The sequence below is a fragment of the Legionella norrlandica genome (assembly GCF_000770585.1).
Taxonomy (GTDB): domain Bacteria; phylum Pseudomonadota; class Gammaproteobacteria; order Legionellales; family Legionellaceae; genus Legionella; species Legionella norrlandica.
Window position 1 is genome coordinate 1 of record NZ_JNCF01000013.1, and the last position, 57,671, is coordinate 57,671.

The window sequence follows — 57,671 nt, forward strand, 5'->3', positions numbered from 1 at the left end:
CCTGCACAACCGCCCAAATATTTTTTAAAACTGCTAGCATCCCTTAAATCAAAACCTACCTGTTCGGCATAAAGATCAACCGCTACGCGTCCCATGCAAATGACATCGATCAACCTATTTTGATCCAAACAAAGCCTCTGATATTTTTCCATAATTTCCTCAACTCAATACAACTGGCAAGTGTGTCTTCAACGATTGTTCCGCTGCTTTGGCAATGCGCAACGCTTGCAAGCCATCAAATCCCGACACAGGACTTGGTTGATCATTATTCCAAGCATTATAAAAAGCATTTAACTCCGCTAAATAGGCTTGATGATAACGTTCAAGGAAAAAATATTGAGGTTTTGCTCCTTCAGTTGTGTTCCTCGAGTATCGAGTAACAGTATGCTCTAACAGATTTTCTGCCAACAACATCCCTCCTGAACCAAATACTTCAACTCTTTGATCATAACCGTAGATTGCTTGACGACTATTATCAATAATACCAAATGCTCCATTTGCAAAACGAAGCTGAATAATGGCTGTATCCACATCATTAAACTGCTCGAAATCGGGATTGATCAAGACAGCTCCGGTGGCGTACACCTCGACAACCTCTGATTGCATTAGGAAACGAGCCATATCAAAATCGTGAATAGACATATCCATAAAAATTCCACCTGAGGTAGCACAATACTCTTTTGATGGGCATGCTGGATCGCGAGACGTGATGCGAAGGATATGTGGAATACCTATTTCGCCGATCTGAACCCTTTTCTGGATATTGGCAAAACTTGGATCAAACCGACGGTTAAATCCAAGTTGCAATAACGTATTATTGCTCGCTACAGTATTTAATGCTGATTCTATTTCCCCCTCATTCAAACCTATTGGCTTTTCACAAAATATTGCTTTGCCATTAGCACTTGCCATAGCAATTTGTTCAAGATGCAAATGAGAAGGAGAAGCTATCAAAACTGCATCTAATTCCGAATGACGAAGCACTTCTTCTATTTGGTTAGATATAAAAGATACACCTAATTTTTCTGCCCATTGCTTATCTAAATAAGGATCAGCTATAGCTCGTAATTCGAATTGTGGTAAATGAAACATAATATTTTCGGCATGCAGTTTACCAATCCTTCCCACGCCAACTATTCCTATTCGACATATATTTTTTTTCATAATTTAATCCATAATAATTTTAGTCTTGTAACTCAATGTTTTTATTAAATCCTTAGATACAGGTTGACCTATGTCTCTTATTTTTACTCCAGCATTTAAGTTTTCTTCTATTTTTTCCAAAGATACTGATGTAGTTTCCGGAATAAAATAATAGACAAACCAACATGCTAATAAGCAAAAGGAAGCAAATAAAGCAAAAGTAAATGCCTGACCCGTGGCTTGATACAGCGTAAGAAAGGAAAGGGAAACAACAAAATTCGCCCCCCACTGTGCTACCGTAGCAATACTCATTGCCAAACCACGAACAGTCAGAGGGTATATTTCAGATATTAAAACCCAGAATAAAGAACCTAGGCTGATACAATATCCCATCACATACAGGGATAATGATCCAAGCAGCCAGAGTTTATTAACCGCCAACGTACTATAAAATAATAGGCTCACAAAATACAAACTCAGAGCTGCTATTAGAGTACCGCTGATTAGTAGAAATCTTCGACCTAATTTATCAATATAAAAAATAGTAGCCACAGTAAACAAGAAATTAATCATACCCATACAAAAGGTAGCTAATATTGCATTCTTGACTGGGAAAAATCCTGCGGATTCAAAAATGACTGGCCCGTAGTACATTAAAGCATTAATTCCAGAAAATTGCTGAAAGACCCCTAAACCAATACCAACCAATAAAACAAAAACCACTGGTTTTTTAAATAGCAAACCATAATTGCTAGATGGTTTCGTCAAATTTTCCTGGATTTCGGTCAATTCTTGATGAATATCATAGTGCGAAGGTCTAATGCGTCTTAGGTTTTTTAAAGCAGCATCTGTCCCATATTTCATCATTAACCACCGGGGAGAATGGGGAACAAAAAACATCCCGCAAAACAAAACGAGGGCAGGCAAACTTCCAATTGCAAATAAATATCGCCAGCTCGTTAATGAGTAGTCGTGAAGTAGATAACCGATTAAATAAGCAACAGCTTGGCCAAAGGTAATGGTCAATCCATTTATCAATACCAAAGCTCCTCTTTGAGCCGGTGGTGCAATTTCAGCAATAAACAAAGGAGCAATATAAGATGCAATTCCTATGCAAACGCCTATAATAAATCGTCCTAATAATAAGGCAGTTAATCCATGAGTTAGCGCACACAGTGCTGTCCCGCTAATAAAACCCAAAGCGACTATTTTTAATAATGAGCGTCTGCTCACCTTATCTGCAATAAGACCACTAATAGGAATTCCCAACACGCATCCTAGCAAACTGCTGCTAACAACTTGTGCCCATTGCCAATCAGTCAGCTCTAACTGAGTAATCACCTGATCCTTGATATCAGCAATAACACTCGAATCAAACCCGAACAGAAATCCACCAAAACCAGCAATTACTGCAACCAGGAATACAAATGAATTCATTCCCTTGTTCATAACTATCCGTCCCTGCTTAAAATACAATCGCGATGATGTTATCACTGTCAGCAGAGAAGAAGAATATCCAACTGAAAATTATTATTTGCCCAAACTATGAATAGGGCAATTTACCCCAACTTCTGCAAAAGCACTAATGACATCTTGCTTATTGTATTGTCTATCAATTGCTGCCTGAATAACCCCGCAAGCAGCAGCATCAAAAGAAGTACCTGATGTCCAATACTTTATATTGGCGTCAATCATTACTTGAAATGCTTTTCTCACAGACCAATCGGGCTTATTGGCTAAAAGATAAAAAGCTTTATTAAAAATCCCACTTGATAGATGAACATCCAACTCTTCATAATAAGATTCGGCATGATCGATTGACCGGCCATCTTTGACTGGATCATCCATATAACGAATCGGTTCTCCACTGACGGTAATTTCACGACCTATCGACCAGTCCTTACCATCCAATACCATGGGAAATCTTTGCGTAAAAAATCCTGCATCGCTATGGATGCCATATCTGAAAAGGCTTCATTGATTCCTCCCGACTGTCCATTATAAATCAGGTTGGAGTGCAATCGGGTAAAATTATGTGACAGTTCATGAGACAACGTGCTTTGAGCAGGCGCAGTTAATCGAGTATCTCCATCCCCTATTACGATTTGTTGGTGCATTACGTACAATCCTTTAATTTTGATGGAGGGCACAGCAAACGCATTATCAAAACTCTTAATATGGGTATAAGCACGTAAGGGCAAGTCGTCACCTAAGGGTTTTTCTATCCCATAATATTCTTTATACATATCGAGTGTTACCTCAGCAAAATACATAGTGTCATTTACTGAAGAAAAACTATAGTTTGCAGGCGAGGTATCCCCATCGTTAATATTCACATACTGAGTATCTTTGCTGCAAGGATAGGAAAAAGTGGGTATCCTCTTAAAGATCTCTACCATGCTTAAGACAGGGAAAGACCGTTTGTCCAAATCAGTATAGGCAGCATTGATTACCCTCACCTCAGGGCTTTCTACAAAACACTGTCCCTTGTTGACCATTACATCAAACTTGCCAAGCGAAGGAACATCTTTTACTAGATCACCGTGTTGAAACAAGCCTGAGCGATAGGGAAGAATGAATACATTGCCACCTAAGCCTTGTCCAATTTTCTTGTGGGTTAAATCATCCCAACTTTTCAATGTCTGCCCAGAATTAGCATCGATAATATAATTGGGAGCGGATACAAAACGGACAGGATTATTAATATACATTGATACATGATAAGCAAGATGAGCTTTATTTTGTGGATCCAGATAAATGATTTTATCTATATTTTTATAAATAATTGGGTCTTTTATTTCGTTTAGGATCTTATTTTCAATATCATTGGCACTATATTTTCCATTGATCTGATGAACATCTTTTTCAATTTCAGAGACATCAACTCCAGTAAAAAAATTTTCTGATCTATTGCTCTTATGGAGAATCAACTCATGTCCCCATACAGGAATATCTTTATAATAAATTCGATAACGAACATCGTTAACATTAAGATTATTGCCCACATCAACAAGTTTTAATTGATAATCTAATTGCGCCATTTGACCGGAAGAAGACATTAATCCTTTTCTATTATTTACAATAGTGGAATAATATTTTGTTAAATTATCCTCTCTTGTCCCCCAAACCAGGCTTTCTGAAGCAGCTTGCAGGCCTAGACTTACCAGAGAAACAGCCAAAAATGAAACTATCCTTGCTTTCATATTGCTTTCCTGTTGTTCACAATCGTGAGTTTAAATTTACTATTATAAAAATTGGTTTATTTTTATTCTATGTTGAGATCTTCCTTATATATTCATACACTGCTTCAGCCATCGCATTGGCTGCATGAGAATTTTCCCTGAACCAAAGTTCGGGTTCTATCATTTCCAACTCCCCCAAACACAATTTATTATTGTTATCCTGCATAACATCAACACGTGCATAGACTGGCAACTCATTGCATTGAGTTATGACATTCTCAACAAATTCCCTTTCTTCCTGAGAGGCTTCATAAGGATGTACCGTCCCACCAAAATCATCTTGCACTCGGAAATCGCCTGGTTTTGCTTTTTTTAAGATAGAGTGACTGTATTTACCCCCAAACATCATAAAAGAGACTTCCCCTTTTACAATATTTTCTTGAAACTCCTGCAATAGCATTGATCCACTATTGATTAACTCTTGGAACACATCCTGATAATGATCAACTGAATTCTGATCAAATAAATAAGTATGACGAGCACCTCCAGCGATTGCCGGTTTAAGTATCGCTTTTTTCCATTTATTTTGCTCCATCACCTGCCTTAAACTTCTTAATTCTCCTTGGCTCAAAAATAAGGTAGGCGGAATATTAATTCCTTTTTGTTGTAAATCACTTAAATAATGTTTGTCAATATTCCACTGGATAACAGAAAGGGGATTGATAAAATTAATTATTTTTGAGCATCTTTTTAGCCATAAACAAAACTCATCGAATCTATGGAAATAATCCCAAGTAGCTCGAAATAATGCAAAGCGCGCCTCCGACCAATTATATTGCTGATTATCCCAATGGGTTCGAGTGATTTTAAGTCCTTTTTGCTCCAATGCCTTAATTAGCAATTGATCTTCAAGCAATACATTTTGAATATAGGGAGTAGTATCTTGAGGAGCAAAAAAGTCCCTTTGAGTAAGTAAAACAACATCATATTTGATTGCTGACATGATCAAAGTAATTTATCATAAAGTAATACCAGAATACTTATCTTCTTAGACTAAATCCATACCTTCCTGATAAATCAACCTGGTCATTCAATTAAATAAGCAATTATTGCATTTTGAAAACACTTTGTTTAACCTCTCTCATAAAACCAACATATGATATCAATGTGCCAATCCTAAAATTTTAATTAAGGACATAATGAATGCTTAAAAATGCTATTGTTAGATCACCTTCGGTCACAATGGTCAATGGCTTGACGACATCAGCTGACCCAAGAAAACCAAACCATGAATTGGCATTGGCCCAACATCAGGATTATATTAATGCTTTATCTCAATGCGGGCTGGAAGTCACTGTACTCCCACCTCTCGAACAATTCCCTGATTCCTGTTTTGTAGAGGATGTTTCCTTATTAACAGAAGAGTTTGCAGTATTAACACGACCAGGCGCTGAATCCAGATTAGGAGAAGTGGAAGAAATTGAACAAACCATTGAGCTTTTTTTTGATAAAAAAATTTTTAGAATAAAATCACCCGGTACCCTCGAAGCTGGAGATGTTCTTAGAGTAGATAATCATTTCTTTATTGGCCTCTCTGCAAGAACTAACAAAGAAGGAGCTGAACAACTAATTTTTTTTCTTAATCAATATGGTTATACTGCATCAGTCATTCAATTAAAGAAATTTCTTCACCTTAAGACAGGAGTAAGTTATCTCGACAATGACTATATTTTAGTTAGTGATGAATTAATTAATCATCATGCTTTCAGCCACATGAAACAGATCGTAGTAAGTCAGGAAGAATCTTATGCAGCTAATTGCATTATGGTCAATGGAACGGTTTTACTGGCCAAAGGCTATCCTAAAATTGCGTACGAATTGACACAATTAGGTTTTGCAGTCATTGAGTTGGATACTAGTGAATTTAAAAAGATAGACGGCGGTTTAAGCTGCATGTCTTTGAGATTTTAATGAAAAGACAATTATCTGTTTTTAGTCTTACCCTAATCACTGTTTGCTCGGTTGACAGCATCAGAAACCTGCCAGCAGCAGCATTGGCAGGCAGCCAATTGTACCATTACTTTGTTCTGGCTTTAGTCTTTTTTCTTCTTCCTTGCGCTATTGTATCGTCTTGGTTTTCTAATCAATCCGAACAAGGCGTTTACGGTTGGGTAAAAAAGGGATTAGGGAATCATTGGGCATTCATGGCTATTTGGTTTCAATGCATCCAGAACATTCTAATCTATCCTACTTTATTGAGTTTTATTGCAGGAACGCTGCTCTATAGTATTTCTCCAGATTTGGTGCAAAATAAAAGTTTGCTTTTCCTAATCATTATTGTATTGATTTGGAGTTTAACCTGGATCAATTTAAAGGGTGTCCAACTCTCAAGCCGCTTTAACTCCTATTGTTCTATCACCGGATTAATCATCCCCTTTATCATCATTCTGTGTATGGGGTTGTATTGGTGGCTTAGCCAGATAAAACCCAATATGACTATTCTCCCGCAAGCAGAATCCTATTCTTGGACTTCATTAACGGCAATAATTTTGTCATTCTGTGGTATTGAATTGGCTGCAGTGCATGCTCGAGACAGTAGGAAAGGAGCATTCCCTAAAGCAGTTGCTGTCTCTGTTGTTTTAATATTTTCGACCATGTTATTTGGCTCAATTATATTAGCCATGATTATTCCACCACAACAATTAAATTTTATCAGTAGCATTCCTCAGCTGATTCAGTTATTTTTCAATAAAATGAAATGCGGACATTTTGCATTTATCATCAATGGATTAATTGCGATAGGTTGTATTGGCGCAGCAAACAATTGGCTTATTGCCCCTATAAAAGGATTGGGGTTTGCAGCTGGGGAAGGTTTTTTAAGTAAGAATTTTAATCAGGTTAATGAAAATAATGTCCCATTTAAGCTATTGGTCGCGCAAGCAATATGCGTATCAATTATCAGTACATTATTTTTAATTGTTCCATCGATTAATGCCTCATACTGGATCATGCTCAATGCAGCCACTCAAATTAATTTGCTAATGTACCTCTTGCTTTTTATTAGCGCACTCAAAATAGTGACCTCAAAACCCATCATGGATAAGTTGGGTATCACTATTTCGTCCTCTTTCGGTCTGGTAGGCAGTAGTGTTACCCTCATTGTCAGTTTAACACCCCCTCCCTCACTTGTAATCGACTCTAAAGTAACTTATGCAATAGTTGGTGGATTGTTCTTAATAGTAATGGCTTTAATACCAATTTGGGCAAAGTCAAAGCTACTTGTCCAATAATAATCTATATTTCTCATGAAAGTATTTAATGTACCTAAGGGTTTACCCCAATTCCTGGTGTGCTCAGCTATAATCAAAATATCAACCCATTGCTGTCATTTTGCAGAGTTAACATGAAACAGGAATACTGTGCTCATCGGAGAAAATGATGAAATTGACACGGAATATGCTCACTAAAGCTGTCGAAGCCAAAATCATTACAGAAGAACAAGCCAACAATTTAATTGAATTTGTAAAAACACTACCTGAACAAGCTCCAGGATTTAACTTAACTAATGTTTTATATTACTTTGGCGGACTCATAGCGATTGGTGCAATGACTTTATTTATGAATCTCGGATGGGAACTATTTGGGGGATGGGGTATTTTCTATTTGTCAGTTTGTTATGCCATACTCGGACTTAGTCTTAGCAGTCAATTCAACAAAAAGGGATATGTTATCCCTGCCGGCATTTGCGCCACTTTTGTGATTTGTATTACTCCGCTGGCCATTTATGGCTTCCAAAAAGGAATAGGCTGGTGGCCTGACGACACGGTTTTTTATCATGATTACCATATTTATATTAAATGGCATTGGATTTTTATGGAACTCGGTACACTGATTGTAGGTGTAATCCTTGCCTGGCTATATCGCTACCCTTTTATGATTATGCCCATTGCAGTCACCCTGTGGTATATGTCTATGGATATAGCAGCCATGATTAGTGGTGGTGAATTTAATTTTGAACTTAGGGCTATGGTTTCTATGTATTTTGGTTTGCTGACTATACTCATTGCTTTCTGGGTAGATATTCGCTCAAACCCCTCCACCGACTATGCTTTCTGGCTATATATATTTGGTGTTTTGGCCTTCTGGTTTGGACTTAGTTGCCAATCTTCGGACAGTGAATTATCCAAATTTATTTATATGTGCATTAACTTGTTCATGATCCTGGTAGGAGTTATTTTAGGTAGAAAAGTGTTTGTAATCTTTGGTGCACTAGGATGCAGCTACTACCTAGGCTATTTGGCATTCCAGGTATTTAAATGGAGTTTGTTATTCCCCGTTGCTTTAACGGCTATAGGCTTTGGGATCATTTACTTAGGGATTATTTGGCAGAAAAATGAAGCTAGATTGACTAAAAAACTTCGCTCCCAACTCCCCAAACCGTTACAAGATCTACTAGAAAACAGAGATAGTTTGGATTGAAAAATAATTAATCGAAATATCAATAGCCCCTATTTACTTTTAGATACCTCGAGTAGAAGATAGACAAGTTAATTATTATTTTCTTTCAAAAGGACTTGGGGAGTAATTATGTTAACCTTATCACTCGCAAAATGCATCAATGCAACAAAAAATGGAAGCTTTTCCATCAAAGACCTAGGGTTATCCGATACCCTATCTTATGAGGATGTAGTTTTTTTAGCGGAATATTTAAAAGCTACTCCGCTGACCGATCTTGATTTGTCAATGACAATGACTGAGGAAAACTCAAAAGCCCTGTGGAATTTAAGTCAAGTCATTTCACAAAACTCTCAATTGGAAAAACTAACCTTTGAAATCACATTAGATTTTAATTTTTATTCTAAACATGTTCTATCAGTTGGTTTATTTGACTTTATAGATGAACGCCGATTAAAAAAAATAGCAGCGCGTGTTAATGAGGCATTACTTGATATATTAAATAACAAGCCTGCATTAAAAAAATTAACTGTAGACTTGCTTCCTCTTGATACCTCACTCACAAATAAACAAATTCGTAGATTAACTCAAGCGATTAATCAACCTCCTCTTACTTATTTAAATTTAGCTTTTTCAGTCGCCAAAAGTGCCCAAATACCTCTTTTTAATTCAAAGAAACCCATTACATCTCTTGAATTTCTAACACTTCGTGGTTTTGCTTCAGGAAGAAATGTATTGCAGTATTTGCCGAAAGCTTCCGCTTTAAAAACGTTAGCCATTCATGACATGCAATTCGATAAAACTGATTTTCTACTATTGGATAAGATTATAAAATCCAATCCCACACTGGATACCCTAATTATTAATAAAACTAACATTGGGCAGATTAATTCACCTCAAGTTCTCAGCTGGCTCAAGTCATGCTCCCATCTAAGCAATCTTAGTTTAGCTGAAAATAATTTGAGTCTACTGAATGTTGATTTTTTATGTGATTTTTTAGCCAGTAATCCTGAGAATCTAAAAGAGCTGAATCTCTCCAAAAATGCCTATATGGCAGCTGATGTCATAAAAATTGCTAAAGCGTTAACATCTAATACGCATATTGAAAAATTAGTGCTCGATGAGAATTATATTGAAAATGAAGGATTACAAGCTATTCTAAATCTAGTTAAAACCAATAAGAATATAAGGTCTATCTCAATTTCCAATACTTGTCGATACACACCCTCTAATGAAATAATTCAAACCCTATGTAATTTATTGATTGACCCAGAGTGTCAGCTACAAGAATTACAATTTAATCAGGATATAACCTTAGCCCAGTATATCATGTTGCAATATGTACTCAATTTCAATAAGAGTATAGAATCCATTGATCTAAGGTTTAGGTATCCCAATATTAGGCAAATGACTCTTAATGATTCAAATGATGCCAGTACTCAGGGATTATCTGACAATAATTCAGATTCTATGGTCAGGACAAATCCGAAGGAAAAAGGGGAAAAGCCTGGTACAATCAAAAATTCTCAATTGTTTTTTATCCCCCGAAGCAATCAATGCAAAGAAGATAAAGAGCAACTTGCTATATTCTCAAGTCCAGGTGTTGGCTACACTCAATGATATTTGAACATAAACAAAGCCCTAATCGCATAATATGAGAAAATTCCCATATTATGCTTAACTAACTACCCTATTTTGCTTCTTATATGTTCGGAGAAAAATTAATATCCTTAGATTCGTATAAAAATATTACGCTTATATAAAATTAAAACTACTAGAAAATTAAGAAAAAGAAAACAAATAGAATACAATAAGGCAGCGTTGTGATTACTAAATCCTCCAAAAAGATAATTCTTCATAAAAATGATACTACTAACTACATCACCATTACTTAACGTCACCCTGAAGGCATATTGCAATTTAATAAGAATCACATGAAATACAAAAGCAAATAAAGCATTCATACCAAATACTTTAAAAAACCATGACCATTTTTTAATCTGCAATCGATCTATCATCAAAAAGCAAAAAGCAAAAACAAGCAAAGCCATGCCACTAGTCCAAAGGACAAAAGAACTAGTCCATAAATTTTTATTGATAGGAAAACTATCGCCCCATAACCAACCCAGTAAAAGAAACAAGAAGCCAGCCCCGCTCATGAGATAGAATTTCTTGGTCTTACTACCTGTGCTTAAGAGCAAATTTCCTGTTAAAACCCCTGATAAGGTGGTAGCAATTGACGGAAAGGTACCCAAAAACCCCTCGGGATCATAGGTTTTTTCATACAAACGAGAGGATGAAAAAAACAACTGGTCAAAGTATGAGACCCAGCTTCCTACTTTAGTTAATTGATTGGCTCCATATCCTGGAACAGGTACTAAAGTCATAAGAACCCAATATCCCAACAAAAGAGCGACAAAAATGAAAGATTGTGTCTTAATCGAAGTGTTCAGATAAATTAAGGTACAAACGAAATAACAGACCGCAATACGCTGCAGAATCCCGTATATTCTTATACTACTGAAATCAAGTGGATAGGGAAAAACATTCAAAAATAACCCTAAAAGAAATAAAATGATGGTTCTCTCAATAACTGCAGCGTATAAAGAAGAGACAGACTTTTCTTCTATTTGTTTTCTTAAGCTGATCACACTGGTTAATCCCACAATAAATAAAAAAAATGGGAAAACCAGATCAGCCAAAGAACAACCATTCCATTCAGCGTGTTCAAGAATAGGGTAGGGATCGAGAGCGGCTTGTCCGTTAACTAATATCATCAGTACGATGGTTATTCCGCGAAATACATCAAGGGATAAAATGCGTTTTGATTGCAAAGGAAAAGTATTCATAAGTAACGATTTTTAAATCAGTTTCTACCCAAGAAACTTGGGTCCTATAAAGAGCACTCACTATCTTAAGATATTGCTATACAGATTGTAATATCAAACTAAAATTAAATTTTTTCTATATGAAGCTTCCTCATCATTTGAATAGGAAATTAAACTTTAAATCAAATTATCCCTGTAATGTACTGGAAATAAAAAGATTTGTTTGTTAATGTACAACTTTTTGTTAAGTAGACTATTTTAAGGATATAATTATGTTTGAGTCTTTGCGGAAATGTTTAACTGGCATGGCGTGCACTTCATTTTCTTCTTCAACCCCGCATCGTAATGCACAACGAGCTAACGTCGGAGCTGACATTATTGGAACAGTTCTGGAAACATTTGATCCTGCTGCCGCAATTCCCACAAACCTCGCTCAAACTTTAATCTCATTTTATTCCGTATTCAGATTTGATACCCATGCATCTGAAAAACTAGTCCACCTTCTACAAGGAAGCATGGCTGGGGCACAAATGGGACTTAGAATTGCATTGCTTTTTAACGGAGTACAATGTGAAGCATACACTGATGACAATCTGTGTACAGCAATATTTTTACTCAGCTTATTGTATAAAGGAACCTTATTGGCTAGCTGGGGACCTAGTGAATTTTCCAAAGATCCTTACGTTCAGCCGGCAAGTGAATCTAATGAATCTGAAGTAGAGCCTGCTCGGGACAGGGCATTATCCGTTTAATTGCACCCCCCCTGTTCAATTGGACAAGGGGTATCGTCAACTCTATTCCTAATTAACGTTAATTAAGTAATTGAACAGTGATATCTCGTGCATCAGATAAGCCATGATCATCAACCACTCTCACAACGTACTTGCCTGGCTTTGCTTGCCAAAGATAAGGCTGATCCGGTTTCGTTTCACCAACAAAAGTTTCGTTGATAAACCAGTATAAATGAGCGATTCCAGCGTCCGTCACTGCAGTGAGTGGAATTTTCTTATTAGTTTGAGTATTAGCATGAATGATATAACTTACCCCTACTTGAGGAGAAGTAATTTGGGGATTAATGCCACCATTTCCTGATAAAGCACAATCGGGCTCAAAAAATGGAGGAGTATGCCTTTGAATCCCGGCTCTCTTAAATATTTTTAACAAATCTGATGGCCAAAATTCAAATACCTCAAAACGAGTATTTTCATCAATATGGCAAGTCCGAAGCCCTGTTTTATTACTTATGGCTACTTCTCTGAAAATTGTATCGGTTTTAATAGGAGATTTACCTGGTATAAACCAAGTCCATTCCGTGTCAGTACAATAACGACCTGGCAGCATTCCTGATGCTTTGCATACTTCAATTTTTTCCAAATACCTATGTTGCGGGTCTTTTTCAATTCGAGGAATAGGGCCTCTTTCATGTTTGATAGCATCTATCAGTTCAAAAAATAAAGGGGCTGCGATTTCCTTACCAATAAAAGCAGGATTAGATCGGTTATCAAAATTCCTATCCAAACAGCCAATACATACGGGCCAAAAGATCCAATTGTCCATGCATCTCTATATCCTGATGAGGTTCCTGTTTTCCAGGCAATTGGCAATGGGGATCTTCCTCCATCATTTAAATCCTTTCTTGGAGTATCTTTTAGCATGTCAATAACCAAAAAACTTGCTTCCGCACTGAGCAACCGCTGTCCTTTTTGTTTGGCCTCACCCTGTAATGAAATAAGCGGATACCAAACTCCATCATTCACCAGCATAGTATATAAGCTAACGAGCTCTTTCATAGTCAATTCAACTCCGCCTAAACTCAGAGACAAACCGTAGTACGATTCAGAACGTAAATGACTCACTTGAGCTTGCTCTAATAACTGATGGAGGGTCGGAGATGTTAATTGGCTTGAAAGGTTTATGGCTGGAATGTTTCGACTGAGTACCAAAGCGTCTTTTGCCTTGATTGGCCCCATAAAATCATAATCAAAATTTTCAGGGTTGTACCCATTAAAGCTCTGGGGTACATCTTTTAAAACTGTATTTGGGTGAATTAAGCCTTGATCAAGTGCTAATCCATAGATAAATGGCTTCAATGTCGAACCAGGAGACCTTTTGGTCTCTGCACCATTAATTTGGCCGCTTATATTCCTATTAAAAAAATCAGCAGAACCCATTAAAGCCTTAATGCTCATATCACGACTATCAACAAGTAAGACCGCAGCATTATGAACACCAAAAATTTTTTTCCGCACCAGGTAATGTTTTGTAATACGCTCTATAATCAATTGAAGTCTGTAATCTAGAGTTGTTGAAATGCTCTGTGACAAATTAGGATGCTCATTTAATATCATGTTTACAAAATGTGGCGCAAGGAAAGGCAAATTTTGACTAGTTTGCATAACCAAAGGCAATCCAAACATAGGTTGTTTACCATGATCATCAGGATGTTGCTGTAACCATCTATCAAATAAGCGATTTCTTATTCTTTTTAATTCACTGTTTTTTGATGTTCTTTTAACTGGATTTTGCGGAATAATGCTTAAGGTTAATGCTTCTGGTAGACTTAATTGGTTAACAGGCTTATTAAAATAAATTAAACTTGCTGCCCCTACTCCCTCTATATTTCCACCATAGGGAGCCAAGTTTAAATAAGCCTCAAGAATTTCATCTTTACTATAATGCCTCTCTATTTGTAAAGCTCTTATGATTTGCCACAATTTTCCTGAAATTTTCTTGGAATTAATTCCAAAGCGTATTCTTGCTACCTGCATGGTAATTGTAGAGGCACCTATTCTGCGGGATTTGACAACATAAGTCTGCCAAATTGCCTTCACCATGGAGAAAGGATTGATTCCTGCATGCCAGTGAAAATACTGATCCTCTTGTAAAAGGGTCGCTTCAATTAATTCCTTAGAGATTTGAGATAACGGGACATATAACCTGTATTTCTCATCTTTACTCAAAATCAATCTTAATAATTGATGGTTATTATCATAAACTGCTGTAGAAAAATTGAACTCTTCCAGCAAAGTAGGCTTCGGAGAAAAAAATAATAATACACTCCCACTGACAAATAGTGAGACTAGGATTATGCTTATATACTTTATTGCTTTTCTCATTAGCCGGACTAAGAAATGTATAAAGGTTAAATTATATTCAAATTAGTATTCAAATGCATTAGAATTGACTAAAGCAATAATGACCAGGAATGCATTGAGCTTAACGGGATGTTGGCTGCATTCGATACCTTCTGTATATTGCTGAACTTAAATTAATAGAAACCACAACCAGGACTTCATATCACCATGAACAAAAACCCATTCTCCTCCATTATGAATGTATGGTGTTCAATGTTTTCAACCTTATTTGGTAAAATTAAATGGAATAGCCCTCCCTGGTTGATCTATTTAAAACAGAAATCACAAAGTTCACCCAAAATATTTTGGAGTATCGCTTTGTTATTTATTATGTTGTTAGGCGCAGGAACTTATGGGGCGTATTGGTATAATAATTTACCCAAACCAATCTATATTTCTTCCTCTATTATCATACCTGATATCACTCCTAATGAAGAAAACCTTATTCCTAATAACCTTATTATTGATTTTGGCATCAAAAATAATGAATTTATTCCTCAATCCGTCGCCCCGATTAACTTAGTTGGCAAGGATATTGACCAAGGGATCGAAATGACCCCTGAAATTGCTGGTAAATGGAATTGGAATAGTGATAGTCAGTTAGTTTTTATTCCTGCAGAAGACTGGCCTGCGGGACAAACATATCACATTCATTTTGCAAAAAACTTTTTTACTCCCAATACCAATATTGAAAGTTATGATTTATCTTTTACAACAAAGCCTTTCCAGGCAACCATTGGCGAATTCAAATTTTATCAAGATCCTGTTAATGCAGAAACAAGATATGCTGTAGCGACCATACAGTTTAATTACCCAGTCAATATCAATAGCCTTGAAAAAAATACTTCTCTGGTATTTCAAACCATCAAAAATGGAAAAGCGAACTTCAATACTGATTCAGTCTCATTTTCTTATACTTATGATAATAATAAACGCGTCGCCTATCTTCATTCGGCTAATATAAAAATTCAAGAAGTGCCGCGTTATTTATTGCTAACGCTCGATAAAAATGTGAGTTCTTCCACTGATTCTGCAGATCTTGGACAGAAAATTAGCAAAAACTTGCTAATACCCGACTCAAGTAATTTTCTTAAAGTAATATCAGCAGCGGCGAACATAGTCCGCAATGACAAAGACAGACCAGAACAAGTACTGACAATTGAAACCAGTCTGGGAGTCAACGAAAGTGAATTTAACAAATCCATACACGTCTATTTGTTGCCGCAAGATTATCCTGCCACTGCTGCTGAGCCGGCCAAACCCAACTATGAATGGCGAAATCCAGGAGAAGTAACCAATAATATTCTCGCTCTCTCCACACCATTACCCAAGGAAGCGATACCTTCTGAACAAAACTATGCCACTCTACATAGCTTCAAATTCAAGACGCAAACACCTCGGTACCTTTATATTAAAATTGATAAGGGAATGAAAGGTTTTGGCAGTTTTGCGCTAAGTAATGATTACACAGCAGTAATACCTGCTCCAGAATATCCCAAAGAAATTAGTTTCTTACACAAGGGTTCGCTATTAGCCCTTAGTAGCGAGAAAAAACTATCCGTGCTTATACGTGGTGTGCCAGCAGTTAAGTATGAATTTGCTCGCGTCTTACCTGACAATGTCAATCAACTGGTTACCCAAACCCAGGGAGACTTTAATAATCCCTATTTTATTAACCCTTCCTTTAATCAACAAAACATCAGTCAAATTTTCTCTGAAATCCAGCAGTATGATGCGACTGATCTTACTAAACAGCAATATACAGCGCTTGATTTGGGTAAATATTTAACATCTGAAGCTAATGCCTCAGGTCCACAAGGCCTCTTTTTATTGCAGGCAACAGGTTGGGATGTGGCCAACCAATATTCCCTAGATGTTAAAGCGAGCCGCTTAATATTAATTACCGATTTAGGGATGCTAGTAAAAGATAATAATGACGGCAGTCATGACGTATTTATTAATTCCATTACTCAAGGAATTCCTGTTGCGGGAGCAACAGTTACCATTCTGGGAAAAAATGGATTACCCATTTTATCTCGCATTACTGATGCCCAAGGCAGAGTCAATTTTCCTACTGTGAAAGATTTTACTGAAGACAGGGAGCCTACGGTTTATCTGGCGCGCCTAAACAATGATGTGTCTTTCATCCCATATAATAATTACAACCGCCAATTGAATTTTTCAAAATTCGATATTGGAGGCATCTATACTAACAACCAAGATTTGCAAAGTTTATCCGCTTATTTATTTTCTGATAGAGGAATATACAGACCGGGAGACACAGCGCATATAGGGATGATAGTAAAACAAGCCTTTGCACAACCACAACCTCCTGGATTACCTTTACAAGCTACTGTGGTAGATACCAGAGGAACTACAATCAAAGACCAAAAAATTACTCTAAATGATACTGGGTATATGGAGATTGATTTTACTACCAACCCTAACTCTCCTACTGGCCAATACATGGTTTATTTATACTTAGTCAAAGATGATCACCCACAAAATCTTCTCGGTTCTACCAGTGTTCGAGTTTCAGAGTTCCAACCTGACAGAATGCGCATGACTTCCAGCTTTGAACCAAAACCCTTTGATGGCTGGAGCTCACCTATTGACCTAAAAGCTAAAGTAGATCTTTGGAACTTATATGGTGCCCCGGCTGCTAATAAAAGGGTTGGTGCTAAAATATTATTAACTCCTCAACGGGTTCAGTTCAATGAGTTTCCTGATTACATTTTTGCTGATCCTTTGTATGATCCGAAAAAACCGCCAAAAGTCTTTACAGAAAGCTTGCCCGAAGTAACAACGAATGAGAATGGACAAGCTGAATTCAACCTAAACCTCGAACGATTTGAAAAAGCAACTTATCAGTTAACTTTTTTTGCTGAAGGTTTTGAAGCAGGCAGTGGTAGAAGTGTTACGACCCAAACCAAAACATTGGTGAGCCCACTACCCTATTTCATCGGTTATAAAGCTGACGGCGACTTGCATTTTATAAAGCAAAATGCTGCCAGAAATATCAATTATATAGCAATTAATCCACAGTTGAGTGAAGAAGAGGTTAAGGATTTAAAGATTCAGTTAATTTCATTACATCCAGTAACAACTCTGGTTAAAAAGGCAGATGGGACTTATCAATACCAATCTACTATTCAATCAACGATAGTTAGCACCAAACCATTTGAGATAGGAGAATCTGGTACTAGCTACACACTGCCCACAGATACCATTGGTGATTTTTCTCTAAATGTTCTGGACAAGGATGATACTGTTTTGAGTCAATTACAATTTAATGTAGTAGGTACCAGTCAAGCGCCACTTGCTAAAAATGCCGAATTATCGATAAAACTTAATAAAGAAGAGTATCAAGCTAATGATGATATAGAAATTCAAATCACTGCCCCCTATACTGGTTCTGGTTTAATCACCATAGAAAGAGATAAAGTTTACGCATCACAATGGTTCAAAACAGAAACTAAAAATTCTGTACAAACCATCCATATTCCCGCTGATTTCCAAGGCAATGGTTATGTTAATGTAGCCTTTATTAGAGATTGGGAATCGCCTGAACTATTTATTAGCCCGTTAAGTTATAGTGTGGCGCCATTTAGCGTTAACCATGAGAAACAAGATATAAAAATTGAATTAAAAGCACCTAAGCTAGCTCGTCCAGGTGAGCCGTTTGTAATCGATTATCACACGGACAAACCTGGCAAGATTATCGTATTTGCAGTGGATGAAGGAATTTTACAAGTAGCTAATTATGTTACCCCTGATCCATTGAGCTTCTTTTTCCAAAAACGAGCTTTAGAAGTACTAACGCAACAAACTGTAGATCAAATATTACCTAAATTTATCCAGGATAGAGAAATCTCTGCTGTGGGAGGTGATGAAGGCGAAGCCGCATTAGCTAGTCGACTCAACCCATTCAAAAGAAAAACAGATCTACCTGTTGTCTATTGGTCTGGAATTCTTGATACCGACACTACTGAAAGGGAGTTAACTTACCCAATACCAGACTACTTTAATGGAACCATGCGAGTGATGGCCGTAGCAGTTGCAAATGACTCTGTAGGTTCAAGTGAAATTTCAGCAGAAGTTCGAGGAGATTTTATCATTAGTCCTAATGTTCCTACTTTCGTTGCTCCTGGGGATGAATTTGAAATATCCTCAAGTATTGCAAATAATGTAAACGGCTCAGGAGAACACGCTCAAATTGAAGTAGAACTCACTGCCTCACCTGAAATTACAGTAATTGGTTCAGCAAAACAAACCTTAGAAATAAGCGAAGGAGATGAGCAAACTGTTTATTTTAAATTACGTGCAAAACCCCAATTGGGATCTGCGAAAGTGACCGTCACTGCCAAAACAGACGATAAGTCGAGCAAGATGGATGCAACCCTTAGTGTCAGACCAGCTAGTCCATACACCACTTATATTAATAGCGGTAAATCACAAGATACCCAAAAAGCACTGGATATCATACAGACACTGTATCCTGAGTATCGCAAGGCAGATGCGACTATGTCTACTAGTCCACTAGTCCTTGTCTTTGGTTTGCAACGATACTTGGATAATTTTCCTTATGGATGTACAGAGCAATTGACAAGTAAAGCGCTACCATGGATTGCGATGAACAATCAGCCCTGGTTTAGTTCAGAAAGTGGACCAATTCATGAAAAAATTAATACTACAATTCAAATGCTAAGCCAAAGGCAAATGTCTAATGGTGGGTTTAGCTATTGGCCAGGTCTCAGCGACAATTCAGCCAATAGTTTTGCTTCCGTTTATGCCATGCATTTCTTGACTGAAGCAAAAGCACAGGGCTTCAATGTTCCTGGCGAGATGTTTTATAATGGTATCAATTACCTTAAAGAGCTTGCTAGCCGAAATCCAACAGATGCCAACACAGCGAGAATCCAGGCGTATGCCATTTACATTTTGACCCGCAATGAATTGGTCACAACCAATTATCTGACTAATCTACAGTTATATCTACAACAAGATACCTCCAAAACGTGGTTAAAAGACATCACAGCAGTCTATATTGCAGCCACCTACCAATTACTAAAAAGCTCTGCTGAAGCAAACCAATTGATTGGCCAATATCAACCGCCAACTGATAATACGTTGGCGACCGATTTTTATGATCGCAATATCGCTGATGCTCAATATCTCTATCTGGTCGCAAAACATTTCCCTAATTTATTACCCCAAGTCAGTGACAAGATATTAATGAATTTGGTACAAGCTATAAATAATGATGAAATCAATACAGTTTTATCAGGATTTGCCAGCTTGGCTTTGGGAGCTTATCCACAGAATGTGCCAGCTGAGTCAACAACTAAAATGTCTATTACTGAAATGTTGACTAATGATCAAAAGAAAAATATTCCATCTGATCAGGATAATTATCAAAAATTAAGTATTGATGAATCAGCCAAAACTATTACTTTTAATAATCCTGATAAACAAATATTCTTCTATCAGCTTGCTCAATCTGGATTTGAGAAAACAGTATCCTCAGAACCATTAAAACAAGGAATTGAGATTTATAGAGAGTATCGAGATGAGAAAGGGAATGTAATCAATTCAGCTACTTTGGGCGAAGAAATTGAAGTTCACCTGCAAATTCGATCCTTAGATAATAATTATCTGAGTAATATTGCTATTGAAGATCTTCTGCCAGGTGGATTTGAGGTTGTGAGAGATTCTGTAAAAGCGGACAACATGGATTATGCTGATGCTCGTGAAGACAGAATCAATTTCTTTGGTTGGGTAGATTCAAATGTAAAAGAATTAGTTTATAAAATTAAAGCAACCAATGTTGGTAAATACATGGTCCCCCCGCCTTATGCCGAAGCCATGTATAATCCAAATGTTAAAGCCCGAGGCTCTTCATCAGAAATTATAATAACTAGAGAGGAATCATAATTATAATCCTGATTATAGGAACCTCATTTATTTCTGATTGATGCCTAAATCAAAATGAATAACATCCACTATTCCTTTGCGGCAAATATCGCAAAACGAAGCATAGGATTCCATAACGCAGTTCAGACCGGGTTTATGACTGGTTCCTCTGGATGATGGCGAGTCCCCATAACCACCTTGATATGCACCATATTGGGGTGGGGTTGAATGCCAATCACTATAAGGAGTTGGGATAGAGATCTGCGGGTTAACCAACTCACTCCACTTTAAACCTGTATAACTTGGAATGGTTAAAAAAGTTATGTTTTGTGACCATGGTTCCTCCATATCAGGAGCAAACTCCAATTCCGTTCGGCCACCGCCTTCGTATTCCTCATTAAGCCCAAAAAAATGACCTAATTCATGTATTAATATATAAGTAAAGTATGTTGAATTATCTGCTGGTATCGCGGTATGCGATTTGTAATTACCCACTCCCCAATATTGACTATTATTAATTAACACAATTGGATAATCGTAAGGGGCCGATGCCAACCCCTTGCGAAATTTACTCTCCCGAGTAGGGTAAACAATATGGTACCATCGACCAAAATTATCCCAATAGGGATAATATAATCCCAAAAAAGAATCAAATTCTGGCACTGGAAGGCCCAAGTCTTCTGCAAATCCTAACCGCTTTTTGGATGGATTAAATACAGCATAAAAGTCCATATATTCTATACCAGGAAACTGTTGGCTTTGTAATGCTTGCACTGTTTTAATTGCCCGTTTCCAAAATTTTTCCTTTTCACTCGAAGCATATCCTTCGGCATAAATATTCACTCTTAAAGATGGATTTTTGGCAGCAGTTAACAATTGTTTCACCTCTAAATCCTTAAAAATACTGCTCTCTTTTGTTAACTCACTTACTACAATATTTTTTTCAATGACTTTTTCCATTTGGCCTGTTTGAGGATTTTCAGCATACAGTTCAAAAATCATATCCTCAAATGGAACTGGGAAACGTAAATTAATAGCTCTGGCAAGCTTTCGATATTCTTTACCTGTCCCTATTGCATCGTAATAAACAGCTTCACCGCTGGTCTTATTTTTTAAAATACCCAGATAACTTCCCCATTTTGGCCTATGGACGCTCCGTGATAATAATGCTGGTGTACCGGATGGCTCTATAATCATGGTGCCGACAGTATAGGAATCTGTTTCTTCAAACCAATCGGTTTGAATGCGCAATACATCAACTCCAGAGTTTTCTTCAATTGTTTTTAAGGATTCGGGATTTACTTGATAGAATTTTAAATTAGGATACTGACTATCTCTAGGCACTTTATACCGATCCCAATAAGGATTGGGAAAAGCCAAATGAGCAATCCCTAAAAGCAAGGGAATTAGAAAAAATCTTATCATAGATACTACCTCCTTGTAGTATAAAATATTCTTCTACTACAGTAGAAATTTATGAATTTATCTTCAATTGAGTACTTAATAATTGGACAATCCATGGGGGATTATTACCCAACAAAATAATTGGATCGAAACCTAAAAATTCCATTCTATCCCACTCTTTTTCCAGATACCTCAATTGATCTTTCAACGCTTTATCACTTTTATCTGTTGCATCATAACATCGGTCAAATGGATCATAGGTGTAAGGATTGCAAACAACCGCTTCCATTTCATCCGTTATCCCTATTGTGTTATACCATTCCTCAATTAATATAGGCCCTTCTGCATTGACGGCAGGATCGAGCACATAAATAGAGTTCATGTAATTAACCACAGTAGATACATGATACCACCATCTCACGGATCCATTAATGGAATAAGGAGTTTGCATCTCTAAATTACCAAATGCAAAAATTTTGCAGGGGCGACGAGGTGTTCGTTCTCCAATTTTGCTCGAGAAAGAGCTGCTCTAGCAAAACAACCATCATCAGGATAAAGCCAACTGATTCTTCGTTCGAAATCTGGTTTTTCTGGAGAATACAAAAAACGAGTATCTCGTATCATGTTAAACATATAGAGAAGTTCTTCATAGCTGCTCACTGTGGGCACTATGGAATAATCCATTCTCTGTAGCGGCACTTTCCTAGATAAAGGAGTCCCCTTAGCAATTAGCATTTTAGGTTCATTAGCAGTAACACGAGTAATCGCTTCCTGGAAAGTTTCTTCTGGAAATCGTTTCTGTGAAACCGTGGAATTTGCTAAACTACAAAATATAAAAAAAGGGAGAGACAACAAAATAATAATTTTTTTTTCATAAAACTCCTGCGTGTTATACGATATTGGTCAATATTTACCAAATCCAGTCATCCTTGACATCGCTTATAATTAGCATGAAATAATAGAAAACACCAGCTATGTCACTAGAAAACGCACGGAATCGGATCAAGACATGAACACGAGAGTAAATAGTTAGTCACAAGAAAGCTCTAGGGAATGAAATAAAAACGAACTTGTAGTATTCTTAAGCCCATCAATTTTGTACGGAATAAAATTTTTAAGCCTCGTCATTGCGAGCACAAACGAAGCGCTTCAGATTATTTTTATATAAAAAAACCTATTCTGAATTGCTGCACTCTATTCGCGATGAAGGCAATAAGAGTTTTATCTCCACAAAAGTCTTTTAAACAAAGTTATAGCGATAAAGGGATTAATTATGTCAAATATTCTTGTTAGTATTCTTATGGGGTCGAAATCAGATTGGGCGATTATGGAAGAAACAAGTCGTATGCTCGATAAATTTAATGTGCCTCATGAGGCGAGAGCACTTTCAGCTCACCGTACTCCAGATGCTGTTTTTGAATACATTAAATCGGCAGAGCAAAGAGGTGTAGAAGTATTTATTGCTGCAGCAGGAGGAGCGGCTCACCTCCCTGGAGTCGTTGCAGCAAAAACCATATTACCAGTACTTGGCGTTCCAATGCCGTCATCCACCTTCAGTAATGGAATGGATGCCCTGCTTTCTATCGTGCAAATGCCAGCTGGAATTCCAGTTGGAACTCTTGCAGTCGGAAAAGCAGGAGCTATTAATGCTGCCATTTTAGCAGTGCGTTTTCTTGGCAATAAATATCCAGAATATAAAGAGGCTATTGTGAATCACTTGAAAGAACAAGCCCAGACAGTACTGGAAAACTCTGTGTTGAAGTAAAAGGATTGCCTTACAAAAACTAGAGGCTGTTGGCACTTACCCAGAGTGCCAACAAGCCGCTTCGCACTCCCAGTGCGCTGATTGGAACAGGCACTTTTTGCTTTTTTATAATACAAACATTTATCAAGGTAACGGCTTTTTTTTCGAAGCAATCAAGTTGATTGCATCAATCAATGCTAAACCTTCTAGCTGCTGTACCTTGGCTTTTAATGATTCAACCGTATCTTCTATCAAAACCGGGCATTTTTTTTGTAATATAATAGGTCCAGCATCTACCTCTTCTGTCACAAAATGAATAGTACAACCAGTTTCCTTAACACCGGAATCAAGAACAGCTTGATGTACTTCTGTATCCATTTTTCCTGCGAATGCTGGTAACAAAGAGGGATGAACATTAATTACTCGATTATTCCATTTACTGACAAAATCAGCTGATAATATCCTCATGTATCCTATCAAGACCACTAGCTCTATCTGGTGATTTATTAATATCTCACTAACCTTTTTATCAAAGTCAACGCGACTTAACCCCTCGGGACTGATGAATTGAAACTCTAAGCCAAATGATTTAGCTCTTTCCAGAATGATGGCATTGAGTTTATTACTCAGAACAATCTCTATAGTTGCATTAAGAAATCCCTTATTCATTGCATCAATAAGGGCCAGCATATTGGTACCACGAGTTGAGCCTAATATTCCTAAACGGATCATAAGGCACGCAACTTACGCATTGCTTCAATGCGTGCATTAATTAATGGTAATGTGCCAATATCTTTCCTATGGAATAAAGGCCCTTTGATATGACTTATTTCTTGCTCAGCAATTTCTTCTGCTTCACTTAAAGTATTCGCTATTCCAACATAAGCCGCTGTCCTAGAACCTGTAGCATAGAGTTTACCGTCTTCTTGATGGACTGCAGCTAAATACAAACTGCCCTTATGCTCGACATCAGCAATATCAATCTCAACATGACGCAAAGGATTATCAGGATAACCATCTGGTACAGTATACTTACATACAGTCGCTTTGTTAAAAAAACTAACCGATTCATTCTGCAAATTACCAGTAGTCATTGCAATACATAAATTGACAAAATCAGACTCTAGCAAGCTTAATACATTAAGTGATTCAGGATCTCCAAAACGAGCATTAAACTCAATCACATAAACCCCATGAGCAGTCGCGATAAATCCGCCATAAATTATTCCTATGTATTTATCGGATGTCTCAGCCATTAGTGCCTTGATCACGGATTGATTAATTTCAAATGCGGCACGAACATCCTCTGATGATAAAAATGGTAAACTATGATCTGCTGCTGAATAACTTCCCATCCCCCCAGTATTTGGTCCTTTATCATGTTCATATGCTCGTTTATGATCTTGTACAAGAGGCATAGGAACCAAGGAAACACCGTCAGAAAAACACATAAAGGAAAATTCTTGACCGATCAATTTTTCTTCAATAACTAAGGACTGATTATGCTCAAAAATTTCTCTGCAATAAGTTATTGCTTCTTCGAAAGAGAAGATATGTTCTCCGCCAACCTTTACGCCCTTCCCACCCATTAAGCCATTTGCTTTAACGACATAATTATTCTCACCTAACTCAGATAAGAACTCTTTTATTCCTTCTAAACTAGTAAATGCCTTATACCGAGGTAATCCAGCAATTTGGTGTGCTTCCATTAGTTTTCTGGCAAAAGCCTTGCTTGTTTCTATTTGTGCTAAATTTTTCTTAGGGCCTATGGTGGCAATTCCAACATCCCATAATGCATCAGCCACACCATTTGCCAATGGAGCCTCTGGACCAATAATTGCTATATTAACTTGCCATTGTAATGCTTTTTGCTCAATTTGATTGGAATCTGTAATATCACCCACCCAATAATCAGAAGTGAGAGCTTGAATCCCTGGGTTTCTCGATGTCCCAAAACAAAAAAGCTTTGGTTTATGAGATGATTTATTTAAGGCCTTAGCAATAGCATGCTCTCTAGCGCCAGAACCAACAATAAGAATATTCATCAGGACATCTCTCCTATCTCAGTTTCTAGACCATTCTCGCTTAGCCTTTTTCTCTCCAATAATTTAATTTTTTCTTCTGTAATTTGTCCACAAATGTACTGGCCATCCATACAAGCCATACAAGGTCTGCTCATATCATATTGGCCTCGGCGAGAAACAGCTTCTATCAAATCTTCCTGGGTCTGGTAAAGTAATTTGTCTACTCCCAAAAATTGACGAATTTCCTCTTCACTCTGATAAGCTGCTATCAATTTTTTGCGTGAGGGAATATCAATACCATAAAAACAGGGGTTGTTAATTGGGGGACAAGTCGATACGAAATAGATTTCTAAAGCTCCAAATTCTCGTATCATTTTGACGATTTCACGTGATGTAGTTCCTCTCACAATACTGTCATCAACGATGAGAACTTTCTTTTTATTAATTTCAGTTTTTTGAGGAGTTAGCTTGTAACGAACCTGTCGAGAACGAGATTCCTGATTGGGCATGATAAAGGTACGTCCGATAAAAGGATTTTTATACAATCCTTCGGAATAACGTATTCCAAGTTCATTAGCAAAAGCTAATGCAGCAGTGTTTGCTGTTGAGGGGGCTGGAATTACCACGTCAGGAAGCGAGTCGGGAAATCTTTTTTTCCAGCTTTTTGCCAAATTTTGCCCCATACGCAATCTGGCGCGATAAACGCTGACATCGTCTAAGGTGGCATCCGGTCTAGCAAAGTAAACATATTCAAAAACACAAGGTGTAAATTTTTTAGGGGTTATCACTTTTCTATAGAATTGTCCTCGGCTATTCACATAAGCCACTTCACCAGGTCTTAAATCCCCCTTCGGCTCAAAACCTAAAGCATAAAAAGGAGTTGTCTCCGATGCAAAAATATAATCTTTACTGCCATCTTCTCGTATTCTTTCACCCCACACTAAAGGGCGGATACCGTGAGGGTCCTGAAGGCGACTAAACCTTTACCAATGACCAAACTCACTACAGAATAGGAACCTTGAACACGTTGATGTATTTGAGTCACTGCTGTACATAACAATTGAAAGAATTGTTCTTCATCATTATCAGAGTAAGAGCCTTTTGCCAGGGAGTCTGCTAGTAGTAATAAGAGGGCTTCAGAATCAAGAGTGGAATTTAAATGTCTATGTTGTTTACCGCAAAAATCTTCAACCAGCTCCTGGTAATTAACCAGGTTACCATTGTGGGCAAGCGCAATTCCGCGCGGACTACCTATCCAAAGAGGTTGTATATCTGTTTCACTATAACCACCTGCTGTAGGATAACGAGCATGGGCAATGCCAATATTTCCTTTAAGTCTTAAAATATCTTCTGAAAGAATAGCCTCTCTCACCAGACCAAGACCGTGTTTGAAATAGAATCGATCAGAACAGGTTAGAATGCCCGAGGCATCCTGTCCTCTGTGTTGCAAATGAATCAAACTATCATAAAGCTCAGCAGCAACGGGTTCATGACTATAAATTCCTACAATACCACACATAAGTCTTTCCCCTGGCTCAAAGTTAAGCTAACCATTGTTCTATATTATGCAGTATCCTTTCATTTACTGGACAAAAATTATTTTCATAGACAAATGATTCGCCGGTAATCATTTCATAAAGTTGAATATATCTTGAAGCCAAAGTAACAATTAATTCCTGCGGTGCCTGAGGCAAAACCTTATCATTATAGGGATCACACTGGTCAACAAACCATAAACGCAAAAATTCTTTATCTATATTTTCAGGCTCTTTTCCGGCATCAAATCGTTCTTCATAACTTTTAGATAACCAATAACGACTGGAATCCGGAGTATGAATTTCATCTACCAAAACGATATGCCCTTTCTCATCACGCCCGAATTCGTATTTAGTATCCACTAAAATCAGGCCGTGTTGCTGAGCTACTTCCATTCCATATTGAAATAACTTCAAAGCATAGGTGCTTGCCTCATCCCAATCTTCTTGAGTCATCCAACCTTCTGCTACGATCTCCTCAGGACTAATTGGTCTGTCATGTTCTGTTTCTTTAGTGGTTGGTGTTATGACCGGCTCTTCGAGTTTTTGATTTTTTCTTAATCCCTCAGGAAACTTGATACCACAGTATTCTCGCACCCCTTTTTGATATTGTGTCCATAGAGAAGTGCTGGTTGTTCCTGAGATATAGCCGCGAACAACAAATTCAATAGGGAATACTTTACATTTTTTTGCGACTACAACATTGGGATCAGGTATTGCAATTAAATGATTAGGTACAATAGCCTGGGTTTTCTTAAACCACCATGCAGAAGTTAAATTCAGCACCTGCCCTTTATAAGGTACAGAAGCAAGCAACCTATCAAAAGCACTTTGCCTATCAGTTGTCACCAAAATTATCCTGTCACCAAGATCATAAGTGTCTCTTACTTTCCCTTTATACTTTTTTCCAAAAGGCAAAAAAGTTTCTGTTAAACAAAAAGGTAATGCAGCAATAATTGCTTCTTGGTTAGGAGAGTTCGTATTCATGGCAGATATGGGCATTAGGGTTAAAGATTATATTAGCAGCTAAAATGGCTTCTATCAGACTGTTTATTTTATCATTTTCGCTTTGAAAAATCCATAAAACTCCATGATGTATGGCTCGAATGCTGTTTAAAGAAAAGTGGTCTTGTAACACTTGCAATTTTTGCTGACCTATCATATCGTCCTTGGCTTTGACTAGGAAAGCTCTGGCTGATGGTGTAGAGATTCGTTTAGGATCAACTAAATATTCTTTACGCTCGTTATAGAAAACCCCTGTTTGCTTTATCTTTTCGACCATTCCAGGAGAATCTGTATCCACTTGCCAATGCACCATACGACTAACAGTGACCGGAATACCTAATTGTCTTAAAGTATTTTGTACTGTTAAAGCCGCATTATCAGTAATAATGAGTTTAACGATTAATTCATAACTGCTGTCTTTTTTATAATAAGGAGTAATTTTGACCGACTCTGGCTGATACGATAAAGTATGAGGCGCAAAATTTTTTTTCTCATTGATATAGTCTTTTATGGAAAGAAATATCGCATCACCATCAAGAGTCCGCTCAGGATGAGGCATAATAGCCATTACATTGCCTGACTTATTCATGACCGCAGCGATATTAAGGAGAGAACCATTAGGATTTACAGGAAAATTATCAATCACTCGTCCTTGCTCGTCACAATACTGAAATGCAATTAGGCCATCTTCTTCCAATTCTTTGAGTAACGCCGCAGGCATTACAAAGCGTCCTTCAGCATGTGCTGCAGGAATTGACAATACAGAGTCTTTTGATAGATATCGAGTAAAAGCGTTGTTGCTTATCCTAACACCAGTGCGTAAGTGAATCCAATTGTTATAAAAACCTGTCCCTAAAATTTTGCCATCCAGAATGCGTTTGTTTTCGGTAAGAGCCATGCCAATCTGATATTTTTTTAAGCCAGGAACTAAACCCGTTTCAACAAGAATCTGAGCGCCATTGCAAATACCCAGGACTGGCTTCCCTTGCTCACTTTGTATTTTTATTTCTTGCATGACTGGGTCCAGAGCCGCAATAATTCCTGCTCTGGACCGGTCTTCATAAGAAAATCCACCAACGATAACATAACCATCCATTTCTCGCAGTTTTTCAGGTGAATCATTCCACAGAAACTCTACTGGAGTCATGCCTGCACGTTGTACAGCAAGCATAGTTTCGCGTTCACAATTAGAACCGGGAAACTGAACAATGGCAATCTTCATTACAATAATCTCACTTCGGGTTTTCCTGATACTACTCGCCCTATTTCATAAAGAGGGAAATCAGGAAAATTTTTGAGAACAACACGCATCTCGGAAACAGTATCTGGAGAGACCATCAGCACTAGTCCTATTCCCATATTGAAAGTACGATACATTTCCTGATCATCCAGATGTCCTATTGCGCGTAATACATTAAAAACTGGCAACACTGGGCATGAATTTTTCTTTATCTCAACAGAGCAATTGTTAGGCAATACTCTGGGGATATTTTCTAAAACTCCACCGCCGGTAATATGAGCCATTCCTTTGATGGAAATTTTATTATTCAATAAATGTAGGATGGGATTTGTGTAATTAATATGGGGGGTTAATAACGCTTCTCCAACTGTTTCACCCAACTCTGCCAGTTTGGAATCCACTGTATAAGATCCCACTTCAAAAAAGAGCTTTCTCGCCAGTGAATAGCCATTTGTGTGTAACCCGCTAGAGGGAAATGCCAATACCACATCACCTGGAACAATATCCTTACCTAATACAGCTTCGTCCTTCTCCACGATGCCGGTAATAACTCCCACCAAATCGTGTTCACCCTTTAGATAAGTATCCGGCATTTCAGCTGTCTCACCACCCACTAAAGAAATATTGTTTTCAAGGCAAGCTTGAGTCATACCAATAATAATCTCTTCAATATATTCAGGTTTCAGACGATCCGTAGCTATGTAATCTAAAAGAGTCAATGGTTTTGCGCCTAACACAATGATGTCATTTGTAGTAGCACTCACCAAATCGATTCCAATCGTGTCAAATTTTTGCATCATTCGAGCAACAATAGTCTTGGTTCCCACTCCATCAATACTTTGAACCATCACTGGCCGCTTGAATTCCTCTATAATGGGCTTCAAATCATACATAGCACCAAAACTACCGATTCCTGTCAAAACCTCAGATGAAAATGTTTTTTCAACATTACGCTTAATACGGACGACGGCGTCATTTCCTGCCTCGATATCCACACCTGCCGATTTATAATTGATAATAGACATTACAGTAGCCTCTCTCTTAAACCATTCTCCCACGCATGCTTTGCTTCTTTAACAGATAAATTGATAACTGAATTTATCTGTAAGACCGGTTGTTCTATTGTATGCCCAATAACCGTATAAGGTACTTGATATTGAGAAAAAAGCTTATCAAAGGCGAGTTTGTACCTTGGATCTATTTCAAGAATAAATCCGCCTGTTTCTCCAAATAGAAGCTGGTCAGCAGGTAAATCCCCATTAATCTGTACATCAACACCTAAAGAATTCTTAAAGCTCATCTCAGCGAGAGTAACAGCTACGCCCCCCTCAGAAATATCATGGGCTGCATTAACTAAACCAAGCTGAATTGCCTCGGAAACAGCGTGAATTTCTCTATTTAACGTGCTTAAATCCGGTTTAGGGACATGAGAGCCTAATTCATCATATAACTGATAATAAACACTGCCACCGCATTCATTTTTACGTTCCCCAATTAAAATCAGGAGACTATCCGTTTTCTTGAAATCAAAAGTAGTAGCAAAATCAATATCTGGAAGCCTCCCCAAGCAACTAATCATCGGGCTAGGAGGAATAGCCCCTTTTGCAGACTCATTATATAACGAGATGTTCCCTGCAATAACAGGCAATGTGGCTTCGGGATAATCTTTCAAGTGAATAGCAGCGCATGCGTCACTAATGCCTCGAACAGAATCGACAAATTCTCCCATTTGCTCTGGTTTTTCCGGATTGCCAAAACATAAGCAATCAGTTATTGCAATTGGACTAGCTCCTACCGCAACGACGTTACGTACCGATTCCACAACCGCGTTAACGGCCCCCCAATAAGCGTCAATTTTGTTGTAACGAGGATTTTGATCCAAAGAGAGCGCAATACCTGTTTTGCGGATTTCTTCCGGATATTTTGGTTCATTAAATGGCTGCATTACCCCTGCATCAGCCCACCCGGCTTCAAGACAAGTACGACCTTGGACTTGTTTGTCATAAGTTTCAAAGATAGGTTCTCTACTGGCTATATTTTCATGAGCCAATAGTTTCAATAAAATCTGATTATAATCATCTGGTGAAGAGATGCTAGGCTCTCTCATTTGTTGTTGTCTAGGCGAATACGGTCTCTTATAAACAATCCCTTTCGTGACATCTGGAACTCTCGCCCTCACAATCTCATGCCCCTGGTAATTAACTACATATAAGCCATCGGTACGAATTTTACCAATAACCGCAGCACACGCCCCTTCTGAAACCTGAGGTAATGCAAAAATTTCATTATAATGCCTGAGAATAGTATCTACTAAATCTGGAGGAACAACCCACATAAAGCGTTCTTGAGTTTCAGAGCATAAAATAACCGAAGGCATTAGCCCTGACATTCCAGCTGGCACTTTATCCAGATCAATTTCAGCCCCATAAGCGCCTCCTGCTTCAGCCAACTCAATACTAGCACAAGCTACTCCGCCAGCACCTAAATCTTTAAAGCCAACTTTGCTAATTAAATTCTTTTCTCTAAGTTTCTGAAATAATGAATAATTTGCTTTAAGAAGATGCCTTTGCAAAAAAGCATTAGGCTCTTGAACAGCCCCTTTATTCTTCTCTCTGGAATCTTCTTCTAATACAGTCGAGGCAAAACTGGCGCCACCAAAACCACTATTATCAGTGGGTTTCCCAACTAAAATAAAAACATAATCATCCGCATACGGAGGAGCATAAGAGTGTATAATATGATCCTCTCTAACCACACCAAGAGTCACTACAGTAACAAGACAATTTTCATTATAGGCTTCATCATAGTAGACATCTCCGGCTATATTAGGTATTCCTAATGGATTACCATAACCAGCAATACCTGCCACCACACCTTCTTGTATCCAATGAGTATGCGAACGATTGATATCACCGAAACGCAAGCTGTCTGCTACTGCAATGACTTCCCCGCCCATACAACAGACATCGCGCACATTACCGCCTACACCAGTGGCAGCTCCCTCATAAGGAACTATTTGAGAGGGATGATTATGGGATTCATGACTAACAATAACACCATATCTATAACCATTGTTATCCTGGACAACAGAAACAACACCAGCATCTTCTTTTGCACCTAATATCACATGAGGACCTGAGGTATTGAATTGTTTTAGATGAATTCGACTGCTCTTATAAGAGCAATGCTCTGAGCCCTGAATAGACCACAAGACACATTCTGCCAGAGTTGGAGGTCTATTAAGAAATTCATTCTGGATAGTTAATGCCTCATTAACAGAAAGGTTTAAATTATAATCACGAAGTAATTTTTCAATATTTTCATGAGATAATGAAGAAAAATCAAGAGTTTCAGTAAGATTTTGCATGAATCTCTATACCAGATAGAATTAATCTCTGATTGATCAGTGAAACCTAATCGCATCCCCGAAGTAAAGCGTATTGTATATTTTTCTTTAGGTATAAGCAATTAAAAATCAATAATTAATATTAAGTCTATAGAAAAGAAGTATACAAACACCTCTTAGGTTCTCTCCCTTTCCTATATCTTGGTGTAGCGACGCTGAGTAAAATAAAGCACTAACAGTGCTTTACGATACAACGTGTCAGATTTTATTATCTACTCAAAGCTAATTTACAACTAGCTTATTATCCATTCAACTTGTTTTTTTAAATCAATTTGTATTTCTGATAATTCTTCTAACTCATGATCGGCATACGGATTCCCAGCTGGATTATTTTGTTGATAAAGTTGAATTTGCCTATCGCGTTCCTGATGCAACCAGACAATTTGAGGAGAAAACAAATGAAGCATCCCTTCTACCCATCGATCTAAAACACGCCAATAAGGATCATCCATTAATGTCATCTTATAACGTTTCAGAAAATAAAGGGCATGTTCAGCATTGTACCAAATTTCAGAAGTAACCCAGCGATTAACCATAAACAGACGTATTGGTTGTCCAAATTGATTCATGGCAATTGCAACAAGATGAGTCATTGGATTATCCATGTACTTATCCCAATCAGGTAAGGGGGCAGGTTTAATCCTCTTTGGTATGTGTTTATAACGCAAAAAACAATGGAAGTGACCATGTTCATTACTTTCAAAATTCTCACGATGACAATGATAAAAATATTGTGAACCAGTGGTGCGATCAATCCTATCCCCTTTAGGATAATGACTCATACGCTCATGCCGTCGCTTCTTCCCGAGCGTATAATGCAAAATATTTTTTCCTTTGCTAATTGTCATTTGCTGCTGCGCTTCCAAAACTTGGGAAGCATAACCTAGAAAATTTTTCTTATGCCATCTGGACAATTTAGGTAAAATAAACTCTGATTCATTCGTCATAATTAAACTAGGTAATACAAAGAGGTAGTTAAACTACCTCTTTGTGAGAGAATATTATTAATCACCACTGCAACCGCCGCAGCCACCACAACCGCCACAGCCTTTGCAACCATTACAACCCTTGCAGCCATTACAACCTTTGCAGCCTTTGCAGCCAGAGACTGTTGTACTGGTTGTATCATCAGCATATGCTACAGAAACTACTGGTGCTGCTGATAATGCAGTTAACAGTGCTGCGACAGCCATTGTTGATTTTTTCATAATATTACTTCCTTGATAGTTAATGGATTTTTAATTTACCCAATAAGATATTAGCAAACAAATTCAGATTTTTCTTCTATATTTGGAAAATTAATTGATTTATTTTTAATAATATTGATTGATTAAATTCCAAAAAAGAATGACTTGATTGATTATCCGATAGCAATCAATCAAGCAGCACAGAGTTTAAGTTAATGAATGTGCTTGTTTTAATAAATCGAGCATATTGGATTGGGAAACAAATCCAACAGAAACCATTGAAACAATTTGTTCACCTGATTTATTAAAAAATAGCATGGTTGGAGTACCATAAATTGCAAAAGCCTTTTTAATAGCATCAACTTCTTTACTTTCACTACTAATATCCACCTTAATGTTTACTAAACCAGACATGGCTTTTTGTATTTCTGGTTGATTAAAGACTTTTGTATCCATTTCTTGGCAATCGCTGCACCAATTTGCAGAAAACTCAAGGAAAACCACACTTTTATCTTTTTTTGCTTGGTCCAATTGATATTGAATCGCACTTAAAGTATTTACTTTAATAAAAGGGCTTTTTTCAGCAGTGTTTTCAATGGATTTCCCTGCAAAATTTACTGTATTATATAGGGTAATACCTCCAGAAATTAAAACGATAACACCCAAGCCTTGTATCATATAACCACGTAGACTGTTCTGTGACTTCAAACTACCTAGACTGATACTGGCTGTAATGAGCAAAAAGGCCCATAAAATATGAATTATGGTCTGATTCAAAATACGTGATAACATCCATATAGCGATTCCTAACATAATAAAACCAAATAATTGCTTTATCTTAACCATCCAAGGGCCTGCTTTGGGAAGGAAGCTCCCATAACCGGAACCCACTATAATCAGAGGAGTGCCCATTCCTAAAGCCATAACAAATAAAATGATCCCTCCCATCATGACTTGACCATTTTGACCAATATAACTTAAAACACCAATTAAAGGAGCTGTAACGCATGGAGAAACAATTAAAGTTGACAAAACACCCATTATCCCCACTGAAAGATAGCTTCTCTGATTACCCAATTGGCGGTTTTTATTAATTTTGTTGGTCATACTGGCCGGAAGTTTAAGGTCAAAATACCCAAACATTGAAAAAGCCATCACTACAAAAATTATACTGAATGAAACGATAACTAGTGGGCGTTGCATCAATGTCTGGATTGTACTTCCCATATATCCCGCAAGCATCCCCGCGCCAGCATAAGCGGCAGCCATTCCAATAACATAGCTAAGTGACAACTTAAAAGCTTTTCCAGTAGAAATAGCATTCTGTCCTACAATAATTCCGGATAAAATAGGGACCATAGGAAGTACGCAAGGTGTAAATGCCAATAAAATACCTAATCCAAAAAATGCACTCAAATAAACATAGACACTATTCCCTTGAATAAAATTCATTATAGTATCGGGATTGGAACTTTCAAAACCTGGAGTATACGACCAAGCAAACGGAGTAAAAAATACCAATAACAGCGTACTGATCAAGTAAATCGATTTTCTCATTATAATATCCTAATTTAATGATAAACAATAATTAACGCTTGGCAATGACAAGCAATTAACACTGGGGATGATTACAAATTTACTTTACCAAAATTGGCGGTTTGAAAATTGAGAATATCGGTGATTTGTATTTGGAGTAAATAATCCCAAAATAGAGGAGACAAGCTAATAAAGAAGAAAAGACGCTGATCTCAAATTCTTCTTCAGTCATCGTACAATACATACTAGACAAGCAGAAACCAACCAATGCCATCCTGGATGGGCATTCACTACTGGAATGTACATATTGTGTATCACCTGTTATCTGCAGACTACTGGCGTGAAATATAATTGGTTTTATTATTAGAAAAACCATGCTGCATAATATCAAGAAATGAATTACTTTATGTTTTAGTTTCATAACTAACTAGTATATACCAGAAAAAGCTCTATACAAGACCTCTTAGTTAAGGAAGTGAACTACCGTCCGTAAGAGTTCAGATAAAACTATTTGAATATAACCTCGCTGGATCGTCCTCAAGATAACTGAATCTCCTACATATCTCTGAAAGCCCAGTTCAGCCCAGCTCTCCTCTCCTAAGGCCTTCTGCTTGTCAGCGGGATTCAGAGCACTGCGCTAAAATACTAACCCACAGACAAGCAGCAGAGTGTTGGCAAAGATGTGATCAAGAGTTCAGCTCAAGATAACTCCTTTCTGGATAAAAACAAAATCACTTTATCCAGAAAACGGGTACTGAGAAAGCGCTTTAAGCCAATTAAAAAATGAGCTGCTGTCGTTACAGGATATTTCGGCTGTGGTTTTTTCGATTCAATTGCATGAATCAATTTTTTTATCACTGCTCCGGTGTCTTGCGTAAAAAAAGAGCTTTCTTTTTTTTGTTTGAAAGAACTCAGCATAGCCTTATACTGGCTCTTAAAATAACTTTTCTCTATTTCTATTTGCTGCAAAGAAAAATCAACAGCATTATCACGAAATTGACTTCTTATAGGTCCAGGCTCTATAGTAATAACCTTAATACCCGAACCAGACAATTCGAGTCTAAGTGTATCACTCATACCCTCCAAAGCATATTTCGATGAATTATAGGCACCTCGAAATGGCATACTAATTAAGCCAAGTATGGAACTGATATTAATGATGCGCCCTTCTCCCTGTTGTCGCATGATAGGGATAGCTAAATTCGTTAATTCATGTAAACCAAAAACATTGGTTTCAAATTGCTGCCGCAGAGTATTCCTGGAAATATCCTCCAAAGCACCTATTTGTCCATATCCAGCATTATTGATCAATATATCCAAGCGGCCCGATGTCATAATTAATAATTGCGCAAAGGCACTTTGAATCGAAGTGGTATCGCTGACATCTAATAAAAGCGCCTCAATTCCCTTACTCAATAGTTTTTGAACATCTACTGTTTTTCTGCAGGAAGCAATAACTCTATGTCCCCTTTTTTTTAAAGCAAACACTGTATCAAAGCCTATGCCACTTGAGCATCCAGTGATTAAAATAACTTTTGTATTCATTAATATGCCTTATGTAAAATCTTTATTACCACACCCAATAGCTACAGAAACAATTCATTTTTCATTATTTTTCTTAATAATGCAAAACTAACCTAATGTAATCTGAGCATTCCCTTTTGTAGCCAAGCTTAACGGTATCCAGTGGAGAGAAAGTGAAAACCAATCGCAAGCTTAATGAAAAGATAATTAAGTGGTAGTTAAAAAATATTACACGTCTGTAAAACTGCTTAACGACGGCTATTGCATGAACAAAAATAATGATACTTTTCCTGCCACATTTATTTAAGAGTAATCAAATCATGTCTCATTTTTTATTTCATAGTTATAAATCTCAAGAATCTATTGATCAGTTAATTGATTATGCCGAAAGTTTACTCGCTGATATAGACATAAAGAAAAAAACTTCTTTTTTAACCTTGTTGAAGCTTCGGGTTGCTGAATTTCAGAAAGAACTTAGCAACAAAACTTTAAATACCTATGATAAGCAACAGACACTGTCTCAATATGAGAAATTTGCGAAAACTTTAATAAGTTGTATGGAGCGTCCTCAATCAGCTTCTCTTGCCATATCTCATTACCATAACAACTTTTATTATCCTGTTGGTGTTCAAGACAAAATTCATCTTAGCCCAGAAGTAAAACAAGCCGCTCTAGCTGCTGTTGGAATAAGCATGGCCTTATTAATTGGTTCGATACCAGCATTTGTTTTTAACCCGCTTATTGGTACCATCATGCTATCATTGGCTATAACTCTTTTATTACCAAGTAGTTTTTGTTTATTGACTCCAGATTCCCCTGATACCACTAGAAAGAAAGAACAAGAAAAACTGATTTTTAAAGAAGGTGCAAAACTTATCAACCCTGATGTGCTGTTCGAAGAATCTGATAATAAACCTTATATCTCCTCAACATTAATAAGAGTATGATTATTGATGCTGAACTTTTTGTCCGATACAACAGGATACTGAATGAAAACTTCCTAAAATTAAGCTATTATTAAATTTTTGATTTTGGGAGTCCTTTTATGAAAGTGGGTCAAGACAGTCTATCAACAAAATCACAATTAAAAGTTGATGACAAAACCTATCATTATTACAGCCTCAAAGAAGCTGAAAACAAACATTTTAAGGGAATAAGCCGTCTTCCTTACTCACTAAAAGTGCTATTTGAGAATTTATTACGTTTTGAAGACGGCAGTACAGTAACCACCAAAGATATTAAAGCGATAGCGGATTGGTTGCCTAATAAAACATCTCAACATGAGATAGCTTTTAGACCAACCAGAGTGCTTATGCAAGACTTCACAGGCGTTCCTGCTGTGGTAGATTTGGCCGCTATGCGCACTGCTATAGTCAAAATGGGTGGCAAAGTAGATAAAATTTCTCCATTGTCTCCCGTTGACCTAGTCATAGATCATTCTGTTATGGTAGATAAATTTGGTTCAAATGATGCGCTTGAAGTAAATACTCAAATTGAGATCGAAAGAAATAAAGAGCGCTATGAGTTTTTACGCTGGGGACAAAAAGCTTTTTCTAATTTTCAGGTTGTTCCACCAGGAACCGGTATATGCCACCAGGTCAATTTGGAGTATTTAGGGAAAACAGTCTGGAGTAGTGAAAACGACGGTCAATTATACGCCTATCCAGATACCCTAGTTGGTACGGACTCCCACACGACTATGATCAATGGCCTAGGTATCCTCGGTTGGGGAGTTGGAGGCATAGAAGCCGAAGCAGCTATGCTAGGACAACCTGTATCCATGTTAATTCCGGAAGTAATTGGTTTTAAACTATCAGGCAAATTAAGAGAAGGAATTACGGCAACTGATTTAGTTCTTACTATAACTCAAATGCTCAGAAAAAAAGGCGTTGTTGGTAAGTTTGTCGAGTTTTATGGCCCGGGACTTAGTGATTTACCATTAGCTGATCGAGCAACCATCTCTAATATGGCTCCTGAATATGGCGCAACATGCGGCTTTTTCCCTGTGGATAAAGAAACCATAAAGTACCTTGAGTTGACTGGACGTGACGAACATACCATTGCGCTTGTCGAAGCTTATACTAAAGCTCAAGGAATGTGGTATGACAAAGACAGTGTGGATCCCGTATTTACTGATTCATTGTATCTGGATTTAAGCACTGTTGAACCTTCTCTTGCCGGTCCTAAACGACCACAAGATAAGGTCAATCTAAGCTCTTTGCCTGTTGAATTTAATAATTTTTTAACTGAAGCGGGAAAGGATAAAGAAAAAGATGAAACGTTTTCAGTTAAAAACAAAGACTTTCAAATGAAACACGGGCATGTTGTTATTGCGGCAATAACCAGCTGTACTAACACTTCCAATCCAAGCGTCCTCATGGCAGCTGGATTAGTCGCTAAAAAAGCCATTGAAAAAGGCCTGCAACGTAAGCCTTGGGTTAAATCTTCTTTAGCTCCAGGCTCTAAAGTAGTAACAGACTATTTAAAACATGCCGGTCTACAACCCTATTTAGATCAATTAGGATTTAATTTGGTCGGTTATGGTTGCACTACATGTATAGGCAACTCGGGGCCTCTCCCTGATGAGATATCACTGTCTATTTCAGAACATGATCTCGTTGTTTCTTCAGTCTTATCTGGAAATAGGAACTTTGAAGGGCGAGTTCATCCTCAAGTCAGAGCAAACTGGCTTGCTTCCCCTCCGCTAGTTGTTGCCTACGCTTTAAGTGGTACCACTTGCAAAGATTTAAGTCGGGAGCCATTGGGCAAGATAAAGAAGGGAATGATGTCTATCTAAAAGATATTTGGCCTACTAACGCTGAAGTTGCTGCCGAAGTTGCTAAAGTAAGTGATAGCATGTTCCGAAAGGAATACTCTGAAGTATTTAAAGGTGATGAGCACTGGCAATCAATTCAAACCAGCACTGGGCAGACTTATGAATGGAACGCTGATTCTACTTATATTCAATATCCTCCATTTTTTGAAAATTTGAGTCCAAAAGCGGAACCCATCAAGCCAATTAATAAGGCTTATATATTAGCGCTCTTTGGTGATTCAATTACCACCGATCATATTTCGCCTGCGGGTTCAATCAAAGCCACATCCCCAGCGGGGTTGTATTTGAAATCAAAAGGAGTTGATGAAAAAGATTTCAATTCCTACGGATCTCGTCGTGGCAATCATGAAGTGATGATGCGTGGTACCTTTGCTAATATTCGTATCCGTAATGAAATGACCCTTGGGCAAGAGGGTGGTGTAACCCGTTATATTCCTACTGGGGAAACCATGTCAATTTATGATGCTGCCATGCGCTATAAGGAAAGCAAACAAGACTTGGTTGTAATTGCTGGCAAAGAATATGGAACGGGTTCTTCAAGAGATTGGGCCGCCAAAGGGACTAATTTGCTTGGCGTTAAAGCAGTGATTACTGAAAGTTTTGAACGAATCCATCGATCTAATTTAATTGGTATGGGGGTTTTACCATTGCAATTCAATGAGGGAATAACTCGTAAGACATTAAAATTAGATGGAAGTGAGCGCATTAGCATCACCATTTCTGACAAACTAACTCCAGGCGCCATGGTACCAATCACCATAGAGCGCCAAAATGGACAAATTGAACAGATAGAAACTCTATGTAGAATTGATACTGCTGATGAGCTCGAATATTATAAAAATGGTGGCATACTTCAGTATGTGTTACGTAAAATCAGCTCTTAAATAATATTGAGTCTTGCGTATCGACTACTACCCACTTCCTTACGTTCGTGGCTTGGCTAAATTTATATGCCGAGCCGCAGCCGTAAGGAGGCGAATGTTAATAAACTAAAAGCCTGTTAATCACAGACAAACTTTTCTTTACTCTATTCATTTATCATAATACCATTTATACCCCGTTTAATACCCAGGTTTACTGCGCTTATAAAGGATAAATAATGAATCATTCAAAAAAGGTTCTGAACGTCTTTTCTCTCGTCATGATTAATGTCATTGCTGTAGACAGTTTGCGTACCTTACCTATTAGCGCAAAACTTGGATTATCACTAGTATCTTATTACATTATTGCAGCTCTTGCTTTCTTTATCCCCGTAGCATTGGTTGCAGCAGAGCTAGCAACTGCTTACCCAAATACTGGGGGGCTTTATGTCTGGGTTAGAGAAGCATTTGGCAGACGTGCTGGATTTATCACCATCTGGTTGCAATGGATCTATAATGTGGTTTGGTATCCAACCATGCTGGCTTTTATTGCCGCAACTTTATCATATTTAATTGCTCCTCATTTAGGAAACAATAAATTCTACTTATTAGGCACTGCACTCGCTCTATTTTGGATATTCACTATTTTAAATTGTTTTGGTATGAGGTTATCCAGCATAGTCAGCATTATTGGAGCATCCATAGGTACACTATTGCCAATGGTGATCATTATTATTCTTGGTGTTGTTTGGATGTTTCAGGGCAGACCAATGGCAGTAAATTACCCATCAACATGGCTTCCTGATCTCAGTTCATTAGGAAATTTATCTCTGTTCTCAGCTGTTTTATTCGGTCTTATTGGAATGGAGATGTCTGCTGTTCATGCCGAAGAAGTAAAAAACCCGCAAAGAGATTATCCAAGGGCGCTTCTGTATTCAACTCTTATTATTATCTCCACTCTATCTTTAGGTTCTTTAGCTATTGTTATTGTTGTACCCAACGACAATTTAAGCGTAGTTTCAGGCTTAATTGATGCCTATGCTGTATTTTTCAGCTCTTATAACATGCCTTGGATGACCTCAGTAATCGCTGTATTAATTATTTTAGGCGGCTTAAGTGGAGTTTCAGCTTGGATAATAGGTCCAACCAAAGGATTGCTGGTGTCGGCACGTGATGGTTCTTTACCTGCGCTGTTTTCTCATGTCAATCGATATGGTTCTCCAGTGGCTATACTTCTTACCCAAGGCATCATTTTTTCTATATTAAGCACGGTTTTTATTCTGCTTGATTCAATTAATGCAGCTTACTGGATGCTCAGCGATTTAAGCGCTCAAATGGCATTATTGGTATATATCATGATGTTTTCTGCAGCGATTAAACTACGTTATAGCAGGCCCTATCATCCACGAGGATACACTATTCCAGGTGGCAATCTGGTAATGTCCCTCATCTCAGGAATTGGAATCCTCTGCTGTATATCAGCAATGATCGTTGGATTTATACCCCCATCACAAATTCCTATAGGGAATGTCTTTTTCTTTGAGTCTTTTCTAATTGGTGGGCTAATTCTATTTGTCTTTATTCCTTGGCTGTTTGCCAAAAAACATGACGAACAATTATGTGGCCAAGAATCAGTTGGGTAAATTAAATTCGGAGTAGTCGTTCAGGGTATATAACTTGATCCTGGTGGAACGCCATAAACTATGGATTTTTATCTGATCCGTAACCATCAGGGATCAGAATAGTGCATTTTGCCCATTCCAACCCCTGACGACCTAATTCTAAATTAAGCTTAGTGTTACTAACCCTCTTCAGGAATAGACATCAAACTGGCATTACCTCCTGCAGCAGTTGTATCCACAGTGTAGGTACGCTCATGGCAAAGCCTAATTAAATAGTTAGGGCCTCCCGCTTTAGGTCCTGTACCAGACAAACCCTCGCCACCGAATGGCTGTAAACCAACAACCGCACCAATCATATTGCGATTCACATAACAATTCCCTGCATGAATTCTTTGTCGAATATATTCCACTGTTTCATTAATACGACTATGGATACCTAATGTTAAACCATATCCCGTTTGATTAATTTGATGAATCACCTGATCCAGATTGTTTCTTTTGAATTGAATCACATGCAAAATTGGACCAAATACTTCTTTTTCTAATGAATTGATACTATCCAATGCGATAGCTGTTGGTGGCATAAAGCATCCTGATGCATACTCTTCACTAATTGAACATTGATATAATATTTCATGACGCTTTTTCATATTATCTACATGTTTTTTTAGTGTAGATAAAGCTTCTTTATCTATAACGGACCAATATCCGTTGATAACCACTGCGGTCTCCCACTACCAATTCCCCCATAGCGCCTTTTAATAATTCTATAGTTCTCGGATACACTTCTTCTTGAACATACAATACCCTAAGAGCAGAGCATCGCTGTCCTGCGCTACCAAATGCTGAAGTTACTGCATCAACCACCACTTGTTCCAATAATGCTGAAGAATCAACAATCATAGCATTTTGGCCACCTGTTTCAGCAATTAAAGGAATAATTTCTCCTCCACGGGTAGCGAGTGTCCGATTAATCAGATTTGCCGTGTCAGTCGAGCCAGTAAATAATACCGCTTTAATACGTTTGTCTGCGACTAAAGCGGCTCCTATAATCTCGCCTGCCCCAGGAAGTAATTGAACAGCCCCTACAGGTATGCCTGCTTGATGCATTAATTTTACGGCAAATGCAGCAATCAGCGGGGTTTGCTCGGCTGGTTTAGCTATCACACAATTACCTGTCACCAATCCTGCAACAACTTGCCCAGTGAATATAGCTAAAGGGAAATTCCATGGACTAATACAAAGTATTGTTCCGCGAGGATGTAAGCTTAATTCATTTAATTCGCCCGTATAACCATAAAGTCGTGTGCGACTACCCATCAGTTCTTGCGCTTTTTTGGCATAATATCGACAAAAATCAATAGCCTCTCGTACCTCAGCTATCCCATCATTCCAGGTTTTTCCTGCTTCCAAACGGGTTAATGCCATCAACTCTGTCATATTGGCTTGTAGTAAATCAGCGAAACGATTTAAACAGGAAGCTCTCTCTTCTACAGGTTTTTTGCTCCAAGATTCAAAGGCTAACTCCGCTTGATTTAACGCCATTTCAACATCATCAAGAGTCGCTTGTTGTACGATGCCAATAGGCCGTTCTGGTTGCTGCGGTGCAGCCACCATTTGTGATGAATCCTTGGATATTTTACGCCCTGCTATTACAGGACCTGCCTGCCATTCTTTTGATTCAAATTTTGCTAATTCTTGCTGTAAAGACGCACGCTCAATTCGATTTGTAAAATCAAAACCTTTAGAATTTTTTCTTGTTGGTAAAAAGATATTCTCAGGTAAAGGGATATTTTTATTAATTCTATTAAACAATGACTTTGCTTTGGTCACTGGATCTTCCACTAACTCACTAATAGGAGCCTTATCGTCAACGATACGGTTTACAAAAGAAGAGTTTGCACCATTCTCTAGTAATCTTCTCACTAGATAAGGCAGCAAATCCTCATGACTGCCAACTGGTGCGTAAATACGGCATGGAATACCATAACAATGGGGAGGAACTATCTGCTCATAAAGTTCATTCCCCATACCGTGTAAGCATTGAAATTCAAAATCCCTATATTCACCCACTAAATTAAGGATCATTGCAACAGAGTAAGCATTATGAGTTGCAAATTGTGGGTAAATAGCATCTGTCATAGTCAAGATTTTTTTTGCACACGCTTGGAATGAAACGTCAGTGAAAACTTTACGAGTAAACACAGGATATTCAGAAAATCCTTGCATTTGAGTCTTTTTAATTTCGCTATCCCAATAGGCTCCCTTAATCAATCTGACCATAATCCGCCGCTGCTTGCTTCTTGCCAAAGCAGCAACCCAATCCAGCACATAAAAAGCTCTTTTTTGATAGGATTGAACTGCTAAACCAAATCCGTTCCATCCTTTCAAGCTGTCATCATTAAATACTTTTTCAATTACATCAAGGGATAAATCCAAACGTTCTGACTCTTCTGCATCAATAGTTAATGCTATCCCATGTTCTTTTGCCAAGCGAGCCAAAGCCAATAATTTAGGCGGCAACTCTGTCATCACCCGTTCATACTGAAATTCACTATACCGAGGGTGGAGAGCAGATAATTTGATGGAAATACCAGGACGCCTGTAAACGTCTGAATTTTTGTCTGCTTTCTGTCCAATTGCAATAATTGCCTCTTTATAGGCATCAAAATACCTTGCTGCATCAATGGATGTTAAAGCCGCCTCACCTAACATATCATAGGAATATCGATATCCTATACTTTCTTTCTTCTTTGCTCGGCTTAAAGCTTCATTAATAGTGCGCCCCATCACGAATTGTTTGCTCATAATACGCATCGCTTTATCAACCGCTTTTCTAATGACGACTTCGCTGCTTCGATTAACTAATTTTAATAATGCTTTGGTTAATGTGTTTTCTGCTTTTTCAGGGGTCAATACCTTCCCAGTTAACATTAAAGCCCAAGTGGTGGCATTAACAAAAAAAGATTCACTTTGTCCTCGATGGGATTCCCAATCACCACCAGCTAGCTTATCTTTAATCAAACTATCTATTGTTGCATTATCAGGGACACGCAATAAAGCTTCCGCCAGGCACATCAAAGCAATCCCTTCATCACTGGATAAGGCATATTCAGTTAAAAAGGAATCAATACCTGTGCTCTTTTTTCTCTCAGTACGAACGGATTCTACCAATTTTGTAGCGCTAGTTTTAATTGCAATCATCTGTTGAGGATCGAGAGCGGCTTTTTCAGCAAGCTCCGATATCAAAGAGAGCTCATCCATACGATAAGCTTTGTTAATAGCAGCTCTTAAACCTTCAGGTAAATGGATAGACTGCTTTTCCAGCATAATGGTCTCCGAAACTAAGTAAACGATTAAATAAAATTTGTCATATAACTGAGTTGAGCCTGTTAGAAATTAACAAATTGGGACTCAATTTGTGGCCTATTATATGACGACAATAGCATTCAATAAAGAAAAAAAACAGCATTTCATCGCACATAAATAGATCTATTTAAACGCAGTAAGAACAAATTAAAATCATATAGAATTACTTTTAAACTTTCAAATTAAATAAATTTAAATCATTTAGATTAAATTTAAAACAAAAATATTGACCAGTTAATTATTAACATTATGAATTGATTAATATTTTCCCCTGATGAACAATAAAAGTCCTCATAAATTTACAATTAACTCATTTGTTAATATAATCACCATTTTCTTAAAGACCAATAACGGTGATTAACAAGAAGAAAGGAGCAGTATGAATACATTATTTACTCTAATCTCAACCGTATTATTTGCAAGCAATATCACATCCAGCATGCCTTTATTTGCAAAGCCTGGGCAAGACATCAATACTCAAGTACAACACCTTAGTCACAAAGCCCCCCAGTTAAATAAAAAAGTATTAAAACTAGCATTAACTGCCTATAAAAATGCCAACAAACGAGGAGAAGTTAAAAAACCAGTTCTTACAGTAATTGATTACTCTCTCCCTTCAAATAAACAACGTATGTGGGTATTTGATCTTCGCAATGAGCGCCTTTTGTATAATACCTACGTAGCACATGGTAAAAACTCAGGAATGAACTTTGCCAAAAATTTTTCCAACAGAGAATCTAGCAAACAATCCAGCCTTGGTACTTATATCACTAAAAACACCTATATTGGGCATAAAGGCTACTCTTTAAATTTAAAAGGTTTGGATAAAGGATTTAATGATAATGCCTACAACAGACGCGTGGTAATACATGGGGCCTGGTATGTTGAACCTAATTTCATCAAAAGAGCTGGTCGTGCCGGTCTTTCTTGGGGTTGCCCTGCTATAGCTCAAACCTTGGCTAAGCCTGTTATTAACACTATTAAGAATGGTTCAGTTGTTTTTGCCTATTATCCAGATAAGTACTTCTTATCCCATTCAGGATATCTGGTAGCATAAATAATAAGCCAGGGACTCAGCCCTGGCTTTTCGCAGTCATCCGTATAAGAACTTTTACGTTCTTCTGTCGTCCTGACAAATCAGTTCCCTCTGATTGCAATTCCATTTGCGTGACTTATATCCGTATAAGTCTTAGTTAAAATTTAGCAACTCCCCCTGTGAAACGCAAGGTACTTGATCCTCACTGCATCTTATATATTTCCAGTTAAGCTAAAGCCATAATTTTAAAATTTATATAAAAATCAATAAATTAAATATTTTTTATAGTGCTTTTTTATAGAAAAATACAATAATATCCTATACAGAATTGAGAAATTTCTTACAAGAAATGAAGCTAATGTATCTAAAACACTCTAGACCTAAGCAAGTTTTTCTTCTCTTTAAGCAATATGCTGCTTGATTATGTCACAAGATATGGTAGTTTATTCATGATTTAATTATCATGAGTATGATTATGAACCAACAATTAAATGCAACGAAGAAAGATAAGCTTTATGTAATTGATTGGCTTATTGAAAATTTTCCAAATGCATTTTTTAAAAAAGGAAATCAAGTAAAACCACTTAAAATTGGCATATTTGACGACATAATCGATTTTTATGAACGACTAGATAGCCTCCTTTTAGTAAAAAATCCCTAAGAGACGCTTTGAGTTATTACAGCGCTTCTCCTGCCTATTTAAGTTGCCAAAAACCTAACGCAGCACGTGTGGATATTTATGGTAATGAGATTGATATAGTAACACCCGAACAAGCCAAATATGCTTATCAACGTTATCAAGAGCGTTATGGTAACAAGAAAAAACAAGGCTAGAAAGGTAGGAGATCTGTTTAATAATATCCATCAAAATCTCTCGTCTTGTAGAGAATAAGCAAATTTTTCTGCAAGTATTTTATTTTAAGGCAATAATATAATTAACGCTTACATCGGGTGCCAAAGAGGCTTTTCGAGTAAACGGATTATAACATAAGCCCTTCATGTCAATGACCTTGAAATCATACTGCCTTGCCATTGTTGCTAGCTCACTAGGTTTTATAAATTTAACGTAATCATGAGTTTGTCTCGGCAACAAGTTAAGAATATACTCTGCTGCTATGATCGCGCCAAGATAAGCTTTGAGTGTTCTACTAATAGTCGATAAAAATAATAGGCCATCTGGTTTTAATAAACGCTTACAATGTTGTATTACCAGCTCAGGGTTTTGCACATGTTCTAACATTTCCATACATGTTACAACATCAAAGCTTTGAGCTTCATATTCCTCTATAGTACTAGAAAAATAATCAATGTCTAAATGCACTTTTTGAGCATGCTCTTTTGCTACCTGGACTGTTTCTCTCTCAGCATCAATCCCAGTAACATGAGCTCCTGCTTTAGCCATAGTTTCGCAAAGTATCCCTCCTCCACATCCAACATCGAGCACCCTGAGATCTTGTAGATTAATGTGTTGAGAAATAAATTTAAAACGAGCCTCATTAATATCATGCAAGGTTTTAAGAGGGCCGTTGGCATCCCACCAATAGTTAGCAAGTTGGGCAAATTTATTGACTTCCTGAACATCAATGGTTGATTTAATTTGAGTCATTTGACAGTAGATCCATTGGTTTAAAAAATTCAATTACTCGTTGATTAGTAATAAAACTTACATTATAGGGGTGTTCTGAGACCAGCGCTATGGGTAATTTATTTTCCGGTATTTTCTCTGCGATTTTACCAAATAAAATCAATTGCACATTCGTTTTTTTTACAGCCAGTTGATCAAACAGGCTTTGCATAAAAGGCCTCCATTGACGTGCATGATAGGGAACTCTGCCTTTACTATATACTAAGGAAGCGTTTAGTAACAAAATTCCTTTTTTCATCATGCCCTTAAAAAATTCTTTTGCCGTTTGAACTAAACCAGATTTATCTACCTTAACTATTGCTCCCTGAGAAGGGTTTTCCTGTAAATCGCCACGGGCAATCAACAGCATTTTTATCCAATTACGCAGTGAAGTGGCTCGATTAACTTCTTTACTTAACCCTGTTGGGCTCCATAGAGAACCTACGGAATTGTCCCAGAATGCATAACCATTTGCGGATACTTCACGAGGATATGGGGATTCCCCTAATAGAATATATCGAGTTTGACTTAGAGGTAAGCTAAAAGCTGAAAATAATTGATTTACTCCAGGTAACCAATGGCCTGCCTTCTGTATTTGGTCTAAATAATCTTTATCCATCGTATTCAAGGCATTTTCTAAAATTTCCTTCCATTCCTTATCACACCCGCTCAATAAATTTTCATACATATTTGCTCTCTTGCTCGCAGCACCAATTTAATATTTATTAAGACCATGGATTATATATTCCCACTATTAATCTTTCACCCAATTTCTTCTTACTTGACCAGAAGCGTGTTGCCTGGTGATTCAAATTCCTCTAACATCATTTGAAAATGATAATCTGGAGTGATTATGTTTTTAGCCAACTGCGATATAGAGAAACTAGTTACGGAGCACATTAATCAATTCTTATTGAATGAAGAACTCGCCTTCTCAGATTTAAAAAGATATATTCTCAGTAAAGCTCCAATCCCTTGGATTCACTCCTCTGTCATGGCATCCCTGATCAAATCGAGAGATGCGGATAAAATAGAAGTTAAAAAAAACCTTGAACAACAATCTTATAAAACTCAACTTGCTGAAGATAAAAAACAAACAGAAGAAGAGGATGCTGAAGCATTAAAAGATAAAAAATTAAAAGAGAACTTAACTCGTGAATTAAATCATATCCCAACGCAAATCAGTGAGCACCAAACGGAACTGAGATTACTTCACAACAAGCTGGAACGGCTATTAGAAAACCCAATGAAGGCCGATGTGATTCCTCATGATCCCACGATAAAAAAGACACAACTATCTTCTAATCATTCAGCAACAATTGACCGCTTACAAAAATCCATTATTGAACATGAAATTAAAATCAAATCACTTCTTGAGCAGGAAAATAATCACCATATCAAGCTACATGAAATTGAAGAACGGGCTAAGAAGCGATTACAAAATCGCACTAAACGAACTAAACGTGCACAGGCCAGAATTGGATTTGACAGTACAGGAGAAGATGTTCTTAGTACCCTATCTGGAAAAAATCAATCCCTTTTATCAAAAAGCATCCAAAAACAATATAGTGCGCTTGAAAAAAAATGTGCTGAACTTATTCAGGAAGCCGATCAGATTAATTACCCATTATTGCTTGAAAATCTTCAAAAATTCTTAAATAAAAAAAAACATAATTTATCTCCTCAAGAAGTTGATGCCTTAAAATCTGTTTTAAAATTGATGAAGCAACATTTTGAATTCGAGCGCGATGCCATTAATACTCAATCCAGCCTTCATATTAAAAAACAATCCATTAGTTCTCAGAGAATAAAATTACAAGAACTGCAAAACAGATTAAAATCTTTAAAAGGCAAGAATCCTAACCTAACCTCTGCAAATGAAGAATTAGCATTGCGGAATCAGGAATTATCTGCTGCTCGAGCTCACAACAATAATTTGCGGCAGCGTTTTAGGACTCCTGCTTTACTATTATTTGGATTAACATTGCTGTTTTCAATACCTCTCATTTTAACAACTAGCGGAGTGATTCCCTTTTTTATCACTCCAGTACTCCTTTATGTATTGGTCTCGATACCTTCAATGTTATTATTTCTCTCAACCCTTGGCATTGGAATCGCTGCGATTGTCTTCCGTTTTAAAATGCACTCTAACGAATCTGCTATCAAATCCAATTTGCAAACAATAGAAATGAATTCCCAACAAATGAGGCAAAATTCTCAAAATTTAAAATCGTTAGAAACCCTTACTATCCCTAGCCTGGAAGCACAAATAAAAAAAGATGAGAATTTAAGAGATCAATTAACACTTTCTTTGCAAAAATCACAACTACAAGCGGAACAAGCTCTACAAAAAGCTAAAGAGATTGAGCCCCCTTCCTATACTAGCTCTCCATTTTTAACCCCTAGGAAAACACAATCCAATAGTAAACCATCACCTATATCTTCGGAAGAACTGAGTGACTCATTAAGCGAATCATTGGAAGAAGAAAAAGAAGTAGTGGTTAATGAGTACCAATGTCAATATTGATAAATCAATCTTTGTGATCTAAAATCCGACAACTTGATCATTGGGGGGTGATGTATGTCTCTTGCTAGTTATGATGTAAAACAAGAATTAATTAAGCTTACTAAAAATTTCTTATCCATTGACCATCCGTTTACAGAACTAAAGGACTTATTAGTCAACAAAAAACCTATCCACCTGATTCATAATCAAATTGCCGGACAGCTATCTCAAATTAAAAATTTAGATGATCTAGCTATCACTTCACGATTAGAAGAAAATGCTTATCAACAGCAAATAAAAGAAGATGAAGAGGAGAAACGCCGGGATATAGAGGAAATGCGTCAAGATCTTCGTCAAAAAAATAAAATGACTGATGAGCTTCAAAGTATCAAAGCTCTAAAAGAGCAATATGATAGACAATTACTTGTCTATACTCATGTCCATAGCCATCCTGATACCCCAGTGGTCCACCAGCATCCTTCTCAACCAGTTCCTGTCACCCTATTAAACCCAAACTCTCACGTCCATACTCATCTTGAAGCGTCTCTAAGTCGTCAAGATCTAGAACGCAAGATAGAGGTTATTAATAGAAGAATTCTAGTTATCACTAGGGAATTTAACACTCTAGCTTTTCGAGAGGATGAAAGAGAAATTCGTAGAGGAAATAGAGAAAAACGTCTTCAAGCTCGCCTTGGTTATGTTGAAAGAAAAACAGGTGTTACTGATACCTTAACCTCTGTTAATCGAGAGAATCTGATATCCAACATTAATAGAGAACGCAAAGCAATTGAACAACAATACTCTTCATTACTTCTTAAAGCAGAGCAATTAAGTTATTCAATTTTTCTTGAAGAATTTGAACGCTCCTTACAAATCACGCGACGACCATCTCAAGAAATTGAAGCCTTGAGAACTATTGTAAGAAAAATGAAAGAGCATTTGGATTACCAACAAAAAGCAGCCAATATCCAATTGCAATTAAATCGTACAGTCCAGGCTATTAGCGAAAACAATAGCACTTTACAGCAACTTAATTCTAAATTAGTATCATTACGGCTTGCTAACCCCAATTTAACGAAAAGCAATGACAACCTAGAAAAAGAGAATACAGGACTCCGTAAATTGTATGACAATCATACTAAAATACGAAATAAACTGATTCCACCGGCCCTCACTTTATCAGGATTATCTTTACTCTTTTCAATTCCATTAATTTTAACTTTAGCTGGAATCATTCCCTATGCTATTGCACCAGCGGTAGTCTTCACGTTAGTGATAGCCCCACCAGCTATTTTATTACTCGCAGGTCTTGGGGTTGGCATTGCTGCGATTACTTATGCTGTGAAAGCTTATTTAAACAAGTCAGCTATTGAATCCAACAGAGAAACAATAGAAAACAATACTAAGCAAATGAGCACGAATCGACAAGAAATTGATACGTTGGAAAACCAAACCATCCCTACTCTGCGGCAAACCCTGTTGCAAAATGAAGGCAGCCAAATTCTGCTAACTAATGATTTACAATATGCTGAAACTCTAGCAAAACAAGCATTAAATCAGGCTAAAGAGGTTGAACCTTATGTCTATTCCTCTACCCCATTCTTTAAACCTGATGTTAATGCTCAACAGCATCCTTCTGCATTAGGTAACACGATCACTACTCCCAGCGCACCACCTTATGAATCTCTCTATCCTACTTTTAATTAGACGACCGTGATTCGAATGAGTGTAGTCAGCAGGTTAGTAAGATCGAGGCAAACACAGGGAGAAATAGGACTTTTTAAAAAAGTCTTATTCCCCACTGCATGCCTCGAGCTGGAAAAACATTTACCTGCGTTTTAAATCACACCCTCTTTTTTTCTTTTTTTAGCCCGATTGACGATACCCCTCAAATTACGCTATTGTTAAAAATTTAGTTTAGAGCTAAAAAACCATGGTTAAATTGTATAGGGAAATAGTCAACTTCATCAATAAACATCAAAGAACAATGGTGGATCAGCTCCACCAGTTTTGTGAAATTAATTCTGGGACTACTAATTTATCAGGATTAGCAATCATGGCTGACATATTACAGTCCGCATTCAAGCCAATCTCTGATGCAACTGAATTAATCCAATTGCCATATTTATCCACTATTGACATGACTGGAAATACAATTACTCAACAGTGTGGGGATGTATTATTCTTTAGAAGGCGACCCCATTTAAAACGGCGAATACTATTAAGCGGACATATGGATACTGTGTATTCTGCTAATAATCCCTTTCAAAAATTAACTTACTTGAATGACAATGAAATCAATGGTCCTGGTGTTGCCGATATGAAAGGGGGATTAGTAGTGATGTTACATGCATTAACTGCTTTTGAGAACACAAGCTTTGCGGAAGAATTAGGTTGGGATGTACTAATTAATGCCGATGAAGAAATCGGCTCGCCGGCCTCCTGCACCCTACTTAATGAAATTGCACCTAATTATCAGGCAGCACTGGTCTATGAACCAGCCATGACGCCCATAGGTACTCTGGCAAAAAACCGAAAAGGAAGTGGGAAATTAACCATTATTGCAAGAGGGAAAGCAGCTCATGCAGGTCGGTCGTTTGATAAAGGAAGAAACGCCATATGCTATCTTGCTGAAACAATTGTGGCAGTTCATGCTTTAAACGGGAAACGTAATGGAGTGACAATCAATGTGGGTAAAATTGCTGGTGGAGAGGCATTAAATGTTGTCCCTGATAAAGCAGTAGCTCAACTTGATATCCGAATTAGTTTACCCGAAGATGAGTTTTGGGTAAGAAATGAATTGGATAAAATCATCACACAATTAGAGCGACCTGATTATTCATTAGAAATTCATGGTATTTTTGGACGACCAGTGAAACGTGTTTGTTCAGGTACCAAGCGACTTTTTCATCGAGTTCAAGCAGTTGGGAAAGAACTGGGCTTAGCTATTGACTGGAAAGACAGTGGTGGTTGTTGTGATGGCAATAATTTAGCTTCTCATGGTTTACCTGTTTTGGATACATTGGGAGTCCGCGGAGGCAACATACATAGTCCCGATGAGTATATATTGTTGGACAGTTTGTCAGAACGCGCTACTCTTAGCGCTCTTGTCTTGACAGATTTGGCACAGGGTGGTTTAGAGGATCTCACAACATGATGTTATTTCGTAGTGCACAAGATTCTGATTTGGATGAAATCCATCAACTCGCAGAAATCAGTGGCATTGGTATGACCACTCTGCCAAAAGACAAAGAATTATTAAAGAAACGTCTTCATTGGTCTTCCGAATCGTATAAGAAAAATGTAACCACCCCTGGTTCCGAATATTATTTTTTTGTTCTTGAGGATCAAAAAAACAAAAAAATCGTAGGAACTTCTGCTATAGAAGCGCGTACAGGGCATGAAATACCCTTCTACTCTTATAAAGTTTCCAAGAGAACCAGAGTTTGTCATTCACTCAATATACGCAGTGACTATGAAGTATTAAGTCTGGTAAATGACAACCAGGGGCGCACAGAAATATGCACCCTATTTCTTCATCCTGACTATAGAAAAAACAATAATGGCTTATTGCTCTCCAAAGGTCGTTTTTTATTCATGGCTCAATATCCACATCGCTTTGCGCCTATTGTTATTGCTGAAATGCGCGGGATTTCCGATGATAAAGGCCATTCGCCATTCTGGGATAATGTTGGTGCCAATTTTTTTCATATGCCTTTTGTTGAAGCAGACCGTCTTACACTGGCCACTAATAAACAATTCATCGCCGATTTAATGCCGAGAAACCCTATTTATGTCAAATTGCTCTCGCCAGCTGCGCAAGAAGTGATTGGCAAACCACATCAATCCACCATACCAGCAATGACTATTTTATTAAAAGAAGGTTTCCGATATAACAACTATGTCGATATTTTTGATGCTGGACCTACTATCGAAGCTCCATTACTAGAAATTAAGACTATCGCTTTAAGTCGTATTATGGCCATTAAAAGCATAAGTGATGAAGCCAGCAGTAGTAAAAGCTACTTGCTTGCAAATACCCAACTAGATTTTCGGGCAACAATTAGTCATGCTGTTTTTAATGGACAGGAAAATACCTGTATTATTGGCAAAGACACTGCAAAATTGCTTAATATAAGATGCGGAGACAGTGTACGTTTATCTCCACTTTATAGTGAAGAGAATTCACCATTGTAACAAAGGATCAACGATGTCTAAATTACAAATTGTACAGAGCAAAGGACAGTATATTAATGGGCATTGGGTAAAAGGAAATGGAACAATTCTGGAATCAATCAATCCTGCTTATGGAACTCTTCTTTGGCAAGGGAATAATGCAACAGATCAAGAAATTTCCAATGCTCATTTCGCTGCCTATCAGGCACTGAGCTCATGGGCCAATACAAGTTTTGAGCAAAGAGCTCATTATATTAAAGCTTTTGCCGAGGAAGTAGAAAAAAATCGAGCGCAATTAGCCCGTCTTATTTCATTAGAAACAGGGAAGCCTTTATGGGAATCTCAAACTGAGGTGATTTCAGTTATTGGTAAAGTCAGCATATCAATACAAGCTTATCAAGAAAGAACGTGGTCCAAGCAAACCGAGACAGCAGAAGCCAATGCTTGCCTGCGTTTTAAACCACAAGGCGTTGTATTAGTATTAGGCGCTTTTAATTTTCCTGCTCATTTAAGCAATGGGCACATAGTCCCTGCTCTTCTTGCGGGAAATACCATTCTTTATAAGCCAAGTGAGCATACTCCTGCAGTAGCAGAGTTAATTATGCAATGTTGGCATGATAGTGGCCTACCCTCTGGAGTTATCAATTGCTTACAAGGAAACGTGGAGTGTGGAAAAACCTTACTATCCCAAGACATTCAAGGTGTCTATTTTACCGGGAGTTATGCCACAGGACTTCGTATACACCAACAATTCAGCAACAAGCCTGAAGTTATTTTAGCGTTGGAAATGGGTGGAAATAATCCATTAGTTATTGATGAAATTAAAAATATTAATGCCGCCGTATATCATACATTACTTTCAACCATGATTACTGCCGGTCAACGTTGTACTTGCGCAAGACGAATTATAATTCCTAACTCTCCTACTGGTGATGAGTTTTTAGAGTATTTCACCAAGGCCTGCCAGTCAATAAAAATTGGACCTTTTGATAACCAACCAGAGCCTTTTATGGGTCCTGTTATAAGCCATACTCAAGCCCTCAAACACCTACATACACAGAAACAACTTGTTGAGATGGAGGGGAAGCCATATTACCCATGTCACTTCTTGTTGAATACACAGGACTTCTATCACCTGGAATCATTGATATGACTCGGGTTAAAAACCCACCAGATGAAGAGCTTTTTGCACCTTGCGCACAAATCTACCGTTATAACCACTTTGATGAAGCCATTCAGTTAGCAAATCAAACACGCTATGGCCTGTCAGCAGGCTTGTTAAGCGATGATAAATCGCATTATCAGCAATTTTATCAAAATGTTCGCGCTGGTTTGATTAATTGGAATAGGCCAACTACAGGAGCTGCTAGCAGTCTTCCTTTTGGAGGCGTTGGATGCAGTGGAAATCATAGACCAAGTGCCTATTTTGCTGCTGATTATTGTGCTTATCCTGTAGCCAGTATGGAACAATCTTTATTAACTATGCCTGCACAGCAGTTACCTGGGATAATATTGGAAAAATTACTATGAATATTTATGAGTTAAATATAGATGGGCTCGTTGGCCCTACTCATAATTACGCAGGTCTTTCGGCAGGGAATATTGCCTCTACAAGCAATGCCCTATCCATTTCTAATCCCCAAGCTGCCGCAAGGCAAGGGTTAGAAAAAATGCGTAAACTATACAATATGGGCTTAAAACAAGGTGTAATGCCTCCTCATCAACGGCCTAATTTGCATTTATTACACCAACTAGGGTTCAAAGGCACTCCTGGTGAGCAAATAAATAAAGCCTATAAAGCAGCGCCAGAATTACTCAGTGCATGCTACTCTGCCTCAAGTATGTGGACAGCTAATGCGGCAACAGTATCTGCAAGCACCGATACTGAAGATAATAAAGTTCATTTTACTACCGCTAATTTAATCAGCAACTTACATAGACACCAGGAAGCTGATTTTTCGCAAAAATTGCTGCAGTTCATATTTTCCAATTCCGATTATTTTAATCACCATCCCATTCTGCCCAGATCGACATGTACTAGTGACGAGGGAGCGGCAAATCATAATCGCCTATGCCAAAATCATGCTCTGCCTGGTATTAATCTATTTGTGTATGGCAAAAAATCATTGGGAACGGATCGGTCTAATCAAGGGCCAGTCAAATATCCTGCTCGACAAACAAAAGAGGCGTCAGAAGCAATTGCTCGTAATCATTTATTAAAAGCTGAACGCGTAATTTATGCATGCCAAAATCCCTTGGCAATAGATCAAGGCGTATTTCATAATGACGTCATTTCGGTAGCTAATGAATATGTATTTTTGATTCACGAACAAGCCTTTAATAATCAACCCTATGTATTAGAGCAATTGAGAGAAAAAGCTG

Annotated in this window: 33 protein-coding genes and 8 pseudogenes (1 of these 41 running past the window's edge); 18 read left to right on the top strand and 23 right to left on the bottom strand. The window is 37.6% G+C overall.

The window, feature by feature from the left end; translation table 11 throughout:
- Positions 1-159 precede the first annotated feature (159 nt).
- The 4 genes and pseudogenes from iolG to OK13_RS04975 form a co-directional block, all read right to left on the bottom strand.
- Positions 160-1,164 (bottom strand): inositol 2-dehydrogenase, encoded by a 1,005-nt coding sequence (iolG, locus tag OK13_RS04960; protein WP_035888345.1) that lies wholly within the window; start codon positions 1,162-1,164, stop codon positions 160-162.
- 3 nt (positions 1,165-1,167) lie between these two features.
- The gene (locus OK13_RS04965) at positions 1,168-2,592 is read right to left on the bottom strand and encodes a sugar porter family MFS transporter (RefSeq protein WP_035888350.1); all 1,425 of its coding nucleotides are present in this window, start codon (positions 2,590-2,592) and stop codon (positions 1,168-1,170) included.
- A gap of 81 nt (positions 2,593-2,673) precedes the next feature.
- A pseudogene (locus OK13_RS15785) lies at positions 2,674-4,346 on the bottom strand (M4 family metallopeptidase).
- Between the two features lie 67 nt (positions 4,347-4,413).
- Positions 4,414-5,328 carry an ATP-grasp domain-containing protein gene (locus OK13_RS04975; protein WP_035888352.1) on the bottom strand — a complete coding sequence of 305 codons (915 nt, stop codon included), beginning with the start codon at positions 5,326-5,328 and terminating at the stop codon, positions 4,414-4,416.
- Between the two features lie 200 nt (positions 5,329-5,528).
- Here OK13_RS04975 and OK13_RS04980 point away from each other — a divergent pair, with 200 nt between their 5' ends.
- The 4 genes from OK13_RS04980 to OK13_RS04995 all read left to right on the top strand — a co-directional run bounded on the left by OK13_RS04980 (position 5,529) and on the right by OK13_RS04995 (position 10,400).
- Positions 5,529-6,296, top strand: a complete 768-nt coding sequence (locus OK13_RS04980; protein ID WP_035888355.1) for a dimethylarginine dimethylaminohydrolase family protein — start codon at positions 5,529-5,531, stop codon at positions 6,294-6,296.
- Positions 6,296-7,615, top strand: coding sequence for an APC family permease (locus OK13_RS04985; RefSeq protein ID WP_035888358.1), 1,320 nt, complete (start codon positions 6,296-6,298; stop codon positions 7,613-7,615). The genes OK13_RS04980 and OK13_RS04985 overlap by 1 nt, the downstream gene beginning before the upstream one ends.
- A 148-nt stretch (positions 7,616-7,763) precedes the next feature.
- The gene (locus OK13_RS04990; RefSeq protein WP_035888362.1) at positions 7,764-8,804 is read left to right on the top strand and encodes a hypothetical protein; all 1,041 of its coding nucleotides are present in this window, start codon (positions 7,764-7,766) and stop codon (positions 8,802-8,804) included.
- A 108-nt stretch (positions 8,805-8,912) separates the two neighbouring features.
- Positions 8,913-10,400 (top strand): leucine-rich repeat domain-containing protein, encoded by a 1,488-nt coding sequence (locus tag OK13_RS04995; RefSeq protein WP_035888366.1) that lies wholly within the window; start codon positions 8,913-8,915, stop codon positions 10,398-10,400.
- A gap of 110 nt (positions 10,401-10,510) precedes the next feature.
- Here OK13_RS04995 and OK13_RS05000 read toward each other — a convergent pair whose 3' ends face one another.
- A complete protein-coding gene (locus OK13_RS05000) occupies positions 10,511-11,629 on the bottom strand; it encodes an acyltransferase family protein (protein ID WP_035888369.1) in 1,119 nt (372 codons plus the stop codon).
- Between the two features lie 251 nt (positions 11,630-11,880).
- Between OK13_RS05000 and OK13_RS05005 the strand changes: the two genes are divergently transcribed.
- Positions 11,881-12,360 (top strand): hypothetical protein, encoded by a 480-nt coding sequence (locus tag OK13_RS05005; RefSeq protein ID WP_035888372.1) that lies wholly within the window; start codon positions 11,881-11,883, stop codon positions 12,358-12,360.
- Positions 12,361-12,418: 58 nt separating this feature from the next.
- Here OK13_RS05005 and pbpC read toward each other — a convergent pair.
- A pseudogene (gene pbpC / locus OK13_RS05010) lies at positions 12,419-14,724 on the bottom strand (penicillin-binding protein 1C).
- Positions 14,725-14,910: 186 nt separating this feature from the next.
- Here pbpC and OK13_RS05015 point away from each other — a divergent pair.
- The gene (locus tag OK13_RS05015) at positions 14,911-20,676 is read left to right on the top strand and encodes an alpha-2-macroglobulin (protein WP_035888374.1); all 5,766 of its coding nucleotides are present in this window, start codon (positions 14,911-14,913) and stop codon (positions 20,674-20,676) included.
- 27 nt (positions 20,677-20,703) lie between these two features.
- Here the strand turns inward: OK13_RS05015 and OK13_RS05020 are convergent, their stop codons facing one another.
- Both OK13_RS05020 and OK13_RS16160 read right to left on the bottom strand, forming a co-directional pair.
- Positions 20,704-22,080 (bottom strand): M64 family metallopeptidase, encoded by a 1,377-nt coding sequence (locus OK13_RS05020; RefSeq protein ID WP_035888380.1) that lies wholly within the window; start codon positions 22,078-22,080, stop codon positions 20,704-20,706.
- Positions 22,081-22,129: 49 nt separating this feature from the next.
- Positions 22,130-22,794 (bottom strand): annotated as a pseudogene (locus OK13_RS16160) (protein-glutamine glutaminase family protein).
- Between the two features lie 538 nt (positions 22,795-23,332).
- Between OK13_RS16160 and purE the strand changes: the two are divergent.
- A complete protein-coding gene (purE, locus tag OK13_RS05030) occupies positions 23,333-23,824 on the top strand; it encodes a 5-(carboxyamino)imidazole ribonucleotide mutase (protein ID WP_035888386.1) in 492 nt (163 codons plus the stop codon).
- Between the two features lie 123 nt (positions 23,825-23,947).
- On the opposite strand, the gene purN is transcribed toward purE, so the two are convergent.
- The 12 genes and pseudogenes from purN to OK13_RS05085 all read right to left on the bottom strand — a co-directional run bounded on the left by purN (position 23,948) and on the right by OK13_RS05085 (position 37,287).
- Complete coding sequence (purN, locus tag OK13_RS05035) at positions 23,948-24,535, bottom strand: phosphoribosylglycinamide formyltransferase (protein WP_035888388.1); 588 nt, start codon at positions 24,533-24,535, stop codon at positions 23,948-23,950.
- Positions 24,532-25,851: a phosphoribosylamine--glycine ligase gene (gene purD / locus OK13_RS05040; RefSeq protein WP_081964871.1), complete on the bottom strand. Its 1,320-nt coding sequence runs from the start codon at positions 25,849-25,851 to the stop codon at positions 24,532-24,534. Before purD ends, purN begins: the two co-directional genes overlap by 4 nt.
- A pseudogene (gene purF / locus OK13_RS16010) lies at positions 25,848-27,346 on the bottom strand (amidophosphoribosyltransferase). Before purF ends, purD begins: the two are co-directional and overlap by 4 nt.
- 22 nt (positions 27,347-27,368) lie before the next feature.
- On the bottom strand, positions 27,369-28,349 hold the full coding sequence (locus tag OK13_RS05050; RefSeq protein WP_035888461.1) for a phosphoribosylaminoimidazolesuccinocarboxamide synthase: 981 nt from the start codon (positions 28,347-28,349) through the stop codon (positions 27,369-27,371).
- Entirely contained in the window at positions 28,330-29,589 is a 1,260-nt protein-coding gene (gene purQ, locus OK13_RS05055) for a phosphoribosylformylglycinamidine synthase I (RefSeq protein WP_035888393.1), read from the bottom strand. Before purQ ends, OK13_RS05050 begins: the two co-directional genes overlap by 20 nt.
- Positions 29,589-30,632 carry a phosphoribosylformylglycinamidine cyclo-ligase gene (gene purM / locus OK13_RS05060; protein WP_035888396.1) on the bottom strand — a complete coding sequence of 348 codons (1,044 nt, stop codon included), beginning with the start codon at positions 30,630-30,632 and terminating at the stop codon, positions 29,589-29,591. The genes purQ and purM overlap by 1 nt, the downstream gene beginning before the upstream one ends.
- Positions 30,632-32,974 (bottom strand): phosphoribosylformylglycinamidine synthase subunit PurL, encoded by a 2,343-nt coding sequence (gene purL / locus OK13_RS05065; RefSeq protein ID WP_035888399.1) that lies wholly within the window; start codon positions 32,972-32,974, stop codon positions 30,632-30,634. Before purL ends, purM begins: the two co-directional genes overlap by 1 nt.
- A 272-nt stretch (positions 32,975-33,246) precedes the next feature.
- The gene (locus OK13_RS05070; RefSeq protein ID WP_035888402.1) at positions 33,247-33,960 is read right to left on the bottom strand and encodes a DUF6969 family protein; all 714 of its coding nucleotides are present in this window, start codon (positions 33,958-33,960) and stop codon (positions 33,247-33,249) included.
- 57 nt (positions 33,961-34,017) lie between these two features.
- Positions 34,018-34,221 carry a hypothetical protein gene (locus tag OK13_RS05075; RefSeq protein ID WP_035888406.1) on the bottom strand — a complete coding sequence of 68 codons (204 nt, stop codon included), beginning with the start codon at positions 34,219-34,221 and terminating at the stop codon, positions 34,018-34,020.
- A 186-nt stretch (positions 34,222-34,407) separates the two neighbouring features.
- A complete protein-coding gene (gene dsbD, locus OK13_RS05080; protein ID WP_035888410.1) occupies positions 34,408-35,757 on the bottom strand; it encodes a protein-disulfide reductase DsbD in 1,350 nt (449 codons plus the stop codon).
- 79 nt (positions 35,758-35,836) lie between these two features.
- Positions 35,837-36,157 carry a lpg1681 family protein gene (locus tag OK13_RS16260; RefSeq protein ID WP_081964872.1) on the bottom strand — a complete coding sequence of 107 codons (321 nt, stop codon included), beginning with the start codon at positions 36,155-36,157 and terminating at the stop codon, positions 35,837-35,839.
- A 278-nt stretch (positions 36,158-36,435) separates the two neighbouring features.
- Positions 36,436-37,287: an SDR family NAD(P)-dependent oxidoreductase gene (locus tag OK13_RS05085; protein ID WP_152571585.1), complete on the bottom strand. Its 852-nt coding sequence runs from the start codon at positions 37,285-37,287 to the stop codon at positions 36,436-36,438.
- Positions 37,288-37,580: 293 nt separating this feature from the next.
- Between OK13_RS05085 and OK13_RS05090 the strand changes: the two genes are divergently transcribed.
- The 3 genes and pseudogenes from OK13_RS05090 to OK13_RS05100 all read left to right on the top strand — a co-directional run bounded on the left by OK13_RS05090 (position 37,581) and on the right by OK13_RS05100 (position 42,599).
- Entirely contained in the window at positions 37,581-38,207 is a 627-nt protein-coding gene (locus OK13_RS05090) for a lpg1689 family Dot/Icm T4SS effector (protein WP_035888415.1), read from the top strand.
- A gap of 98 nt (positions 38,208-38,305) precedes the next feature.
- Positions 38,306-40,980: pseudogene (acnA, locus tag OK13_RS05095) on the top strand (aconitate hydratase AcnA).
- Positions 40,981-41,195: 215 nt separating this feature from the next.
- A complete protein-coding gene (locus tag OK13_RS05100) occupies positions 41,196-42,599 on the top strand; it encodes an APC family permease (protein ID WP_035888418.1) in 1,404 nt (467 codons plus the stop codon).
- A gap of 158 nt (positions 42,600-42,757) precedes the next feature.
- Here OK13_RS05100 and putA read toward each other — a convergent pair.
- Positions 42,758-45,908: pseudogene (gene putA / locus OK13_RS05105) on the bottom strand (bifunctional proline dehydrogenase/L-glutamate gamma-semialdehyde dehydrogenase PutA).
- A gap of 418 nt (positions 45,909-46,326) precedes the next feature.
- On the opposite strand from putA, the gene OK13_RS05110 reads away from it, so the two are divergent.
- Both OK13_RS05110 and OK13_RS05115 read left to right on the top strand, forming a co-directional pair.
- Positions 46,327-47,004: a murein L,D-transpeptidase catalytic domain family protein gene (locus tag OK13_RS05110; RefSeq protein ID WP_035888422.1), complete on the top strand. Its 678-nt coding sequence runs from the start codon at positions 46,327-46,329 to the stop codon at positions 47,002-47,004.
- 448 nt (positions 47,005-47,452) lie between these two features.
- Positions 47,453-47,817: pseudogene (locus OK13_RS05115) on the top strand (ProQ/FinO family protein).
- 79 nt (positions 47,818-47,896) lie between these two features.
- On the opposite strand, the gene ubiG reads toward OK13_RS05115, so the two are convergent.
- Both ubiG and OK13_RS05125 read right to left on the bottom strand, forming a co-directional pair.
- A complete protein-coding gene (gene ubiG / locus OK13_RS05120) occupies positions 47,897-48,589 on the bottom strand; it encodes a bifunctional 2-polyprenyl-6-hydroxyphenol methylase/3-demethylubiquinol 3-O-methyltransferase UbiG (protein ID WP_035888425.1) in 693 nt (230 codons plus the stop codon).
- Positions 48,576-49,295 carry a uracil-DNA glycosylase family protein gene (locus OK13_RS05125; RefSeq protein WP_035888428.1) on the bottom strand — a complete coding sequence of 240 codons (720 nt, stop codon included), beginning with the start codon at positions 49,293-49,295 and terminating at the stop codon, positions 48,576-48,578. The genes ubiG and OK13_RS05125 overlap by 14 nt, the downstream gene beginning before the upstream one ends.
- Before the next feature lie 165 nt (positions 49,296-49,460).
- Between OK13_RS05125 and legC3 (OK13_RS05130) the strand changes: the two genes are divergently transcribed.
- The 6 genes and pseudogenes from legC3 (OK13_RS05130) to astB form a co-directional block, all read left to right on the top strand.
- Positions 49,461-51,134: a Dot/Icm T4SS effector LegC3/PpeA gene (legC3, locus tag OK13_RS05130; protein ID WP_035888432.1), complete on the top strand. Its 1,674-nt coding sequence runs from the start codon at positions 49,461-49,463 to the stop codon at positions 51,132-51,134.
- Between the two features lie 54 nt (positions 51,135-51,188).
- Complete coding sequence (legC3, locus tag OK13_RS05135; protein WP_035888434.1) at positions 51,189-52,820, top strand: Dot/Icm T4SS effector LegC3/PpeA; 1,632 nt, start codon at positions 51,189-51,191, stop codon at positions 52,818-52,820.
- A gap of 226 nt (positions 52,821-53,046) precedes the next feature.
- Positions 53,047-54,270: a hydrolase gene (locus OK13_RS05140; RefSeq protein WP_035888436.1), complete on the top strand. Its 1,224-nt coding sequence runs from the start codon at positions 53,047-53,049 to the stop codon at positions 54,268-54,270.
- On the top strand, positions 54,267-55,310 hold the full coding sequence (locus OK13_RS05145; protein WP_035888439.1) for an arginine N-succinyltransferase: 1,044 nt from the start codon (positions 54,267-54,269) through the stop codon (positions 55,308-55,310). The genes OK13_RS05140 and OK13_RS05145 overlap by 4 nt, the downstream gene beginning before the upstream one ends.
- A gap of 13 nt (positions 55,311-55,323) precedes the next feature.
- A pseudogene (gene astD / locus OK13_RS05150) lies at positions 55,324-56,819 on the top strand (succinylglutamate-semialdehyde dehydrogenase).
- Positions 56,816-57,671, top strand: partial view of an N-succinylarginine dihydrolase gene (gene astB / locus OK13_RS05155; RefSeq protein ID WP_035888440.1) — the 5' portion only. 491 nt of this gene lie beyond the right edge of the window; only the first 856 of its 1,347 coding nucleotides appear in the window; its start codon is at positions 56,816-56,818; its stop codon lies off the right edge, out of view. The pseudogene astD and the gene astB overlap by 4 nt, the downstream one beginning before the upstream one ends.

Excerpts from the sequence above, each read along its gene's own strand:
- OK13_RS04975 (WP_035888352.1), bottom strand. The coding sequence starts at position 5,328 with ATGTCAGCAATCAAATATGATGTTGTTTTACTTACTCAAAGGGACTTT.
- OK13_RS05100 (WP_035888418.1), top strand. The coding sequence starts at position 41,196 with ATGAATCATTCAAAAAAGGTTCTGAACGTCTTTTCTCTCGTCATGATT.
- OK13_RS05140 (WP_035888436.1), top strand. The coding sequence starts at position 53,047 with ATGGTTAAATTGTATAGGGAAATAGTCAACTTCATCAATAAACATCAA.
- OK13_RS05090 (WP_035888415.1), top strand. The coding sequence starts at position 37,581 with ATGTCTCATTTTTTATTTCATAGTTATAAATCTCAAGAATCTATTGAT.
- purN (WP_035888388.1), bottom strand. The coding sequence starts at position 24,535 with ATGATCCGTTTAGGAATATTAGGCTCAACTCGTGGTACCAATATGCTG.
- OK13_RS05050 (WP_035888461.1), bottom strand. The coding sequence starts at position 28,349 with ATGAATACGAACTCTCCTAACCAAGAAGCAATTATTGCTGCATTACCT.
- OK13_RS05070 (WP_035888402.1), bottom strand. The coding sequence starts at position 33,960 with ATGACGAATGAATCAGAGTTTATTTTACCTAAATTGTCCAGATGGCAT.
- OK13_RS05020 (WP_035888380.1), bottom strand. The coding sequence starts at position 22,080 with ATGATAAGATTTTTTCTAATTCCCTTGCTTTTAGGGATTGCTCATTTG.
- legC3 (WP_035888432.1), top strand. The coding sequence starts at position 49,461 with ATGTTTTTAGCCAACTGCGATATAGAGAAACTAGTTACGGAGCACATT.
- dsbD (WP_035888410.1), bottom strand. The coding sequence starts at position 35,757 with ATGAGAAAATCGATTTACTTGATCAGTACGCTGTTATTGGTATTTTTT.
- OK13_RS04990 (WP_035888362.1), top strand. The coding sequence starts at position 7,764 with ATGAAATTGACACGGAATATGCTCACTAAAGCTGTCGAAGCCAAAATC.
- purQ (WP_035888393.1), bottom strand. The coding sequence starts at position 29,589 with ATGAAGATTGCCATTGTTCAGTTTCCCGGTTCTAATTGTGAACGCGAA.
- OK13_RS05125 (WP_035888428.1), bottom strand. The coding sequence starts at position 49,295 with ATGTATGAAAATTTATTGAGCGGGTGTGATAAGGAATGGAAGGAAATT.
- purL (WP_035888399.1), bottom strand. The coding sequence starts at position 32,974 with ATGCAAAATCTTACTGAAACTCTTGATTTTTCTTCATTATCTCATGAA.
- OK13_RS05000 (WP_035888369.1), bottom strand. The coding sequence starts at position 11,629 with ATGAATACTTTTCCTTTGCAATCAAAACGCATTTTATCCCTTGATGTA.
- OK13_RS05015 (WP_035888374.1), top strand. The coding sequence starts at position 14,911 with ATGAACAAAAACCCATTCTCCTCCATTATGAATGTATGGTGTTCAATG.
- legC3 (WP_035888434.1), top strand. The coding sequence starts at position 51,189 with ATGTCTCTTGCTAGTTATGATGTAAAACAAGAATTAATTAAGCTTACT.
- OK13_RS04995 (WP_035888366.1), top strand. The coding sequence starts at position 8,913 with ATGTTAACCTTATCACTCGCAAAATGCATCAATGCAACAAAAAATGGA.
- OK13_RS05005 (WP_035888372.1), top strand. The coding sequence starts at position 11,881 with ATGTTTGAGTCTTTGCGGAAATGTTTAACTGGCATGGCGTGCACTTCA.
- purE (WP_035888386.1), top strand. The coding sequence starts at position 23,333 with ATGTCAAATATTCTTGTTAGTATTCTTATGGGGTCGAAATCAGATTGG.
- OK13_RS04965 (WP_035888350.1), bottom strand. The coding sequence starts at position 2,592 with ATGAACAAGGGAATGAATTCATTTGTATTCCTGGTTGCAGTAATTGCT.
- OK13_RS05145 (WP_035888439.1), top strand. The coding sequence starts at position 54,267 with ATGATGTTATTTCGTAGTGCACAAGATTCTGATTTGGATGAAATCCAT.
- OK13_RS05075 (WP_035888406.1), bottom strand. The coding sequence starts at position 34,221 with ATGAAAAAATCAACAATGGCTGTCGCAGCACTGTTAACTGCATTATCA.
- OK13_RS04980 (WP_035888355.1), top strand. The coding sequence starts at position 5,529 with ATGCTTAAAAATGCTATTGTTAGATCACCTTCGGTCACAATGGTCAAT.
- iolG (WP_035888345.1), bottom strand. The coding sequence starts at position 1,164 with ATGAAAAAAAATATATGTCGAATAGGAATAGTTGGCGTGGGAAGGATT.
- OK13_RS05110 (WP_035888422.1), top strand. The coding sequence starts at position 46,327 with ATGAATACATTATTTACTCTAATCTCAACCGTATTATTTGCAAGCAAT.
- ubiG (WP_035888425.1), bottom strand. The coding sequence starts at position 48,589 with ATGACTCAAATTAAATCAACCATTGATGTTCAGGAAGTCAATAAATTT.
- OK13_RS16260 (WP_081964872.1), bottom strand. The coding sequence starts at position 36,157 with ATGAAACTAAAACATAAAGTAATTCATTTCTTGATATTATGCAGCATG.
- OK13_RS04985 (WP_035888358.1), top strand. The coding sequence starts at position 6,296 with ATGAAAAGACAATTATCTGTTTTTAGTCTTACCCTAATCACTGTTTGC.
- purM (WP_035888396.1), bottom strand. The coding sequence starts at position 30,632 with ATGTCTATTATCAATTATAAATCGGCAGGTGTGGATATCGAGGCAGGA.